The organism is Clostridia bacterium (assembly GCA_017438525.1).
GTDB lineage: Bacteria > Bacillota > Clostridia > Oscillospirales > RGIG8002 > RGIG8002.
This window is the reverse complement of sequence record JAFRVI010000004.1, coordinates 1-57,671: the sequence shown is the minus strand read 5'-3', so window position 1 is coordinate 57,671 and position 57,671 is coordinate 1. Positions and strand designations below refer to the sequence as shown.

Below are 57,671 nucleotides of genomic sequence, written 5' to 3'. Positions count from 1 at the left end.
CGAGGTCGTAAACGACTCCGTCGGCAACGCCTGTGACTTTCGGGTCCGCCGCGGTCGGTTGAAGCTGCACGGTTTCCGAAAAAACGGATTCGCCGAGCGAATTGACGGCGGTCACGTTGAAATCATATACGCTGCCGTTGGTGAGGTTTTTCGCGGTGTAAGTCATGCGTTCGAAGTCCGCGATGAATTCGCCGTCTATGTAGACCTTGAAATTAAGCGTAGGCAGTCCGCCCTTATTGCCGGTCGTCCAGGAAACGATCGACCTGCCGCTGCCGTTGCTCACGACTCTGACGTCAACAGGCGCGGAAGGCGCTGTGAAAGTCGGCACAAGCTCATTATATACAAGCTGCGCCAAACGGGCGTAGCCCGCCTGATTCGGGTGGATGTTATCACTGAAATAAGTTCCCATATCAGCCGTGAGCGTGTGCATATCGATAAGCGGAGCGTTGAGATCCGCGGCGACCTCGCGCTGCAGTTCCGCTATCGTGTCGACATTGGCGGGAACGATGTTATAAGCGCCGTTGTTGAACGCGGTCGGCGAAGTCAGCACATAAACCGTCGGATGACTCGGCAGATTGCGATAAACCTCGATAAGCGCCTCCAGATCGGTCTTGAACTGCTGCGGACTATCCTCTTTCCAGTTCGTGGTGCTCGGATCGTTCGTAACCTTCGCGTCGTTGGTACCGAGCATTATCAGAACTATATCAGCGTCATATTCAAGACTTTCACGATAGAGCTCGCCGGGAGCGGAAATATAAGGATAATCCGCGGTGCTCATCAGCGTTCTGCCGCTGTCTCCGAAGTTCTTTACCTCGTAGTTCTCGCCGAGCAGAGCTTCAAGCTGCTTCGGATAGCAGCGGGGGTCATCGAGGCCCTGTCCGTCGGGATAGCCGTATCCCGGTATAAAGCCGCCGTCAGTAATGCTGTCGCCTATGCAGGCGATTTTTACTTTATATAATGCTTTCGCGGTTACCGGCGAGATTATAAAAAGCGACGCCGCTATCGAAAGGGCAATTATGACGGAAAAGAATCTTTTCATTCCAAAATCTCCTTTTAGTATTGCAAAATGAGGATTCGACGCTTATAATATACTTAACAACTCAAAGAAAGACGCTTACGCCTACTCTATCATCTCATTATATCACGACGAAATGCACTTTTCAATAATAAAATCAAGTTTTTAGAGGTTTTTATGAGTACGCTCGCAACTATCGAAAGAACACATCCCGCCCCGCTTCCGTCCCCCTTTGCGACTGATGAAATCAAGAAACTCGCAGACTATCATACTCATACCGAAGCGTCGCCGGATTCTAAAGAGAATATATTCAACGTCTGTTCCGCCGCAGTCAAAGCCGGGCTTGCCGAGATCTGTATTACAGACCACTATGACTGCGGATATAAAGAGTGCCGCGACGTCCTCGCCGCGTCCTACGCTTCAATAGCGCGGGCGGCGCTTGAATTCGAACCGGTGTTGAAGGTAAAGAGAGGCGCCGAGGTCGGCGAAGCCACGCAGAATCACGACGATGAGCGTTATCTGCTCGACAACTACAAGTTCGACTGCCTGCTCGGGTCGATGCACAATATCCGCGGAAACGTCGACTTCTATTTTATGGAAGCCCTTCCCGATCCCGAAGGCATGCTGAAGATGTATTTTGAGGAGATTATCGAAATGTGCGAGACCTGCGATTTCGACGTGCTCGCGCATCTGACCTATCCCATGCGGTACAAAGGTTTCCTCGGGATAAAAGACCTTTCCCTTTTCGACAAAGAAATAAGCCGCATCTTCCGCCTCGTAGTCGATTCAGGCAGAGCGCTGGAAATCAACACCGGCGGAGTTCGCAATCACGACTATCGCGTCACTGATCCCTGGCCTGACCTCGTTCGGCTCTATAAATCTTTCGGCGGCGAAATGATCACGATCGGCTCCGACGCACACACTGCCGACGTCGTCGCCGCGGATTTCAACGTTGCCGTCGATATCGCGAAGGCGGCAGGATTCACCCATTACACCGTCTATAATGACCGCAAGCCAAAGCTTGTCGAATTCTGATTAACGAAACGGAGGAAAAACACATGTTAAAGCTGCTTGAACTTCTCAAAAACAATGCAAAACTTACGAACGAACAGCTCGCCAGTATGCTCGGAATGAGCGTTGAAGAGGTCGCGAAAACCGTTGCGGAGCTCGAAAAGAACAAGACCATCGTTTGCTACTCCGCCGTAGTCAACTGGGACAAAACCGAAAAGGACACCACCACCGCACTTATAGAGATCAAGGTCACTCCGCAGCGCGGACACGGCTTCGAGGCAGTCGCCGAACGCATCTTCCAATTCCCCGAGGTGAAGAGCTTGTATCTCGTTTCCGGCGCCTACGATTTCCTCGCGGTCGTCGAGGGAAAGACGCTGAAGGACGTCGCGACCTTCGTTTCCTCCCGCCTCGCTCCTCTCGAACAGATACTCTCCTGCGCGACGCACTTTATGCTCAAGAAATACAAGGATGACGGCGTTGTTTTCGTTGAAAACGAGCCGCCGGTCCGTGAGGAAGGCCTGTTCTGATGGATTACGATAAGATTCTCAACCCCGCAGTATGCGCGATCAAACCGTCGGGCATAAGAAGGTTCTTCGACATCGCCGCCGAAATGGACGACGTTATAACGCTCGGCGTCGGAGAACCCGACTTCATGACCCCGTGGCACATTCGCGAAGCGGGCATATATTCGCTTGAAACGGGCAAGACCTTCTACACCGCCAACCGCGGTCTTGCTCCGCTTCGCGATGAGATAAGCCGCTACCTTTCGCGGCGCTTCGGGCTGAATTACGATCCAAAGTCCGAAGTCGTCGTTACCGTAGGCGGCAGCGAGGCGATAGATATAGCGATACGCGCGCTGGTTTCTCCGGGCGACGAAGTTCTCATTCCGGAGCCGTCCTTCGTCTGTTATTCGCCGATAACGTCCCTCGCGGGCGGCGTTCCCGTTCCCGTTCCCACGCGTGAGGAAAACGAATTCCGGCTGACCGTCGACGACATTAAGCCGCTTATTACGCCTAAAACAAAACTGCTGGTACTCCCCTTCCCGAACAATCCGACCGGCGCGGTAATGCGCAAAAGCGACCTCGAAGCTCTCGCGGGTTTCCTGCGCGGAACGGATATAATGATTCTCTCCGACGAGATTTACGGCGAGCTTACCTATACCGGCGAAGGCCACGTTTCCATCGCCTCGATAGACGGTATGCGCGAGCGCACCGTCCTCGTCAGCGGATTCTCGAAGGCGTACGCGATGACCGGCTGGCGCCTCGGATACGCCTGCGCTCCCGCTCCGATATTAAAGCAGATGCTGAAGATACATCAGTTCTGCATCATGTGCGCGCCAACGTCTGCGCAGTACGCCGCGATAGAGGCGCTGCGCGACGGCGATGAAGACATCGCGAATATGCGCGAAAGCTACGATATGCGCCGCAAGCTCGTCGTCGACGGACTCCGCAAGCTCGGGCTCCCCTGCTTCGAGCCGCTCGGAGCGTTCTACGTTTTCCCGAATGTCTCAAAACTCGGACTCACGAGCGAAGAATTCTGCACCCGCCTGCTCCATTCAAAGAAGGTCGCGGTCGTACCGGGAAACGCCTTCGGCGCATCCGGCGAAGGATTCGTACGCATTTCCTACTCCTACTCCGTCAACCACCTTGTTGAAGCTCTCGAAAGGATCGGCACGTTCATTGCCGAACTGAAGAAATGATAACTCTCAAGGCACACGCAAAAATAAACCTTACGCTCGACGTGACGGGCTTCACGGATAACGGATACCACTCTCTTTCGATGATAATGCAGTCGGTCGCGCTCGCCGACGTAATAACTATCGACAGCATTTCAGAAGGCATCCTCTTTTCATCCGGAAGCACGCGCATACCCGTAAACGAAAACAACCTCGTGTTCAAGACCGCGAGGTTGTTTCTTGATACCATGTCGCTGCCGCACAACGTGCATATCGACCTCAAAAAGCGGATACCGGTTTCCGCCGGACTTGCCGGAGGAAGCGCGGACGCCGCGGCGGTGCTCGTCGGTCTGAATAAATTCTTTGATTGCGGACTCTCGCTTGACGAGCTGAAAGAGCTTGGTTTGAAACTCGGCGCGGACGTTCCGTTCTGCCTTACGGGCGGAACGGCGCTCTGCGAAGGCGTCGGCGAAATAATAACGAAGCTTCCCGATATGCCCGACTGCTATATTCTTATCGCAAAGCCCTTGCGCGGAATGTCTACTCCCAAAGCATTCGCGCTATATGACGAATACGGCGGATCGCTTCCCGAAGTGAACAACACGGCCGCCGTCAACGCGCTGAACGAAGGCGATCTCGACACTCTGTGCCTGCATATGGCGAACAAACTGCAGCCGATAACCGAAAGCTGCGTCGGCACAGTCAGGCATATCGCCGAAAAGCTCCTCGAAAACGGCGCGAAAGCGTCCTGCATGTCCGGCAGCGGAACTTCCGTCTTCGGCGTTTTCGATTCGCGCATCATCGCGGAAAAGTGTAAAAAACGCCTCCACAAGCCGATACTGTCATATATAACCACGCCTTCAAAAACCGGCGTGACGATAATTTGAGGTGAAATCTATGATTAACAAAGAAATGCTTACAGAATACGCGCGGCTGCTCGTTGAAGTCGGCGTAAATATCCGAAAAGGCCAGCGCCTTCTCATCAACGCGCCCGTCGACTGCGCTGAGTTTGTGCGTCTTTGCGCAACGGCAGCCTACGACGCCGGATGCGCGGAAGTTGTCGTGAACTGGTCGGACGATTATCTCGCGCGCGAGAAGTTCCTTCGCGCCGAAGACAAGATTTTTGAATCATTCCCGTCATGGAGACGCGACTTCCTTATGGATCTCGCGGACGACGGCGCGGCAAAGCTCGCGATCTACGCGTCCGACCCGGAAAGTATGAAGGGCGTCGACCCCGCCCGTCTGCTTGGATGGGAGCGCGTCGCGGGCGCCGCTATGGAAGACTACCGCAATATGCAGATGCGCAACGACTTCCCGTGGTGCGTCGCTTCGATCCCGATCGTATCGTGGGCGAAAAAGGTATCGCCAGACCTTTCTGACAAAGAAGCCGTCGACGGCCTGTGGAACAAGATCTTTTCCGCGCTTCGCATCGACGGAAGCGGAAACGCGGTCGAACGCTGGCGCGAACACATCGCCACCCTTGCGGCGAGATGCGAAAAGCTCACTTCCCTCGCCTTCAAAAAGCTGCGTTACTCTAATTCCATAGGCACCGATCTGACGATAGAACTGCCCGATAACCACGTATGGCTCGGCGGCAGCGAAGTTACGACGAAAGGACAGGTCTTCGTCGCGAATATGCCGACTGAAGAGGTTTTCACCGCGCCGAAGCGCGACGGAGTCAACGGCAGAGTCGTCGCCTCCATGCCGCTGGTCAAGGACGGCAACGTCATCAACGGCATAGTTATGGAATTCAAAGACGGCAGGATTGTAAGCGCGACCGCAAGGACAAACGAAGATATCCTCAAAGCCGCGATCGCGGTCGACGAAGGCGCGAGCTACCTCGGCGAAGTCGCCCTCGTGCCCTTCAAATCGCCGATATCCGATATGAAAACGCTGTTTTACAACACGCTCTTTGACGAAAACGCATCCTGCCACCTTGCCTTCGGCGACGCTTATCCCTGCGTCGCGGGCGGGGCGTCCATGTCGCGCGAAGAGTTGAACGCCGCCGGGCTTAACTCATCCGTCACGCACGAGGACTTTATGGTCGGCACGGCTGACCTCTCGATCGTCGGCGTCGGCGCGGACGGCAAAGAAACGCCGGTCTTTATCGACGGCAATTTCGCTCTGTAACGGATATGGATATCAAAGAAAAAATGCACTCCCGGAAGTTGTATTATCCTATGGATGAAGCTCTGTTCAAGGAGCAGATCGCGTGTCTTGACAAGCTGTACGACTTCAACGCGACGCGTCCGACCGAGCTGAACAAGCGCGAGGAAATGCTCAGGGAGATGTTCGCGGAGATCGGAGAAAACTGCTACATCGAGCCGCCTTTTCACGCTAATTTCGGCGGAAAGCACGTCCATTTCGGCAGCAATATATACGCTAATTTTAATCTGACGCTGGTTGACGATGCGCATATATATGTGGGTGACAATACCAAGTTCGGCCCCAATGTAACCGTTTGCACCGCCGCGCATCCGATTCTTCCGGAGCTCCGCGAAAAGCAGTATCAGTACAACGCGCCCGTTCATATCGGCAAATGCTGCTGGATCGGAACCGGAAGCGTTATTCTGCCCGGCGTGAGCATCGGCGACAACAGCGTGATAGGCGCCGGAAGCGTGGTAACGAAGGATATTCCCGCAAACGTAGTCGCCGTAGGCGTTCCCTGCCGCGTCCTCCGCCCGATCGGCGAACGTGACAAAGAGTTTTACTTCAAAGACCTGCGCATCTCAGATTGCGAACTGTACAACAAACACAATCTAAGCAAAACGACCGGTCGGAGCTGACTCCGACCGGTCGTTGACTATACTATCCGATCATTCGTATTCTATCGTGGCGACGGGCTTTTCGCTGATGTCCCAAAGGACGCGGTTGACTCCGGGGATCTTGACGATCTGATCGCGCATTTTGCAGAGGACGGCAAACGGTATCTCCGGCACAGCGGCGGTCACGGCGTCTATCGTGTTGATCGCACGGATGATGACCGCCCAGCCCATATAGCGCTTGCCTTGGCCGTCAACGTATTTGATACCGGTCGACTGAAGGTCGGGAATCACGCAGAAATACTGCCAGGGCGTTTCGGGGAGTTTTCCGATCTCCTCCCGAACTATCGCGTCGGCTTCGCGGAGCGCTTCGAGGCGGTCGCGGGTTATAGCTCCGGTGCAGCGGACGCCGAGGCCGGGACCCGGGAACGGCTGACGGTAAACCATACCGTGCGGCAGTCCGAGGGCTTCGCCGACGACTCTGACTTCATCCTTGAAAAGGAGCTTAACGGGCTCTACAAGCTCAAAATCAAGCTCCGGCGGCAGACCGCCGACGTTGTGGTGCGCCTTTACTCCGTCGCTTTCGAGTATATCCGGGTAGATAGTGCCTTGAGCGAGGAACTTGATGCCGTCAAGCTTTGCGGCTTCTTCGGCGAAGACGTCGATGAACTCCTTGCCGATGATCTTGCGCTTCGTTTCCGGATCGGAAACGCCCGCGAGCTTATCGAGGAAGCGGTCGACGGCGTCAACGTAAATAAGGTTGGCGTTCATCTGATCGCGGAAAACCTTGACGACCTGCTCCGGCTCGCCCTTGCGGAGAAGACCGTGGTTGACGTGAACGCAGGTAAGCTGCTTGCCTATCGCCTTGATCAGCAGAGCCGCGACCACGGAGGAGTCGACGCCGCCGGAGAGAGCGAGAAGGACTTTCTTGTCGCCGATCTGTTCGCGCAGCTCTTTGATCTGCTGCTGAATGAACTGTTCGGCCAGTTCTTTCGTTTCGATTCTTTTCATTTCTGCAGGACGCACGTTTCCGCTCATTTACCTCTACCCCTTTATTAAAAATATGGACGAATTATACCACATTCAAAACGCCGTTTCAATAGAAACGGCGCGATTTTTATAAAAATTTTACACAATTATCGTCTTGAAGTTTACGTAGAAGACTTTACCCGGTTTCGAGCCCTTCGGCTTTCGTACGTTGCGGATTTCCGTGTAGTCAACCGAAACCTTCGTGCCTTCGGCCGATTTGCTGTGCGCGGCGGCGATCTTCGCGGCCTCGTAAACGGCGGTTTCGGTTGGTTCCCTGCCCTCGAGACGAAGCACGACGTGAGCGCCGAAGCTTTCCCTGACGTGAAACCATATATCGCTGTTTGAAGCGAAACGCATGGTCAGCGCGTCGTTCTGGAGGTTGTTTTTCCCGTAATAGACCTTGAAACCGTCGGAAGTGGTGACGCACTCAAAAGAGTATTCGGGTCTTTTGACGGGCTTTTTGGTATTTTTCGAAGGCGCGGGACGCAGATACCCCTCGGAGACGAGCTCCTCGCGTATACGCGAAATATCTTCGGGAGTTTCAACGAGCGTGAGCTCGTCCGCGACCGTGCGGAGCCATTCGATCTCCGCTTCGCCGAGTTCGAGCTGCTCGGCAAGCTTTTTCTTTCTGGTATAGCTTTTGCGGTATTCGCGGAAGTACTTCTGCGCGTTGCGCTGCGGAGAAAGAGCGCTGTCGAGCGGGATATGTATCTCGTTATAGTTATCGTAATAGTTTTTGACTACGGCGACGGACGATCCGGGATTTATCTCGTGCAGATAGGCGTTTATCAATTCGCCGCGCACGCGGAGTTCTTCCGCGTTTTCGCATTCCGCGAGTTCCCTGCTCTGCGCCGCGGCTTTTCTGACCGCTCGCTCGATGCTGCGCGAGACGAGCCGCGAAAGCTCGGAAGTGCGCTGCTTCAGCCGCTCGGCGCGGTCGCGTTCGTAATAAAAGAAATCGAGCAGTTCGGACGGACTGTCGAGCTTTTTGATTTCCATCGCGCCGCCGTAAACGGACGGTGAAAAGAACGAAAAGTCCGCCGCCGTCCCGTCGGCGCGGCAGACTACCGAAGGATTCCCGCCGTTTTCGAGCTCCGAAAGCAGACTGTCGAGTTCCGCGTATACTCTTTCTGCGTCAGCGTGCGCCGCGGGCGTTTCGGCGTCGCCGGAAGCCCTGAACGCGAGTTCCCTGCAGACTATCGGCGAAAAGCCGGCGACGTTATGCAGCAAAGCGTCCGACAGCGATTCGTCGGACGCGGACAGGATCGACGACAGCGATTCCCCGGTAAGCGAATACGGATCGGCTTTATTCTGCTTGGGCGGCATAACGTAAGGCATACCGGCGATTACGCAGCGGACGGCGTCAGGATCCGCGCCGGAATGCTTGACGGATTCGATTATCCTTCCGTCTCCGTCGGTGAACAGGATATTGCTGCTGCGCCCCATAATTTCGGCGACGACGCGCCGCTCGACCTTGTCGCCCATTTCGTCGGTACAATCAAATTTAAGCGTAACCACACGCTCCATACCCGGCTGCTCGGCGGCTACGAACCTGCCGCCGGTGAAAAGCTTGCGGGCGAGCATGCAAAGCGTCGGCGCCTGCTTCGGATTATCCTTCGAATGCTCTGTGAAATATACCGCGGGACTCGCGGACGACGCGGAGATACGCAACCTCAGCGTTTCGTGAAATCCGCGCAGGAAAAAGACGAACTCGTCGCGTTCGGGCTGGTAGACTTTATCCACCTTTGCCCCCACGGCGCGCTCGTTCAGTTCGGCGCATATTAACTTCAAAAACGCAGCGTCAAGTGCCATAATCGATCCTTAATAGAGGGTTTTAATAACGCTACCGCGCTCGGAAAGAACAAACTTCACCATGGTGAATTCTTCTTCAAGACGCGATTTTAATTCCGGAATAATCGGATACTCGGTCTCGTAATGCCCGCCGTCTATGAGGGTAAATCCGCTGTCTTTGGCGTATATGAACTGATGATGCTTCACGTCGGCGGTAACGAAAGCGTCGGCGCCGGAATTCATTACGAGCTCCGCGAAGTCGCCGCCGCTGCCGCCGATAACGGCGACCGTGCTGATCTTTTTGTCGCCGGCGACGTACCTCACCGCATCGCATCCGAGCGCGTCTTTCACGCGCAAGGCGAGCCATTCGGGCTCAACGGGTTCTTCAAGGAAGCCAATGCGTCCGCAGTTGCCGTTTTCACCGGTGCCTTCGATTTCGCGGATATCCGTCAGTCCGAGCTTTTTTGCCAGCGTCTCGCCCACTCCGTCGTCGGCGGCGTCGAGATTCGTGTGCATACATATCGCAGAAATACCGGCTCTGACTAGCGAATACGCGCGTTTTGAAACGTAATCCTGAGGCGTGAAGCGTTTGACGTTCCCGAAGACGACGGGATGATGGCTTATGATAAGCTGAGCTTTCTGCTCGACCGCCTCGGCAATGACCTCCTCGGTGATATCGAGCGCCAGCAGCGCTTTTGTGACGTTGATCTCTTCGTCGCCGGCGATAAGCCCGACGTTATCGAAGCCCTCGGCAAGCTCCGGCGGAGCCGCCTTCCATAAGAAATTAAGTATTTCTCCCACAGAAGCCATTATAGTTCCTCCAAACGTGTATTTATCCTGCTGATTAAGCGGTTGATAACGTCCGCCTCGCCGTCGTTCTTTCTTTCAGCGCCGATGAGACGCTTTTCGAGCGCGCTGCGCTTTTTGACGAGAAGCGCTCTCACGGCCTGCTCGTCGCCCTCGAAGTTTCCGCCGATTTCGGCTTCTTCGGGAGTGCAGCCCCGTATATCTCCGGAGTACACGGCGGTAATTACCTCATACGGTTTGCCGTCTTCGATGACGGCTCCTTCCCTTTTAATGCGGAATCCCGATGAAACGAGATAGCGGCGCAGTTCCGGCGAAGTCGTCATAGGTTGGAGAACGAGATATACATCCGGATTCTTCACCCACTGAGCCGCATCGATAATCGACGCAATAAGCTCTCCTCCCATACCTGCGATTATTATTTGATCGACTCCGGCGTTTTCCATGCCGCTGAGACCGTCTGCGAGCCGAATGTCGATTTTATCGGTAAAGCCCAGTTTTTCCGAAAGCTCTTCCGCCTTCGAAAGAGGTCCGGCGTTTACGTCGCTCGCAATAACTCGTTCGGCGCGACCGGAAAGGACGAGAGCCGCGGCAAGTTTGCCGTGATCCGTGCCGATATCGGCAGCACATCGGCATTTCTCCGTTAACGAGAAAACGTATTCAAGTCGCTGCGGCAGTTTCATCTCAATTCCTCCGATGCTTTACAGTTGCATTATAGCACATCGCGCCCGCGCTTTCAATAAAAAAATGCACGAAAAAAGCCGCCGTTCAGGCGGCTTTCGGCAGGATTTGATTATTCTCCTATGAGAGCGTTGATTTCGTCGATGAGAGCGTCGCAGTCGGCTCCGTGCACCATACATGCCTGCTCGATCGTTTCGCTTCTCGCTCCTGGGCATCCGAGACAATGCATTCCGATACCGAGGAAAAGCTCAGCCGTGTCGGGATACTTATCGAGAACGGTTCCGATAACCCAATTCTTGTCAACCATAATTACACTTCCTTTCGTTTGCTGTCAATATTATAACACATTGATTATAAAAAGTAAATGCGTTCCGTAAAAATCGGAACGCATTTATTTTTACCTTGTAAGCATTTATATGCTACTTGGTATGCAGAAGCGCATATTACTGCTGCTCTCTGCTCTTAGCGAAGCACTCGCTGCACAGAACCGGTCTGTCATCACGGGGCTGGAAAGGAACTCTGGCAACACCGCCGCACTGAGAGCAGGTCGTCTCAAACATCTCTCTGCTGGCGCGCTTGCGATTAGCTCTGCATTCCTTGCATCTGGAGGGCTCATTCTGGAAGCCCCTCTCCGCGTAGAACTCCTGCTCACCGGCGGTGAACACGAATTCGGCTCCGCAATCTTTGCATACCAAGGTCTTGTCTTCGTACATGTTTTTCCTCCAAAAAATAATGGTTTTTGCTCAAAATCGGACCTGAACCGGAAGTAATTGAGGGGTTCAATCCCCTTCTGGGCAGTATTCTGCCTGTTTCCAAGCTTTTATATAATATACTTATTAGAATCTTTTGTCAAGCAATTTTAAAGAAAATATGAAAAAAATATGTTGAAAATTTACGAATTATCTGAAACAACATGATAAATAGGCAGCTTGAAACAAAAGGCGGAAAAATTATTAAAGGGATTTTTGAAAATTACTCTTGCATTTTGGGCAAAGCTGTGGTAGACTATTAGCCGTTGACCGATCCGGGTGTAGCTCAGCTTGGTAGAGTACTTGAATGGGGTTCAAGGGGCCGCTGGTTCGATTCCAGTCACTCGGACCATCGGGTGTCCGCGCAACTGCCGCGGATACCCGATTTTTTATTTTATATCATTGAACGACAAATAGATATATGATATAATCGACACGTAGAAACGAGGTGTATACTATGCAGCTCCCCGACTCCCTTATCAAAAGAATCGATCGTTATTCAGAAAAACTCGAAAGGCATCCCAAACTGCGTGATTTGTACAGAAACTGCTGCGCCAGCACGCTTGAGACAGCCGTCCGAAAATGCGACGACGGAACATATTTCGTGCTAACCGGCGATATACCGGCAATGTGGCTGCGCGATTCATCAGCGCAGGTATCTCATTATATACCGCTTGCAAACGATCCGGAGATTTCTGAAATAATTGAAGGCGTGCTTAAACGTCAATTCATGTATATAAGGATAGATCCGTATGCCAACGCGTTCAATCAGGAACCGAACGGCGAAGGGCATCCGGAGGATCTGCCGAAAAACAATCCGTGGGTATTTGAACGCAAGTATGAGGTCGACTCCCTGTGTTATCCCCTGCGTCTGCTGTATTTATATTATAAACAGACCGGTAAAACGGAAATAATAAGAAATGAACTCGAATCCGTCATGCGCATTATTCTCAATCAATGGAGAATCGAACAGCGTCACGAAGAGAATTCGCCGTATTACTTCATACGCTTGGAAAACGGGATTACAATCGACGACTATCCCTACGGCGGCAGAGGCGCGCCCGCCGCGTATACAGGCATGACGCGCTCCGCGTTCAGACCGAGCGACGACGGCTGCGTTTACGGTTACCTCACCGCTTCAGAAATGTTCGCGGTAGTCGTTCTCGGTTACGCCGCGGAAATGCTCAGCAGCGTTTGCAATAACGAATCGCTCGCAGCCGAATGCGACGCTCTCCGCAAAGAGATAGACGACGGGATACGGAACTACTGCATCGTTGAGCACGGGAAATACGGCAGAATCTACGCCTGCGAAACGGATGGCATGGGTCATTACTCAATGATTGACGACGCGAACGTTCCCAGCTTGCTGTCTATACCGTATATAGGATATTCCGCCGCGGACGACGAGATATATCTCAACACCCGTCGTTTCCTGTTAAGCGCGGATAACCCTTATTATTACTCCGGAAAGTATGCCCGCGGCATAGGTTCGCCGCACACTCCTCGGAATTATGTCTGGCATATGTCGCTTATAATGCAGGGATTGACCTCGACGGATGACAACGAAAGGCGCGAACTACTCAAAACAATCGCTTCAACCGAAGCCGGAAAATGTCATCTTCACGAAGGATTTGACGTTGACAATCCTTGCAACTACACGCGCGAATGGTTCACCTGGCCGGAAGCTCTGTTTTCCGAATTCATAGAAAACTGCGTCGACAACAACTGCATATGATCCGAAGACTTTGGCGAAAAACCGCTGCAGTATAATTTTCAAAAACTTTGTTAAAATTATCTTGATATTATTTTAATAATTTGTTATACTGTCTATGATTATATGGCGAAATTTAACTGGATTACAGCGTCTGTTTAACCGGAGGAGCAAATGAAGCTGTTAAGGAAGATATTCCCCAGATATGCGGTCGTTCCGCTCTGGACCGTACTGGGTTTCAATATGCTTGCCTATTACCTGCCGAAGCTGCTTATCGTGCTCGGTGTGATCGGTCCTCCGCATATGCTTGCGGAAGACACAACGGCAAACGTTAATTCAATATTTCTCGGCGTTGACGTCCCGCTCGTTCCCGTATTCATAATCATTTACGTGCTTTCTTACGTGCAATGGTTTGTCGGATTCACTCTTATAGCGAGAGAGAGCGAATCTCTCTGCTATCGCTTCATGACCGGCGAGATTATCGCGAAGTTCATCGCCTTGATGGTATTTATTTTCTATCCGACGATGATGACTCGGCCGGAAATCACACAAACCGGTCCGTTTTACACCTTGGTCAGCTGGATGTATTTCATCGATACTCCCATGATCAACCTGTTCCCCTCGATTCATTGCCTCGAGAGCTGGATATGCTTCCGCGGATCGATTCATCTTAAAGACATCAGAAAGTGGTATGCGCCGTTTTCGTTCGTATTCACAATGCTCGTGTTTGCCTCTACTGTATTGATTCACCAGCACGTGTTGATAGACATACCGGCCGGAGTGCTGGTCGCGGAGATAGGCCTACTCATCTGTCGTTTGACACGCGCCGACCGAGTCTTCGCATCCATTAACAAAAAGCGCCTTGCAACAGACGCCCGAAAGGAAATGTCACTTGAGCAATAGCCCGATAAACGAAAGCGAGAACGACGTCAAACAAAAGCACGGCTCTCATCGCGTTCTGTGGTCTATCCTCTTTATAGTTATCGCAGTTCTCAGCGTCGTGGCGGTGACGTCTTTCAACCGCAACTTCCACTTCAGCGAATTCTTCAAGAGCGTCAGCACCGCTTCTCCTCCGTGGATCATCGCCGCGATCTGCGGCACATTCGGATACATCCTGTTCGAAGCGCTTTCGCTGATGTATATCTGCCGTTCATTCGGATACGGAAGACGCCTGAAAAGCGGTCTGCTCTATTCCTCGACCGGATTCTACTTTTCTTCGATTACTCCTTCGGCGACCGGCGGTCAGCCCGCCCAGGCGTATGTAATGATCAAGGACGGCATCCCGGGTGTATTCGCGGCGATTGCGCTTCTCGTCAATCTGCTGATGTATACACTTTCGATCGCCGTACTCGGCATTTTCGCGTTTATCGCGAGGCCGTCGCTGTTCCTCAAGTTCAGCGTCGTATCGCGCGTTATGATAATAGTAGGAACCGTTATACAGTTCACCCTCGCGCTGCTCGTGCTGATACTTATAAAAAACAAGAAACTTCTCCACAGCATCGGCAGGCGCCTGATACACTTTACCGCGAAACTCCGCATCATACGGGACGAAGACAAGCTGCAAAACACATTCAGCGACAAAATGGCGGAATATGACAAATACGCCGAATACCTCCACGGCAAACGCTCAATGATGGCGAAAGTGCTTGGTATAAACATTCTTCAGCGCGCATCCGTCATTTCGGTAACGATGTTCACGTTTATTGCGCTCGGCGGGCGCGGAGCCGAAATATTCAACATCTTCGTAATGCAGATCTATGTACTGTTAGGTTCCACTTTCGTTCCGATACCCGGCTCAATAGGAGTAACCGACTATCTTATGATAGACGGCTTCAGCAGTCTGATCGTAAAGTCACCGGTTCAGCCCGGTACGCTCGAGCTTTTGAGCCGCACGCTTTCGTTCTACATCTGTGTATTTGTATGCGGAATGTTTATGCTTTACATCTACTTCAAGGGGAGAAAGAACAATGATAGGAATATATGATTATACGGTTATACTGACGTATCTTTCTTTGGCGTCCGCTACCCTCGGCTCGATCATTTCGCTTACGGGGAACGGACACCCCTACATAGGCGCGTTTTTTCTCCTCTTCTGCGGTCTCTGTGACGCGTTTGACGGAAAGGTCGCCAGAACGAAAAAAGACCGAACCGACAACGGACGCAAATTCGGGATCCAGATCGATTCCCTTTCCGATGTCGTTGCATTCGGCGTGCTTCCCGCATGCATCGGCTACGCTGCGCTGAACACCTCACCGCTTTTCTCAAAGATATACCCGCTGGCTTCCTCCGTCGTTCCGCCGGCAATTTTCAAAGAGCTTTTCGGCGACACGGAATGGTACTTCATAGTGCTTAAGATACTGATAATGGCCCTGCTCGTACTATTCTCACTTGCCGCCTTGATTCGTCTCGCGTATTTCAATGTTAAAGAGGACGAACGTATGCAGACCGCGCCCGATTCACCGACGACCTATACCGGACTTCCCGTAACTTCGTCGGCGCTCATCTTCCCTACCGTTCTCCTTCTGCGCTACATCTTCGACCTCACGCTCGGCGTTGATCTGACTCCCCTGTATTTCGTAACCATGCTGATTACAGGGTATCTCTTTCTCGCAAAGTTCAGTTTCAAGAAGCCGACGATGAAACAGGTCTTAATAATGGTCGCCATCGGCGCCATAGAGTTTATCGCGATATCTATACTGCTTATCTTCAATTAAGAAAGTGAGCCGTCATGAGCGAAAGCAAATCCGTAATATTCCTTTACAATAACGCCTTCGGCCGTCTGTGCTTGAAAATCATCAAACGCAGATGGCTTTCGCGTCTATGCGGAAAATATCTTGATTCACGTCTCTCCAAGCATTTAATAAAAAAGTTCGTCAAGAAGAACAACATAGACCTGTCGCAGTACTACGCTGATGATTTCAAATGCTTCAACGACTGTTTCTGCAGACAGATACGCGAAGGGTACCGTCCGATTGACGCAGAAGCGTCCGCGCTGATTTCCCCCTGCGACGGACTGCTGACGGCGTACAGCATAAGCGGAGATACCGTACTTCCGGTCAAGCAAAGCAAATATACGATCGCCTCTCTGCTCCGCGACGAAAAGCTTGCCGAGAGGTTTGAGGACGGGCTGTGCCTTATATTCCGGCTATGTGTTGACAACTATCACCGCTACTGTTATTTCGACGGCGGCAAAAAAGAGGATAACGTCTTTATACCGGGATTCCTCCACACCGTCAGACCTACCGCGCTCGAAGCGCTGCCGGTGTTTGTCGAGAACTGCCGCGAATACACTTTGATGCACACCGACAACTTCGGAGACGCCGTACAGATAGAGGTCGGCGCAATGCTTGTCGGAAAGATAGACAATTATCATGGCGTCCACAAGTTCGCGCGCGGCGAAGAAAAAGGCCGATTCCTTTACGGAGGCAGTACCGTGATCCTCCTTATCGAAAAAGGACGGGCTTCCGTCGACGAGGCGTTCAAGCTCGATTCCGGAGAAGAGATCCCTGTCGTAATGGGACAACGCATCGGGCGCTCCTATCAAAATGAGTAGATTTTTATATAAAGTTGTATAATTGTCATATATTTACACATTTAGCATTGCTATAATGCAATCATAAACTGAATACTCTTCCGGCCCGGGAGAAGCGCGGTGAGAATCCGACGCAACAGCCATTACCGTATCTGACGAAAGCGTCACAAGTCGGGTCGCCTACCGGAAGAGAGTTCGGCTCCGTTTGATCGGAGAACGCTTTTGGGCAGCGAAAAGCGCGAACGCACGCCGATTCAATCGGCCTTGTTTTGTTACGCGCCTTTTCTGCCTGAATAGCGGGAAAGGTATTTTTTATGGAGGTAAAAACAATGAGAAACATCAAAAAGATCCTGGCGCTGCTGCTTGTTCTTACCATAGCGACCGCTGCGCTGCCGATGGCGGTATTCGCCGGGGCTCAGCACCAGATGACCGTTACCCTTCGTATCGAAGGAATCGCACAGAACTACTATTACGACACGCTGACGATCCAGTATTCATCGGCGAACCTAACCGTACAGGACCTGATCATCTACGCTGACAATAACAGCGACGCTATAACCGTCGTCGGCGCGACCGGTTCATCGCCCTATATCACCGACATAAACGGCGACGTTGCCGGCTCGATGGGCGGGTATTCCGGATGGCTCTACACCGTTAACGGCGAGGAGCCGCCCGTCGGTGTCAACGCTTATAATCTGAAAGAAGGCGACAGCGTCGTTTTCTACTACGGCGACCCCTACGGAGTCGGTATGCAGTACCCTGTTCCCGACGTTTCAGATATCGCAAACGGAGTTATACGCTTCACGAGCATGGACACCACATACGACGAACAGTATAACCCCACCGTTACCGAAAATCCCGGCGCCGACATGACGGTCGTCTTCGGCGGCGAAACGCCCGTGACCTATATTACCGACAAAGACGGAAAGATCACCATAGAGGAGCAGTATCTTACCGCCGGCGATCATTCTCTTTCGATCGATAAAAAGGGCGACAAGGGCGTTCCGCTCGTCCTGCGCCTCGCTCCCGACTATAAAGTTACCGTACCAGAGAAGCCCAAAACGATGACCGTTAAGCTTCGCATCGAAGGCATAAACGAAAACCTTTTCTATGACGACGTCACGGTTCCATACACGTCCGAAAGTCTCACTGTTCAGGATATGATCATCTATGCAGATGAACAGAATGAAAACCTGACCGTAGTCGGAGCCGAAGGGGCATCTCCTTACATTACAAGCATAAACGGCGACGCCGCGGGCGCCTTCGGCGGCTGGGACGGCTGGCTGTTCACCGTCAACGGAATCGAAGCCGCAACCGGAATAAACGGCGTCAATCTCGCAGACGGAGACTCAGTCCTTTTCTACTACGGCGATCCCTACGGAGTCGGCATGCAGTATCCGGAAGTTGACCTTTCCGAAATAAATAAGCGCGTAATCAAATTCACCAGCGCCGATACGTCTTACGACTTGGACTATACCCCCGTCGTGACAGTAAACCCCGTCGCGGGAGCGACAGTCTACTTCGAAGGCACCGAGTACGTTACCGACGATGAAGGCAAGATCACGGTTCAGCGCGATCTCTTGTCCGAAGGTGTTCACGCGATACAAATAGAAAAGAAGGCGGAAAACGGACTGCCGCTCGTACTGCGTTTCGCTCCGGATTTCACCGTTGACATTCCGAAGATCACGAGGATCCCCGGTGATATGGACGACGACGGAGAGATCACGGTCTCCGACGCTCTCGCCGTTCTTCGCATTGCCGCTAAGCTCGCCCCCGCAACCTATGATGTTATCGCTATCTGCGACATGGACAAAGACGGAGAGATCACGGTTTCAGATGCTCTCGCCGTTCTTCGCATTGCCGCTAAACTTGCGTAATACGAACAATTACAACTTGAGGTAAGGACCTTGAAAAAGCTTTTCAAATTCAAATCAATAATATGCCTGCTGCTGATACTCGTTATCGCGGCAGGCATCGCCTTACCTGCAAGCGCTTATGCGTCTCAATCTTCAAAACTGTTTTCTCTGTTTGCGAGCGAAGGCGGCACGCTGCAGGGATTTATCGACAACACACTTGTTAAAGAAGCCGGAAGCAGTTACGGCGACTGGCTCTTTATCGATTTGATGCGTCACGACGCGTCTCTCAACGGAGACAAATACATAGCCGCGCTTGATGAATACCTTGTCGCGAACGAGCCAAAAAACAACACCGAAAAAGAACGTGTTGCCATTGCATATACCGCTGCCGGAGTCAGCAATGAATTTGTGAACTCAACGCTTGAAGCAGATTTTTCCGCGACAGGAATAAACGGAATTATTTTCGGACTTATCCTCCTCGACTGCGGCGGTTACGACAGCGCACGAAACGACAGGAACACGCTGATAAAAGCTATCCTTGACAGCCAGCTTCAAGATAACGGTTGGTCGCTTTTCGGCGCGGTTTCCGACGTCGACGTTACTTCTATGGCTCTTCAGGCGCTTGCGCCGTATAAAGCAAGAACCGACGTAGCGTCCGCGATCGACAGAGCGCTCTCGATGCTTTCCGAAAAGCAGACGGACGACGGCGACTTCAAGAGTATGATGGGTATGGGAAGACCGCCCATGCCCACCTGCGAAAGCACTGCGCAAGTGATCGTAGCGCTTACTGCGCTCGGCATCGATCCCGCGAAGAATACCGCATTTATCAAGAACGGAAACACCGTATACGACGGACTCAGGCGCTATCAGCTCAGCGACGGATCATATTGCCACACAACAGGTACGGGGCGCAACGCGATCGCAACCGAGCAGGCGGCGCGCGCGCTTGTCGCCGCTGAACGCTTTTCGACCGGCAAATCGCCTTACTTTTCTTTCAAAAAGCCCGTGAAACCGGACCCCGAGCCGCCCGTCGTGACTCCCGATGATCCGGCAGACAGTTCTTCGGGCGAAACACTCGGCAGCTCCGAAAATACCGAGACCCCCGACTCATCATCGTCCGACGCTTCATCAGACGAGTCGTCGAGCGCATCTTCAGAAGACGGCGCCGGAGTATCTTCGCTATCCTCTTCTATTGACAGCGCTTCAGAGATGTCATCCGGCTCGGAAACGGCCGCGCCGTCAAATAAGTCGGCGTATAAGTTCTACGTTTGCGGTGCGATAGGGCTTCTGTTCGCGGCCGTCTGCGTGATTCTTGCGATCAAGAAAAAAGCGTCGCTAAAGAATGTCATACCTATCGCCGTAGTCGCGATCCTGCTCATCTGCGGCGTTCTGCTTCTTAACTTCACCTCCGTCAAAGATTACTATTCCGTCAACTTGAGCAGCGCCGGTGAAGGTGACAATACCGTCACTATCAGCATCAGCTGCCGCATACTCGAGGGCGTTGAAGAGAACATACCCGAGGACGGATACATCCTCAAGCCGACTAAATACGTTATCAATGAAGGCGACACGGTGTTCGACGCGCTGCTCGCGGTAACCCGCGCAAATCAGATTAAAATCAATTACACGGGCAACGCCGGAGGGGTTCTGAGCGTATACGTAAGCTCAATCGCAGGTTTCTCGGAGATGCAGTACGGCGCTTTGTCCGGATGGATATACCGCGTGAACAATTACACTCCGGACGTCGGTTGCGGCAGCTACGACATCAAGGACGGCGACGTTATCGAATGGGTTTACACCCTCGATCTCGGAAAGGACGCTGAAAACGGATGACCGATATCAAACGCCTTCACCCGACGGCTCTTTTCATATACTTTCTGACTGTAATACTGCTGCCGATGTTCGTGCTCGACCCGGTTATACTCGCTCTTTCTCTGCTCGGGGCAACGCTTTGCCTCCTGTGCGTCAGAAAAAGCGGAGAAAAAAGCGGAATACTGCTCTATTCCCTGCTGTTTCTCGGCATAACCGTTATAAACCCGCTTATTTCCCACAACGGAGATACCGAGCTGTTTTTTATCAACAACAAGCCGGTAACGCTTGAAGCGATAATCTACGGCGCGGTCTCGGCGGTAATGATAATCGGAATACTGATCTGGTTCCGCTCGTTTTCCGCGGTAATGACCGGCGAAAAGCTGCTTTATCTGGTCGGAAGCGTTCTCCCGAAAACCTCCGTCATACTTTGCGCGGCGCTGCGGTATATCCCGCTTTTCAAAAAACAGCATGAAAAGATCAGAGCGACGCAGACGGCGATGGGACTTTATACCGCCGATAATATCACGGACAAGCTGAAGGGCTCCGCACGCGTGTTTTCGATACTCACCACCTGGTCGCTCGAAAACTCGATCGACACCGCTGACTCGATGAAGGCGCGCGGCTACGGATTGAAGCACAGAACGGCTTTTTCGCTTTATAAGTATCACGCTTCGGATATCGTTTTCACGATCATAACCGTACTCCTCGCCGCTTCGGCGATAACCTTCGCCGCAGTCGGCGGACTGTCAATGCAATTCTATCCGACCGTCGCGCTCCCCGAAACGACGGCGCTGATAGTCGCATGCTACATTTCCTACGGGACGCTGGCGCTTCTGCCCGCGGTCCTGGAGATAACGGAGATACTCAAATGGAGATACTTAACGTCAAGAATCTGACATTCGAATATCCGAAATGCGACCGCGAGGCGTTAAACGACGTTTCGTTCAGCGTGAATGAAGGAGATTTCATCGTACTTTTCGGGGAGACCGGCTGCGGCAAAACCACGCTTCTGCGCATGCTGAAGCGCGAGCTTTCCCCTGCCGGCGAAAAGTCCGGCAGCATTCTTTACAAGGGCGCCGAACTGTCCGACCTTGACGCAAAAACCGCCGCGACCGAAATCGGCTTCGTTATGCAGAAGCCGGAGAATCAGATTGTCACCGACAAGGTCTGGCATGAGCTTGCGTTCGGACTTGAAAGCGCGGGCTCTTCAAAAAGCGCGATAAACCGCCGCATCAGCGAAATGGCGAGCTACTTCGGCATCGGCAACTGGTTCCTGCGCGACGTTTCCGAGCTTTCCGGAGGCCAGAAGCAGCTTCTCAACCTCGCTTCCGTTATGGTAACGCAGCCGAAGCTCCTGCTTCTCGACGAACCGACGAGCCAGCTCGATCCGATCGCGGCTTCTGAATTCATAGCGACTCTCGCTAAGCTCAACCGCGAGCTTTCTTTGACGATAATCATTTCCGAGCACCGCCTCGAAGATCTCTTCCTCACAGCAGACAAAGCCATCCAGCTTAAAGACGGCAAGCTTATCGCGTACGGCGAGCCGCGCGCCGTCGCCGCGGGAATGGACAAAAACGACTTAATGGAAGCCGCGATGCCCTGCGCGGTGCGCGTCTGCAAGGCGCTCGATGCGGACTGCGAATACCCGCTGACCGTCAAGGAAGGCCGCGCTTTTATAGAAAAATACGGCAACGAAACCAAAGAACTGCCCGCGCCGGAGCGTACGTCAGGCAAAGAAGCGCTGCGGTTTTCACGCGTCTTCTTCCGCTACGGAAGAGAGCTTCCCGACGTGCTCTGCGATCTCAATCTTTCCGTGAAAGAAGGCGAAATATTCTGCCTCCTCGGCGACAACGCCTCAGGCAAAACAACTGCGCTCTCCGTCGCGGCGGGACTGCTTAAAGCGTACTCCGGCAAAGTCGAGGTTTTCGGCAAAAAGATTTACGCCTATAAAAGCGGAGAGCTATACAAAAACTGCGTCGCGATGCTGCCGCAGGACGTGCAGACGGTCTTCCTGCGCGAAACGGTACGCGAAGACCTCGCGGAAATAAGCGAAGACCTCTCTTCCCTCCCATTCGAAGTGACGCCTTATCTGGATAAGCATCCTTACGACCTGAGCGGCGGCGAACAGCAGCTCTGCGCACTCGCGAAAATGCTTCTTCTCAAGCCGCGTCTGCTTCTCCTCGACGAGCCGACAAAGGGCGTCGACGCCGCGGCGAAAAGGCGCGTAATCGAAATACTCCGCAAGCTCAAAGCCGACGGCGTGACCACGCTGCTCGTTACGCACGACGTCGAATTCGCCGCCTCCTGCGCGGACAGATGCGCGCTGTTTTTCAACGGCGCCGTCGCCGCGGTCGAAGAGCCCGAAACCTTCTTCTCGGAAAACAACTTCTATACGACCGCCGCAAGCAGAATGAGCCGCGGCCATTACGACCGCGCAGTGACCGCGGACGACGTCGTGAAACTCTGCGAAATAAACGGAAGGAAGCGGACATGAGAAAAAAACTCTCGATCGCGATACTGCTGCTTTCCGTACCGATAAGCGTACTGCTCGCGGCAACCGTCTTTTCTGATAAGAGTTACGCCTATCTTTCGCTCGTTATCGTAGTCATATCGCTCGCGGCGCTCTTCATTTCGTTTGAGAAAAAAGAAAACAGCGCAAGGCAGCTTATAGTGATCTCGATAATGTGCGTGCTGTCGATCGTAGGACGGCTCGTTTTCGCGGTCATACCAGCGTTCAAGCCGGTAACGGCGATAATAATACTGCTGTCTATGTATTTCGGCGGCGAAGCCGGCTTCATCTGCGGCGCGATGACGGCGCTGATATCGAACTTCTACTTCGGGCAGGGCCCGTGGACGCCGTATCAGATGCTCGCGTCGGGACTCGTCGGGCTCTTCGCCGGTCTGCTCGCCCCTCTGCTTCGCAGGAATCTGATAATTACCTGCGTTTACGGCGCGCTGGCTGGAGTGATATTCTCACTGATAATGGATATTCAAACGGCGATGTGGTACACGAACGAATTCAACCTTGCCGTATACGTGACGAAGATCGGCACTTCCCTGCCGTTCACGATAATTTACGCGATCTCGAACGTCATCTTCCTGCTGCTCCTCGCGAAACCGATAGGCAAAAAGATAGAGCGATTGAAGATCAAATACGGAATTTGAATTAACTGCATTAAAAAGCATCCGTCCTTGCAAGGACGGATGCTTTTATATAAACTTCCTAAAAAGAAAGCGCCGGGTTTACGGCGCTTTCGAACATATGCTTTTATCAGAAGAACGTCAGCTGGCTGCTCTTTGGGATTCCCGCGAACGCTCCGAGGTGATCCATCGCCTCGACGATGGATTTGGAAACGCCGCTGACGTTTTTTATATCCTCCTGCGTTGAGAAGCGGGATTCCTTCCGCGCTTCGGCGAGCGCGGTGGCGACGGAGTCGCCGAGTCCCGCGACGGCGATGAACGGCATCCTTATGCCGTCGCCTTCCACGACGAAGCGGAACGGATCGGATTTATATATATCGACCGGCAGGAAGCTGATGCCGCGCGAATACATCTCGATCGAGAGATCCATTACGTTAAGCGCGTTCTTATCGTTCGCCGACATTTTTGTCCCGCTTTCCTGCAGCTTCGCGAGCAGCGCCGCGCGCTTGCTCTTAATTCCGCTCAGGCCGCCGGACATCGTTTCGGCGTCGAAGCCGTCCGGACGGACGGTGAACAGCGCCGCGTAGAACTCGCGCGGACGGTAGACCTTGTACCACCCGAGGCGTATCGCGCTCATAACGTAAGCGGCGGCGTGCGCCTTCGGGAACATATACTTGATCTTTTTGCAGCTGTCGAGGTACCAGTCCGGCACGCCGTTGCTCTTCATAAGCTTCTCGTCGTCTTCGGAAAGAGTCTTATTTTTCTTTCTGACCTTTTCCATGATCGAGAACGCCTGATCGGACGGCAGTCCTTTGTGCATCAGATAGACCATTATATCGTCTCTGGTGCCTATGACCTCGGAGATCGTGCAGACATTGTTTTTAATGAGGTCCTGCGCGTTGCCGAGCCAGACGTCCGTGCCGTGCGAAAGGCCGGAGATCTGGAGCAGGTCGGAGAACTTCTTCGGCTGCGCCTCCACTAGCATCTGCCGCACGAACTCCGTGCCCATTTCGGGAAGTCCGAGAGTCCCCGTCTCGCAGTTGATCTGCTTTGCGTCAACTCCGAGCGCCTCCGGTGAAGTAAACAGCGACATGACCTTATTGTCATTCAGCGGAACGCTCGTGAAGGGCGTATCCGTCATATCGGTCAGATGCTTCGCGAGCGTCGGCACGTCGTGGCCGAGAAGGTCGAGCTTCAGCAGCGTATCGTGCATCGAGTTGAAGTCGAAATGCGTGGTTATTATGTCGGAGTCGGATTTATCCGCGGGACGCTGGACCGGCGTGAAATCATATATCTCGTAGCCCTTAGGCACGACGACGATGCCGCCGGGATGCTGCCCCGTCGTGCGCTTGACGCCGGTGACTCCCGTAACGAGACGCTCGATCTCGGCGTTGCTGACGAGCTTTCCGCGTTTTTCGAGGTACTTTTTGACGAAGCCGAACGCGGTCCTGTCCTGTATGACCGAAATCGTGCCGGCCTTGAAACAGTATTCGGCACCGAAGAGCGAATCGACGTATTTGTGAACGGTAGACTGGAATTCGCCGGAAATGTTAAGGTCGATATCCGGCGCTTTCTCTCCGTGGAAGCCGAGGAAGGTTTCAAACGGAATATCGTGGCCGTCTCCGATCATCATCTCGCCGCAGACCGGGCACGGTTTCCCGTCAAGCTCGAAACCGGATTTAACACTTCCGTCGGTAATGAATTCGGAATGCTTGCACTTCCTGCAGACGTAATGCGGCGGAAGCGGGTTGATTTCCGTAATGCCCGCCATAGTAGCGGCGAAGGAAGAGCCGACGGATCCGCGGGAACCGACAATATAGCCGTTTTCTTCGGAGAACATAACGATTCGGCGCGCGGATTCGTACATGACCGAGAAACCGTTATTGATAACCGAGTTTACCTCTTTCGCAAGGCGGTTTTCTACGATTTCGGGCAGCGGATCGCCGTAGATCTCGTGCGCCCTTGCATATGTATTGTCACGGAAGCTCGATTCCGCACCTTCGATAGATGGCGTGAAGGTCCCGTCCGGCACCGGAATGATATCTTCGATCATATCCGCTATCTTATTCGTGTTCGTCACGACGACTTCGTATGCCTTCTCTTCGCCGAGATATGAGAACTCGCGGAGCATATTGTCTGTCGAACGGAAATACAGTTCGCTTTCGGTTTCTCCCGATTGGAAGCCGACCGCATCCATAAGCACCTCGCGGAAGATGCTGTCGCGGGGGGTAAGGAAATGCACGTCACCGGTTGCGACGACCGGCTTGCCGAGCTTTTCGCCGAGCTCTACGATCTTTTTATTTATCGCTCTGATATCATCCTTGCTGTTGACAGAGGTGATATCGTCGTCGTTTATAAGAAATTCGTTATTAGCGACCGGCTGGATCTCGAAATAGTCGTAGTAATCGGCGATCTCTCTTATCTCTTCTTCGCTGCGCGCCTCGAGAACGGCGCGATACAGCTCGCCCTCCACGCACGCGCTGCCGACGATGAGGCCTTCGCGCAGGGCGTTAAGATCGCTCTTTTTGATTCTGGGCTGATAATAGAAGTTGTCTATATGCGCTTTAGAAATGAGCTTATAAAGGTTTTTGAGCCCCGTCTTGTTCTTAACCAGAAGCACCTGGTGGAAACGGTGCATCGAGTTTGTGTTCATGCCGTCAAGCGCGCCGTTCAGACCGGAGGTGTCGGAAACCCCGTCCGCTTTTAGCTTCTCGACAAGGTCGCGGAAGATCGCGGCCAGAACCTTCGTATCGTCGAGAGCCCTGTGATGACGGAAATCGCCGTAGCCGAGCAAACGCGCGACGGTGTCGAGCTTCATATTCTTCAGCTGCGGATAATACTTGCGGCAAAGCGGGATAGTATCGACGTGAGAATAAGCGTAAGGCATACCGCTGCGCCCGCAGGCGGCGGCGATAAAGCTCGTATCAAACGCGGCGTTGTGCGCGACAAGCACGCTGTCTCCGCAGAAGTCGAGGAACATACGCACCGCCTCGCCTTCTTTGGGAGCGTCCGCGACCATCTCGTTAGTTATTCCGGTTATGCCCTGTATCTTTTCGCTGATGGGCTTTTCGGGATTACAGAACGTCTGGAACTCTTCTTCGACCTCTCCGCCGCGGAACTTTACGGCGGCTATCTCGGTTATTCTGTCCGTGGAAAGCGTCGTGCCGGTCGTTTCGATATCAAATACAGTGAATTCGCCGTCAAGAGACACATCGGCATCTCCGGCAAACGCTTTCACGACGTCGTTAATGAAATAGTCCTCAACGCCGTAGAGCATTTTCACTCCGTATTTCTTTGAAGCGGCAGCGGCGGCCGGATACGACTGCACGACCCCGTGATCCGTAACGGCGATCGCTTTATGTCCCCACTCGGAAGCGCGTTTAACGTAATCCGCAATATCATTCACTCCGTCCATCGAGGACATATTCGTGTGAAGATGAAGCTCGACGCGTTTTTCCTCCGCGGTGTCCGGCACAGTCTGTTTCGGAACGGTCATTATGTCGTCGGCAAAAAGGCACATATCGCCGAAGAACCTGTCGTAACGCATTATGCCGCGCACGCGGATGCGGGTTCCCTCGGAAAGCTTTTCCATTACTCTGCCGAGCTTGTCCGTATAATCCTCAAGCTTTAAGGCGACGGACGCGGTGTAATCTGTTATAAAGATCGTCGCGCGAAGCTTTGATCCGTCACGCGTTTCGCGCGTGTCGATTTTGAAAATATCACCCTCTACGCAGACTTTTCCCGTGTCCTCGCTTATCGAAGCCATCTGAACGGTTGCTTTCGTTATCTTATCCCCAAGCAGAACACGCTCTCTTTTTACGTTTGCTTCGGTTGACAATTCGGTTGACAACGCAAGTATTTCCTCATCATTATCGGTGTTGTCGACGACGATTGTTCCGTCATATACGATTGTATACGGCTTATCGCAGGCCGCGCGCATCTGCTTCTCGAGATACGCCGTGACTCCTCTGGCGTCGAGATAGGATTTGCCTCCTTTAGTCAGCGTTATGGTTATGGTACTGCCGCTGACGGTGTATTTGCATCCGGCAAGCAGCGATGCGGCAGGCGGGCTCTTCGACGTCACCCTGTTCAGTACGTCGGCAAAAGTAAATATATCCGTATTCTCTTCTGCGGCAGTCTGAACTTCCGGGATTTCGGCAGCGGCATCGGCTTTCGTTTCCGCAACGGTATCGTCAACGTGTTCCGGAGTCGGCTGCGGCTCGGCGGCAGGATCGGGCTCGGTTTCTGGCTCGCTCTCTGCGCAGTCGACGACAACGCCATTGAAAGCGAATTGCGAAGTGAGCAGCGATGAAATTTCACTCTTCCTTTCCTCGCTCAAATATTCGAGTAAATTAAGATAAAGAACGTTACTCTCCCTCTCGAGAAAAGCGTTCTTTATGGTTAAAGCGCCGATCTCGTCGGGAACGGCGACTTTTTGAAACACGTCTGTAAACTTGTATCTTTTATCACTCATCTTTTGATTCGTATTCCTTTACGTATTTTTCCAGAGTAGACAGAAGCTCGGATTCTTTTACCTTTTCAACTACCTCGCCCTTTTTGAAAACAAGTCCGACTCCGTTGCCGCCGGTTATGCCGAAATCCGCGTCACGCGCTTCGCCGGGGCCGTTGACGACACAGCCCATCACCGCGACTTTGATCGGCTTTTTGCATCCGGAAAGCATGGATTCGACTCTCGCGGCAAGCGTCTTGACGTCAATGCGCGTTCTGCCGCAGGTCGGACAGGAAACTACCTGCGCTCCGCGGCGAAGTCCGCACGCCTTGAGTATCTCTATTCCGGCCTCGACCTCTTTGACGGGCGAAGCGGTCAGTGAAACGCGAAGCGTGTCCCCTATCCCGTCGAGCAGAAGCGATCCGAGCGCGGCGGCACTGCGGATCGCGCCGGTCCATTCGGTGCCCGCCTCCGTAACGCCGATATGAAGCGGATAATCCGACGCTGAAGAAAACAAGCGGTACGCCTTTACGGTATCTGTTACCGACGAAGTCTTTATCGAAACGACGGTGTTGAAAAAGTTCAGTTCTTCGAGAAGTCTGACGGCGTTCAGCGCGCTCTCGCAAAGCGCCTCCGGAGTCGCGGCGCCGTACTTCTCAAGCAGTTCTTTTTCAAGCGAGCCGGAATTAACGCCGACTCTGACGGCAACATTATTGGCGGCACACTTTTCTATTACCGCCCGCACCTTTTCCGAGCCGCCGATATTCCCGGGGTTGATCCTGATTTTATCGGCTCCCGAATCCACGGAAGCGACAGCGAGTTTATAATCGAAGTGTATATCGGCGACAACGGGTATCGGGACCGCTTTTTTGACCGCTTCAAGCGCTTTGAGCGCGTCCGCATCCGGAACCGCAAGACGCAGAACATCAGCGCCTGCGGCCTGAACCGCAAGCGCCTGCGCGACGTTGCCTTCAACGTCGTATGACGGAGCGTCAAGCATCGTCTGAACGGAAACGGGAGCGCCGCCGCCGATATAGATATTCCCTACCTTAACAATGCGCGTCATCTGACACCTCAAACGAATAACGAGAAGATATCCTTCGCAAACACAAGTATCATAAGACCTATGAGCAGCACAAATCCTGCTGTGTGAATAATGCCCTCGACCTTGCGGCTGACGGGCTTGCTGAAAATTATCTCGATCAGCGTAAAGAGTATTCTGCCTCCGTCAAGCGCCGGCAGCGGCAGGAGATTGAATACGCCGAGGTTTATGCTGATCATACCGATAAGGTTGAGCACCGTCTTCCAGCCGCTTGAAACAGTTTTCACCACCGTTTCGGTGACCGCAACAGGTCCGCCGAGCGAACGGACGGGTATCTTGCCCGTTATAAGACTGGCAAACGAATATAAAACAAGTCTTACCGTTGAAACGGTCTCGGATATGCTGTATCCGATAACGCCGAAAAACGTCTTTTCTTTACCTAAAAACTGATACGCGTCCGGTCCGTATTCGAAATACGTCCCTTTGGAGCCGGATTTCTCATCCGTGTAAACGTAAAGCTCTACGTCTTTAAGCTCTTTCTCGACTCCGTCTCTGACGATGATGAAATCTGCCTTTCCGTCGTCGTCAAGAGCGAGTACGTAATCGAGGTCGCGCGGGATATATACCCGTCTGTCATTGACTTTAATTATCTCGTCGCCTACCTGAATCGCGCTCTGAACGCCCTCGTTCGCTTTCGGAACGTTGGCGATGATACGTGTGCCCAAAAGCGGCATCTGACAGACGAGAATCGACATTATCAGCAAGCCGAGCAGTATATTCATCGTCGCGCCTGCGGCGAGAATGATAAGACGCTTCCAAGGACGCTGATTGACGAACGCGCGGGGTTCCGCGCTCTCCCCGTCCTCGCCCTCCATGGCGCAGTAGCCGCCGATCGGGAACAAACGGAGCGAGTATTCGGTTTCGCCCTTGCCGAATTTGAAAAGCGCGGGTCCCATACCGAGCGCGAACTTGTTGACCTTCACCTTGAACAGCTTCGCGGTTATGAAGTGTCCGAATTCGTGAATGAAGATCATTACGGCAAAGGCGATTATAGATATAAGAATGCCGAGGAAAGTATTCATATTATCACCAGGTTCTCTTTACCGCCGACGCAATCCTTCTGCCCTGCATATCGGCGTCAATGATACCGTCGAGGTCGTTATCGGTAGGAGCGGCGCCGAGCAAGGCCGTTTCCACGCAGCGCGGTATGTCGCAAAAACCGATCTCGCGCTTCAAAAAGCGCTCGACGGCGACTTCGTTAGCGCCGTTGAGGACCGCGGTCGCGTTACCGCCCATTTCGAGCGCGGTGTAAGCGTAGTCGAGGCATTTGAACGTCGCGACGTCGGGTTCCTCGAAATTGAGACTGCCGAGCAAGGCGAAATCCACCGGCTTATAATCGGCATATTCCCTGCTCGGATACGTCAGCGCATAGCTTATCGGCAGCCGCATATCCGGATACGACATCTGCGCTATGACAGCCCCGTCTCTGAAACGCACCATCGAGTGAATGATGCTTTCTTTATGGATGACAACTTCGATTTTTTCAGTCGGAACGCCAAACAGACGAACGGCTTCGATGACCTCAAGCCCTTTATTCATCAGCGTCGCGGAATCGACGGATATCTTCTGCCCCATGTTCCAGTTCGGATGCTTGACGGCCTGCTCGGGAGTAACGCCGCGCAGCTCGAATTCTTTCATTCCTCTGAATGGTCCGCCGGAACCGGTAAGAATTATCTTGTCGACCTCAGCGTCGTGATTTGACGAAGCGAGCATACACTGAAAGATCGCGCTGTGCTCACTGTCGATCGGGAATATCTCGACGCCGTACTTCTTTGCGAGAGGGATAACGTATTCGCCTCCGGCGACAAGACTTTCTTTGTTGGCGAGCGCGAGGCGTTTGCCGGCTTTTATCGCGGCGACGGTGGGCTTCAGACCGGCGAAGCCGACAACGGCGTTCACAACGGTCGAAGCGTCGCATTCCGATATGCACGAGGAAAGCGCTTCTTCGCCGCAATATACCCGCGTTTCCGTATCGGCAACGCGGATCTTCAATTCTTCGGCCGCCGCCGGATCCGTCATTACGGCGGCGGCGGGCGCGAATTCTCTGATCTGCTTCTCCAGCAGCTCAACGCTGGTTTTTGCTGACAAAAGCGTGATACGCATGCCCAGCGAGCGTATCACGTCAAGCGTCTGTATTCCGATCGAACCGGTCGAGCCGAGAACGGCTACTGAATTGTCATTCATATTTTATGCTCCGCTCAATGAATTATCATATGTACACCGATATAATCGAGTCCGTAAACAAATAAAAGGAAGGTCGGCGCCGCAAAAATCAAACTGTCGAATCTGTCGAGGATGCCTCCGTGACCGGGCATAAGACTTCCGAAATCCTTCAGATCGCAGTGCCTCTTTATAACCGACATGAACAAATCTCCGAACTGCCCTATCACGCTCGTAAGAAGTCCGGCCGCGGCAAACAAAGGAAGATTGACGTCAACGCCTATGACCTTCTCCGAAATAACGCCGGCCGCTATAAACGTAAGCACGCCGAAAACGGCTCCGCCTATCGCGCCTTCGACGGTTTTTTTCGGGCTGACTGACGGAGCAAGCTTGTGCCTGCCGATCAGCATACCAGTAAACAGCGCGAAAGTATCGGTAAGTATAACGCAAACGATCGGAAGCAGCATAAACACAAAATTCATGCGCGCGTCAACGACCATCGTCTCGGGCATCCTGCGCAGAACGATAAGTGATGAAAGGAATACCGGAATGATAGTCGCCATCAAAAATGCGACGGATATGTGTTCAAGTCTGTACTTCTTGTTCTTGAATACGAGAAGCATAAACAGCGATACAACGAATACGAAAGCAAGCCCGATGAATACCCCTATCCTCATTTCGCCCGGGAAGAGATACAAAAACGGTATTGCAGCCGCGTAGATAATACTCAGCACCGTCAGCGTGTGATCCTGAACGTACTTTGTTGCAGAAAGAAGCTCGTATATTCCGACGGCGGAAATAAGAGCTATCGCAATATTGAGAACGATCGTATCCGACCAAATTAAGATCGGCGCGGCAAGTAGTATAAGTATTGAGGCGGTAATTATCCTCTGCTTCATTTTCTGCCCCCGTATCTGCGGTCTCTTTCCGCAAAGTCGTTAAAAGCGCGCAGCAGATCTTTTTCATCAAAGTCAGGCCAAAGCACCTTGTCAAACCAGAACTCCGAATACGCCGCCTGCCAAAGCATAAAATTCGAGAGCCGCTGTTCCCCGCTCGGACGGATGATAAGATCCGGCGACGGCTGTCCTGCGGTATATAGATAATTCTCGACGGTTTCTTCGCTTATATCCTCTTTCACAAGCTTACCCGTTTCAATATCGGAAAGCATTTCTTTGAAAGCGTGAACGATCTCAGCGCGACCGCCGTAGTTCAGCGCGACGTTCAGCGCCATACCGTTGTTGTAGGCGCTGTCAGCTTCCAATCGCCGTATCTCATCTATAACGTCCTGCGGGAACGGCGAAACGTCTCCGATAAATCTTATCGCAACGTTCTCGTCCTTGAACTCATTAAACGCTTTCTTAAGGTATTCGCGCAGGATATCGACAATAGAATCTATCTCTTCCTGCGAACGCTTCCAATTCTCCGTTGAAAAAGCGTATACGGTAACGTATTTGACGCCGAGCTTCTTGCAGCGCAAAACCGTATCACGAAAAACCCCGGCACCTTTTCTGTGTCCGAGGGTTCTCGGCAGACCTCGTTTTTTTGCCCAGCGGCCGTTACCGTCCATAATGATCCCCACGGACACAGGAACGGCTGTCGGAAGCTCTTGCTTTTTACTCAACTCAGACCTCTAATATCTCTTTTTCCTTGACATCAAGGACTTTCGTGATCTTATCGGAATAGGAATCGGTAAGCTCCTGGATATCCTTTTCGCAGATTTTATAATCGTCCTCGGTCATCTCGCTCGCCTTCTGCTGCTTCTTGAATTCTTCGATAGCGTCGCGGCGAATATTTCTGACAGAGACCTTCGCTTCTTCGGCGTACTTGTGGAGCGTCTTGACGATCTCCCTGCGGCGTTCCTCGGTCAGAGGAGGAATAACGAGGCGAATGCTCTTGCCGTCGTTCTGCGGATTTATGCCCAGCTCGGAAGTCAGTATGGCCTTCTCGATCGCTTTAATCTGAGATGCGTCCCAAGGAGCGATCATGAGAACACGGGGTTCCGGTACTGAAACCGCAGCCATCTGATTGATGGGAGTGGGCGTTCCGTAATAATCCACCCTGATCTTATCGAGAACGGCAGGGTTCGCTCTGCCGGCACGGATAGTGCCGAATTCGGTTTCAAGTGCGGAAAGGGTCTTCTGCATTTTTGCTTCAATTTCCGGATAAGTGCCTTTCATAGTCAAAACTCCTTTACTGTTGTCCCTATCTTCTCGCCCTTAACGGCTCTGAAGATGTTGTCGGGGTCGTTGAGATTAAACACAAGAATGGGTATCCTGTTCTCCATACAAAGCGATATGGCCGCATAATCCATAACGCCAAGCTGCTGATTGATAACGTCAAGGTAGGTCAATTCATCGATCTTGACGGCGTCGGGATACTTATGAGGATCCTTGTTGAACACACCGTCTACGTTGGTGGCCTTCATTATGATGTCGGCTTCGATCTCGGCCGCGCGAAGCGCCGCTGCGGTATCGGTCGAGAAGAAAGGATTGCCCGTGCCGGCGCCGAAAACTATTACGCGGTTTTTGTCGAAATGCCTGATCGCGCGTCCTCTGATATACGGCTCGGCAATTGATTTCATTTCAATAGCGGTCATCACGCGCGTGGGCACTCCCTGCTCCTGAATCGCATCCGCAAGCGCAAGCGCGTTCATGGTCGTCGCGAGCATGCCTATATGGTCGGCCGTGGTACGATCCATACTCTCGTGCTGCCTTCCGCGCCAGAAATTGCCGCCGCCGACGACGATCGCTATCTCGACGCCGAGCTCATAGACCTTTTTAACACTCGACGAGATGCGCTGTAATGTCTCATAATCAAGTCCGTGGCCATATTCTCCGGCGAGGGCTTCCCCGCTGATTTTCAACAGGATTCTTTTATACATATCTTTCATCAGGCACCCCTACTTCATTCTGTAATCAGAATTATACTAACGAATATTTTACTACATAAACATACCGGTTGTAAAGTGTAAAATCCAAATATTTACAAACAAATTATTCCGCGACGGAATCATCGCCCTCGATAAGCGCCACCGCGCGTCCGAAGTCGAGCGCGTCGTCATTCGAGCCGAGTTTGGTCATTGCGTCGAGTCGCAGCTGGATCTTGCGCGTACGCGTGCCGACGAGCGTTTCGAGCTCCTCGCGCGCCTGGTCGAGACGGTCCTGTGTCTTTTTGAGCACGGTGCCGAATTTCTCGAACTCGCTCTTAACTGCCGCCAACGCGTTCCACACCTCAGAAGTGTGCTTCTTTATCGCAAGAGTACGGAAGCCCATCTGCAAGCTGTTAAGCAGCGCCGCCATAGTCGTCGGACCGGCAATCATGATCTTGCTTTCGCGCTGGAGAACCTCAACAAGTCCGCGCTGGACAACTTCGGCATAAAGGCCCTCAAAAGGAAGGAAAAGAATACCGAAATCCGTGGTCGCAGGCGGCGAAACGTACTTGGCGTGTATTGTTTTTGCCTCGTTTCTTATGCGGCTTTCAAGCTGCTTCCCCGCTGCTTCGACGGCGGCGGCGTCACCGCTTTCGCGCGCGTCAAGAAGCTGCTGGTAAAGATCCGAGGGAAATTTCGCGTCTATCGGCAGGAAAACGGATTCGTCCCCGTCGCCGGGAAGGCGTATCGCATACTCCACCCTGTCGGAGCTTCCTTTTACAGTCGCTATATTCACCTCGTATTGCTCAGGCGAGAGTATCTGTTCGAGGATCGCGCCGAGCTGGTATTCACCGAGCGTTCCGCGCGTCTTCACGTTGGACAAAACCTTCTTGAGATCGCCGACGTCGGATGCGACGGATTTCATTTCGCCCAGGCCCTTGTAAACCTTTTCAAGCTGCTCGCTGACCGCGGAGAACGAACGCTGCAGGCGCTCTTCGAGCGTCTTCTGCAGTTTTTCATCAACGGTATTACGCATCTCGTCAAGCTTTTTGCCGTTTTCCTCTATCATCAGTCTGATGCTTTCGTTAGTCGAAACGCGGATGCTCTCGAGCTTCTTTTCGTTCTGCTCCGAGAAAGCCCGGATACGCTCGTTCATTTCACTCATCGTATTTGCGAGCGACTGACGAAGCGCGCGCTGACTCTCTATCAGATTAGTAGAAAGCTCGGAAATGCGGACGTCCTGTTTCTGAGCAACGCTGCGCTGGAGCTCCGCGACGTTTTCAAAGCTGTTTTTCGAGGCAGTCTGCGTCTGCACGGAAAGCTCGCTCCGCGTCGCGCGCAGTTCATCGATAATATCGCGTTTTAACTCGAGGTTATCCCCCTTCTTTTTTCCGGAAAGCGCAGCAATAAACGCGCAAGCCGACAAAACGCAAGCAATACAGGCGACAATCAGCGTTATTATCCCGACAGTTTCCATTTTTCCACCATCCTATTCCGTCGATTTAGATACGTTTCATATATAATACCACATTTTGTGGGATAAATAAAGAGTATTAAACACAATTTGTCGGATTTTTCAAACATTTTTTGACACGGATTCCGACGGGACAAGCGTTAAAGTATTACCGTACGGGAGGAGGATATAATGAACAATACAATCACCGAAAGAAAAGCAAAATCGTTAAAGCCGACCGCAGAAAAGCTGCTTACCTTCAGCGGAGTAAAGGCAGCTGCGGCTGCCGCGTTCGGGTTTATAACCGCGCTTCCGATAAAAGCGATAGGCGTTTCTCCGTTCGCGGTCGCAGCCGCGGCGGTAATGCCGCGAAGCTGGGTGTTCCTGTGCTATCTCGGCGGTTTCTTTTCATATATGACCAATTCGTTCTACGAATCGGCGGCGCCGGTATCGGCAATGACGGCAATACTGCTTTTCCGGCTCATTTTCAAAGGCAAAGGCAAAACCGTTTCCGATGCTTATATTGCGCCGATCGCGGTATTTCTGGCGCTCACGGTAACAGGAATACTGTGCGGAGATATCAAGTTATCGGAATTATCGTCAAGTATGGGTTGGATAGGACTTTCGGCGGTCGCCGCCGGCTCGGCTTTCATCTTCAAAAACTCCGTTGAATTATACGGCAAGAGCTTATTCGGGCTCTCGCCGTCGAAACTCGCCTATGCCGCGGCCGCTGCGTTTTTGCTGCTTCTGCCGCTCGAATCGGTCAAGGTATTCGGCGTAAGCCCGCTCGCGTTAGCGGCATCGGCGGCAGCGCTCACTTTCGCCGTAAGGTTGAACGGGACGGAAGCGTTCTTCACCTCCGCTTTCTTCGGGGCGGCATGGGCGCTGGGAGCTTTAAGAGCGGAGTATTTCCTTATCCTGCCGGCGTGCGTTATGGCGGCGCGGACTCTGTTCCCACTCGGAAAGCTACCCTGCGCCGCCGGATTTATAGCCCTGCGGTTCGGCTTCAATCTGATATTCACACCGATTGTCGAGCTACTTCCTCAGATGATAGAAGTGCTCGCCGCCGCTTTTATACTGATAATCATACCCCAGAGATATCTGACACGCGCCTCGCTGCTAAAAGAGAGTGAGCGTGAAAATACGGCGGGAGAATATGCCGCGGATAGAATTAAAGAAACCGCCACTCTGTTCCGTTATCTCGGCGACAGTATTGCCGACGTTTCGTCAGAAGTAAGTAAAGAGCTTGCTCCGACTCCGGAGAGCTGCGTCGATCATATCCGCGCCGCTCTATGCGACAAATGCGAGCTGACTAAGTTCTGCAGCGGCGTCAAGCGAAACGAGGTAGAAAAAGGAATAGCAAAGTACGCAAACGACGCTCTCAACGGCACGGCGACCGCGGCGTCGCTTCCGAGATGCGCGCATTTAACCGAGATGGAGAATGAAATTAGAAGCTATATGCTCCACTACAATGAGTCCGTTGCGGAAACACAGGATTTGCGCGAATTGTCAACCGATATATATGCGATTGTATCCGACGCTTTGGAGGATATTTCTACAGAAATCGCAACAGAACCGGCAGCAACCGAGCGTATGATCGATCCCGTTAAACACGTTGAAATCGGATGCTCGCGATATAAAAACGAGAAAGAGATAAACTCCGGCGATAACTGTGAATACTTCATACAAGGAAAACACCTTTTTGTTATCATCAGCGACGGGATGGGCTCCGGTAAGCTTGCATCGATAGACAGCGGTATGACTTGCAGATTGCTGAAACGCTTTCTGATCAGCGGTTTCTCTTTCGCGACCGCTCTTAAACTCGCGAATGCCGCACTGAAACTGAAAGGCGGCGACGAGTCTTTCGCCACCGCAGATATCTGCCGGCTCGACGTTGAAAGCGGAGAATTCTCGATTGCGAAAGCCGGCGCCGCGGCAAGCTATCTGGTATCGAACAATCGCGTCCGGCGACTCTTTTCAGCGACGCTGCCGGTCGGAATACTGAATGAAGCGCGCTTTGACGTTATTTCCTCAAAGCTGAAAAAAGGAGACTGTCTGATAATGGTTTCGGACGGGGCGCTCAACAACGGCGACGAATGGATCGAAAACTCCCGCTTTTACGATTCAGACGTTAATAACATATGCAGCAGAATAGTGAAAACCGGCAGAGAAAGCTACGGCTCTTCCCCTGCCGACGATATAACAGCCGTATGTGTTAAGCTCAAATAGAGGAACGCCTCACAGATAGAACCTGTGAGGCAATATTTCATCAAATCTGTATTCAACGGTATTGTCACCGTCAGCAAAATATAGTTTGAAATCGTCGGAACAAAACTCGCTCATAAACTGGCGGCAAACGCCGCACGGATAGCAAACGGACCTGTCGTCTTCGACGCCTCCGACTACAGCAATCGCTTCAAACTCGCGTTCGCCTTCACTGATCGCCTTTGCAAAGGCAGTGCGTTCGGCGCAGATAGTGGGTGAAAACGTCGCGTTTTCTATGTTGCAGCCCATATAAACCTTTCCGCTTTTAGCCAGCAGAGCAGCGCCTACGGAATGATGCGAATACGGTGAATACGACTTTTTTCTCGCATCCCGTGCGGCTTCTATCAAGGTTTTTCCGTTCATCGAGCTCACCTCCTGAGATTATTTATAACCATCTATTGATACTATATCATCAATCATCGATTATATCAAGATTTTTATTCCTATTTTCAAAAATACAGTTGAATCTTCCGGCAAAATGTAATATAATATCTCTGAATTTGTAAGAATTTGTCGGGGGAATGTTTTATGTTCAAAGTCGGTTTTGACAATGCCAAGTATATCGCGATGCAGTCTGAAAACATCGAAAAACGCATCGACCAGTTCGGCGGTAAGCTTTACCTCGAATTCGGCGGCAAACTTTTCGACGATCTGCACGCTTCGCGCGTACTTCCGGGTTTCGCGCCCGACTCAAAGATCCGTATGCTTCTGAAGGTCGCGGACAAGGCGGAAGTCGTCGTTGTCATCAACTCCTCCGACATTGAAAACAGCAAGATCCGCGGCGATCTCGGCATAACTTACGACTCCGACGTTCTGCGGCTTATCGATGCGTTCCGCGACTGCGGACTCTACGTCAGCAGCGTCGTTATAACGCAGTACAGCGATCAGCCCGCCTGCCGTCTTTTCAAGGAGCGTCTTGAAAACCTCGGCCTCAAGGTCTATCGCCACTATCGCATAGACGGTTATCCTTCAAACATCCCTCTCATCGTCAGCGACGACGGCTTCGGTAAAAACGAATACATCGAGACAACTCACCCGCTCGTCGTCATAACGGCGCCCGGCCCCGGCAGCGGCAAGATGGCAACCTGCCTTTCGCAGCTCTATCACGACAGTAAGTGCGGTATCAAATCCGGATACGCTAAGTTTGAGACCTTCCCGATCTGGAACCTGCCCCTGAAGCACCCTGTCAACCTCGCGTATGAGGCCGCGACGTCGGACCTCAACGACGTCAATATGATCGACCCCTTCCATCTCGAAGCGTACGGCACGACCGCGGTCAACTATAACCGCGACGTTGAGATTTTCCCCGTTCTGAAAGCTCTGTTTGAGCAGATCAGCGGCGGTGAATGCCCCTATAAATCTCCGACGGACATGGGCGTCAACATGGCGGGCAATTGCATAATTGACGACGAAGTCGTATGCGAGGCGTCGAATCAGGAGATAGTACGCAGATACTACAACACGGTCTGCGCCGCCAAAAACGGCAAGGTCAGCAGCGAAGCCGTCTATAAAAACGAAATGCTGATGAAGCAGGCCGGCGTCGACGAAAGCTTCCGTCCTGTAGTTGCCGCCGCGCTTGAGCGCGAAAAGGAAACCGGAGCACCCGCCGCCGCGATACAGCTCGACGACGGACGCATCGTTACCGGCAAAACCTCCTCCCTTCTCGGAGCATCAGCGGCCGCGCTGCTCAACGCTCTTAAGGTGCTCGGCGGTATTCATCACGATATACTGCTGATATCTCCGATCATCATCGAGCCGATCCAAAAACTCAAGACCGTCGAACTCGGCAACAGCAATCCCCGCCTTCACACCGATGAAATACTCATCGCTCTTGCGATAAGCGCGGCGACGAATCCGACTGCCGACCTTGCGTTGAAACAGCTCGGAAAGCTTCGCCACGCGGAAATGCACACCTCGGTTATGCTCGCCAGCGTTGACGAATCCACACTCAAAAAGCTCGGGATAAACCTCACGAGCGAGCCGGTAATTCGCGGCAAGCGACTTTACAGAAAATAATCCTTCGCCGCGGCCGCCATCCGACAGCCGCGGCTTTTAACGAACAGAAACGGAGGTGGCGTTTTGTCCCCCATCCTTGAATGCAAAAACCTGATAAAGAACTACGGCGATACTCCCGCCGTAAACGGACTTGATCTCACTGTCGAGCCGGGCCGTATCGTCGGCTTGTTCGGACCGAAAGGCAGCGGAAAAACTACGCTTTTGAAGCTCGCCGCCGGCCTGCTTACGCCGAATGGCGGAGAACTGCTCATCGACGGCAAAACGCCGGGAGCGGAAACGAAGCGGATCACCGCGTTCCTTCCGGATAAAGACGGCTTTAACGAACGCGATTCAGTCGCCGGCATACTGCGCGTTTACCGCGATTTCTACGCGGATTTTGATGAACGCAAAGCGCTCGCCATGCTCTCCGATCTCGGCGTGGAGCCAAAGAATAAATTAGCGGATTTATCAAAGGGCAGCGTTCAGAAGCTGCGTCTTTCACTAACCGTCAGCCGCGCCGCAAAGCTCTATTTGCTCGACGATCCCGTCAAATCCGTTGATACGGCGACTTTAAGCTACGTCCTCGACTCGATCGTTTCCGGCCGTCCGGATAACAGCTCGGTAATCATCACGTCACAGACTCCGTCCGACGTTGAGCGTATAATTCAGGACGCCGCGTTTATTTCCGCGGGCAGAATAACGCGTTACGCAGATGCGGAGAAAATGCGTGCCGATAACGGCAAATCGGTCCACGCCTTGTATACGGAGGAATTCAAATGCTGAAAAAACTCATCAAGCACGAATTCATCTCTACCTGGAAGACTATGCTGCCGCTTTACGCCGCTATGCTCGTCGCCGCAGGCGCCGGCAGACTGCTTAACCTTTTCGGCGGTTCATCCGACGCAATGGTCATGCAGACCGTCATAAACGTCGTCCGCATACTCAACGATCTCGTGCTGGCACTCGGCGCCTTCCTCACCCTGTACGTTATAGCGCAGCGCGTCTATCGCTCGATGCTCGGCGATGAAGGAACAATCACTATGACGATGCCCGTTACGATACGCGCGCATCTTACCGCGAGATTCATTGCGGCTATGGTATGGTGCGCGTGCACAATGGCGGTTTCCGTTTTCTCATACTGGATATATCACGCCGTGCTCCCGCCGATAGTAACGGTATTCTTCAACCGGGGATTCGGATTCTTTTATAACTTTATGGCCGCCCTGCTTGCGCTTCTGATCGCGGCGGTCATCGTCGCGGGCGTATATCTCGCCGCAGCCGTCGGCCACCTCTTCCTGAAACAGCGGCTTCCGGCTACGGTAATCAGCGGAGTACTGATCATCGGCGTCCTCGGCGGCTTGAGTTATCTGACGTTCGAATTCGGCGTTTTTGAAAAGGTATTCGCGTTTATCGGAGAGGCATCCGTAAAAACAATGAGCGACTACGGGATATTCGGAGCGATATTCTTCTCCGCGCTCTGCGTCGGCTGCTTTGAAGGCGCGAACGCCATCATTAACCGCAAACTGAATATACTGTAAACTTTTTTCGTAAAAATCAAAATTTAGTGTTGACAACTCGGGGGTATTCGATTATAATACCTCTTGCACGCGGTCGTGGCGGAATAGGCAGACGCGCTAGCTTGAGGGGCTAGTGAGAGCAATCTCGTGGGGGTTCAAGTCCCCCCGACCGCACCAAAAATACGGATTGACCATCAGGTCAATCCGTATTTTTTAACGCTGTTCATCGGGACTTAAAACGATCTCCGCTCAAACAGCCGCAGATTATGCCGGTCAGATTCCGAGCGCGCTTATCAGTTCGTCCTTCGTTTTGTATCCCACTGACGTAGAAGCAACTTTGCCGTCCTTTATCAGCACGACCATTGGAATGCTCATCACTCTGAATGCAGCAGCAAGCTCCGGCTCCTCATCGACGTTCACCTTGCCCACCTTAACTGTTCCGGCGTACTCCTCGGCGATTTCGGCAATGACGGGCGCAAGCATGCGGCACGGTCCGCACCATGACGCCCAGAAGTCTATAATAACCGGTATTTCCGAATTCGTTACCTCGCTGTCGAAGTTTTCGGAAGTGATCTTCAATTCAGCCATTTTCAAACCTCCTGACGTTTCTTTGATATGATTATACCATACTATTTCCCTTTTGTCCACCGTTATGTAAGATTTGCTCTTAACTATTGACAATCAGTCGTAAATGTGAGAAAATAACAAGGATAAGTTCAAACGGAAGAAGGATAGATATGTTCCAGTCAAGAACTCATAACTGTGGTGAGCTTCGCCTTTCGGACACGGGGAAAACGGTTACACTCTGCGGGTGGATGGAAAACGTCCGCGAAGTCGGATCAAACTTCGCCTTCATTGTGCTGCGCGACTTTTACGGCACGACGCAGCTCGTAGCGGAAACCGCCGAAATGATGTCGGCATTTAAAGAAATCAACAAGGAATCAACAATAAGCGTTACCGGTACGGTGCGCGAGCGCCAGTCGAAGAATCCGAAGCAGGCGACCGGAGATATCGAAGTCGTTCCTACGTCAGTTACCGTCCTCGGCAAGTGCCGTTTCAATTCCCTGCCGTTTGAGATAAACAAATCACGCGAGGCGGACGAAAACGCCCGTCTGAAATACAGATATCTCGACCTGCGCAATCCCGAGGTAAAGAAGAACATAATCCTCCGCAGCAATATCGTCGCGGCGCTTCGTTCTTCTATGATAGAGCACGGATTTATGGAGATTACCACCCCCATACTCACCAGCTCTTCCCCCGAAGGCGCGCGCGACTATCTTGTTCCTTCACGCAATCATCCCGGCAAGTTCTACGCGCTGCCCCAGGCGCCGCAGCAGTTCAAGCAGCTGCTTATGGCATCGGGCTTCGACAGGTATTTCCAGATCGCCCCCTGCTTCCGCGACGAAGACGCGAGAGCGGACAGAAGCCCCGGCGAATTTTATCAGCTTGATATGGAAATGTCGTTCGCGTCGCAGGAGGACGTGTTCGCGGTGCTCGAGGACGTGCTCCCGCCCATCTTCGCAAAGTACGGCAAGTATAACACCGCTTCCTCCGCCCCCTTCGCGCGAATCGCGTATCTCGACGCGATGGAAAAGTACGGCACCGACAAGCCCGACCTGCGTATCGATCTTACGGTAAGCGACGTTACTGACGTCATGCAGGGCTGCGGCTTCGGCCCCTTCGAAAACGCCGAAGTACGCTGCGTGGTCGTTCACGGCTTCACCGAGCCCCGTAAGTTTATCGATAAGCTCATAGCGGATACCGAGGTTATCTCCGGCAACAAGGCATGCTGGTTCCGCCTCGACGAAAACGGAGAGCTCGTTGGCGGCATTTCGAAATTCCTGCTTGACCGCAAGGACGCTGTCGTCGAAAAGCTCGGGCTCAAGCCGAACAGCTTCGTAGCGCTCGCCGCAGGCAAAAAGCTCGCCGCGCAGAAAACCGCCGGCGTACTCCGCAAACTGCTCGGAGCTTCCGTTCCCGGCCATATGGACAAGGAAAAGTACGAATTCTGCTGGATAGTAGATTTCCCGATGTATGAGATCGGCGATGAATCCGGCGAACTGGAGTTCTGCCACAACCCATTCTCCATGCCCCAGGGCGGCCTCGAGGCGCTTGAAAATAAGAATCCTCTCGATATACTCGCGTATCAGTACGACCTCGTGTGTAACGGCGTTGAGCTCAGTTCGGGAGCGGTCAGAAACCACGACCCCGACCTCATGATCAAGGCGTTCAACATTGTCGGCCTCGGTGAAGACGACGTCCGCGCGAAGTTCCCCGCAATGTACGGCGCCTTCTGCTACGGAGCCCCGCCGCACGCAGGCATCGCTCCCGGCGTCGACAGAATGGTTATGCTGCTCGCCGGTGAAGATTCGATTCGAGAAGTCATCCCCTTCCCGATGAACAAAAACGCTCAGGATCTGATGATGGGCGCACCGTCTGAAGTCGATCCGCGGCAGCTCTCCGACGTCCACATAGCAATAATCAGCGAAGACAAATAAGCGCAGAATACCGGCTGATCCGTTTTTCAGCCGGTATTATTATGACAATTTATTTTTATACATCAAAAAACGCCTGTAATCGCGTATCCATTCGATTTACAGGTGAATAGCGGACAAAAATATACATTATTTGTTTTATCCGATTGGTAAAAATATACTGAATGGAAATCTTTTTTTGCATCCATCTGTTGAAAACCCTGTTGAAATTGTGAAAAATTCGCATTATATCGCGCTTCATTTTTTCGGCGAAAAAATATTTTTCTACAGATTGTTTACAGGGTTGATTTTACTCCTATACACATTATACATATAACGAAAAACCGGAGCCGATGACTCCGGTTTTTTTGATATATACCGCGGATTTGCCTCCGCCTCAGAGCCCGAAGCTTATTGAAAGCGCCTCGTTGACTCTGTTCATTGATTCGTCGCCTATGTGCCCCATTCGTTCCTTCAGTCGCTGCTTATCGATAGTCCTTACCTGCTCAAGCAACACGACGGAATCCTTCTCAAGCCCGCAATTCGCCGCAGATATCGGAATATGAGTAGGCAGACGCGACTTGCCGGTCTGCGAAGTAATAGCCGCGGCAATAACGGTAGGACTGTATTTGTTGCCGACGTCGTTCTGCACGATGAGCACGGGGCGCGTGCCTCCCTGCTCCGAACCGACGACCGGACTCAAATCGGCGTAGTATATATCTCCTCTGAAAACATTCAATGCTATTCATCTCCGTTTTATCGAATCAGCGGCCTTCAATAGTATTCTTGCCGTTTGATGACCCGATTAAACAATGATACGAAAAATTTTCCGCCCCGATATCATTCTATTCGGAGATGAGATTTGTTGTTAATGCTCGAGCAGTCCCGTGCTGCCGACGACTTCGCCGTTTTTAAGAAACACTCGCGGAACGCGCTTGCCGATAAGAGAAATAATCTCGTAAGGTATGGTTCCGGTAAGGCGCGCCAAATCTTCAGCCGTTATGCGTTCGCCGCCGTCGTTGCCGATGATAACCGCCGTATCGCCTTCCGAAACGTCATGATCGGTAACGTCAGCCATCGTCATATCCATACAAACGTTGCCGACGGTATTCACGCGCTCACCGTTTATCAGCACCTGCGCCTTGCCGGAAAGCAGACGCGCAAAACCGTCCGCATAGCCGACCGGAAGCACGGCAATGCGGCTTTCATGCTCGGTAACGAACCTGCCGCCGTAGCTTATCGAAGCCCCTGCCGGTATCGTCTTTATCTGCGAAACAACAGTCTTAAGCGTCATGGCAGGCGTGCCGTATTCGCCGCCAAACGGAGAAAGTCCGTAAAGAATAAGCCCCGGGCGGCACATATTCAGACGGTACTGCGGATACGCCAGCATACCCGCTGAATTGCAGCAGTGGCGATACTTCACCTTTATTCCCGCCGCCCCCAAAGCGTCTGAAACAGCGGAGAACAGAGCGAACTGCGCGGAAGTGGCTTCGTCGTTTCTCTCGTCAGCGCGCGCAAAATGCGTAAACAAGCCCTCGACGCGAAGCCCCTTGACGCCGCATATTTCGAGCGCCTGCGCGGACATTTCTTCGGCAGAGCCGTTCAGACCGAGGCGCGACATTCCGGTGTCGAGTTTGATATGCACCTTTATGCTTCTGCCGTGCGCGGCCTGAGCGAGTTTTTTGGCTCCCGCAACAGAGAACACCGTTTGAGATATATCGTTGATATAGAGCACGTCCGCGAGCTCCGGAGGAGTATATCCGAGTATGAGGATACCGCCGGAAATGCCGCCGTCGCGAAGCTGCAGCGCTTCTTCGATGTTAGAAACAGCGAAGAATCTGGCTCCGCAGTCAAACAGCTGGCGCGCAACGGGAACGGCGCCGTGGCCGTAGGCGTCCGCCTTGACGATGCACATGCACTCAGCGTCGCCGGCGGCTTTTTTTATCATATTATAATTGTGTGCTATGGCGTCGAGATCTACCTCCGCCCACGTACGCTTCAGATACTGATCCAAGTATTAACACACCCTTACCGTTTAAAATCCGAAAATTCGATATATACCCCGTCCGACTCAAGCGATATCGGAACGGAAGTGAAGCCGTCAACACGGATGCTGCCGTTTCCGCGGCGAGATGAGAACCGCACTATCTGAACGTCGCCGTCCGCAATGACCTCGGTCCTGTTCGAATCACTGAAAGCATCGTAAATCAGTTCGGCGACAGAGCGCGGAAAGCGGTTTTCTATCTTCGAGCCGCGAAACTCCACAGAGCTTCCGGCGCCGAGAGAAACGACAAGTCCGGAAAATGCTTCGGGAGATTTAAGCTTTACCGAAACAAGATCCGCACCGCCTCTTTCTACAGAAGCAAGATACTCTGAAGAGTCGACGACGATTTTCACTTCGCTGCTGAACGGAAGTGAAAGATATTCCGTTACGTCCTGCGTATTTCCACAGGCGAACAGCGCAAATGAAAGCGCTGAAAATACAAGTAATGCCGGTATTCTGCGCACGGGGCGTCTCCCCTTTACTCAAAGCTTTTGAATACCTTCGGCAATCTGTCTATCATATCGCAGGCGGTCATACCGGTCATGGAAAGCTCCTCTGCGGCAAGATCGCCCGCAAGCCCGTGAATATATACCGCGCAAGCGGCGGCACGGTGCGGCTCTTTGATAACCGCCGCGAGCGCGGCCGTTATTCCGGCGAGCACGTCTCCGCTGCCCGCGGTAGCCATTCCGGGATTTCCGCTGTGATTGACGTAGATCGTGCCTTTGGCATGCGGCGAAGCAATCACGGTCTGCGCGCCTTTCAGCACGGTCACAACGTTCAACTCGCGCGACGTGTCGGCGCAAACGATTTCTCTGTCGGCCTCGACCTCTTCGGAAGTCATACCGGTCAAACGCGCCATCTCTCCCGAATGCGGCGTAATTATCACGGTCGCCTTGGTATCCTTGATAATATCTATGTCGCGGGAGAGTATGTTTATTCCGTCGGCATCAAGCACAAGAGTTTTTTCATAATTCTTGAGCACATACCGGACAACGCTTTCTGACAGTTCGGACTTACCGAGCCCGCATCCGAGAACACAAACGTCGGATTTTTCCATAAGGCGATTCAGGTCCTCCGGCTTATCATATCCGCGCACCATAACCTCTCTAAAGCACGGATATACCGCGGTCTCGATCTCGCGCGGGACCGCAACCGTAACAATACCGGCCCCGCTGCGCAGCGCGGCGTTTGCGCACATTACGGCGGCGCCGTGCATTCCTCGGCTGCCGCATATGCACAGAATGTATCCGAAGTCGTACTTGTTCGCATCTTCCGGGCGCGGCTTGATAAACCTCGCTACGTATTCGTCGTCGATAACACGGTATTCCATATTATCCTCCTCTACGGAAATGTATCCGCATACGGTTTAATCGTCCGAATCGGTTATATCGGTACCGCTGATGAAAGCGCCGTCTTTGATATACGTATTCTTTGCTTTAACGTGTTCGGCGTAGGAGCGCGAGAAAACGTTCGTGCCCTTACCGTCGGAAACGAAGTAATAATAATCCGTGTCTGCGGGATAAAGAGCCGCTTCGATAGCCGCGAGTCCGGGGTTGCATATCGGTCCCTGCGGAAGCCCGGGATACTTGTACGTATTATACTTATTATCAACCGATATATCCGCCTTTGTCAGCACGTCCTTGCGTTCCGTCATCGTATATTGAACTGTAGCGCATGACTGGAGATAGCCGAAACTCGGATTATTCAGACGATTATGGAAAACAGAGGAAACGTTAGGCATCTCATCTTCGCTGCCGGCCTCCGCCTGAATAATAGAGGCAAGCGTTATGACTTCGTCGACCGTCATACCGAGTTCTTCAGCTCTCTCGTACATCAACTCGTCAAATACGGAGTCGAACTTCTTAAGCATGCGAATGATAATCGAAGTCGCGCTCTCGCCGGCGTAGATCTCGTATTTCGCCGGGAAAAGGTATCCCTCAAGCCGCGCCGAACGCTCGGGCAGATCATTCAAAAATTTGAAATCCTCAAATTGAGTAAAGTTTATTGCCTCGGTCAGATCAGCTCTGCTCGCATATCCGGCGTTTGAAATGATACTAATGACATCCTTCTGCGTCTTTCCTTCGGTGACAAGGAACTCTGCTGTCTCTCTGCTCTCGGTCGCTTGCGAAAGTTTGCGAAGTATAGTGTCGTAATCGTCGCCCTTCTTGAAATAGTGGGTACCGTACTGAACTTGAGTATTTTTCTTTATCAATGAATAATACAGGCGGAAAGCGAAGGGAAAGTCAATTATATCCGCATCGGAAAGCTTAGAAGTTATCGTGGAAAGTCCCTCGCCGTCCTCGACGACTATCGGAATATCTTCGCTCACTTTATTGTGGAACGCAAAACAGTCGCGTATCGCGAGCCACGATAAAAGCGTAAGAAGCAGAGAAACAACGATAACGCAGGATATAAATATGACGCTCTTAGGGACGGGGCGTTTGGTCTTGGGCTCCGCCTTATCAGCCGCTTTTCCCGTGGACTTGGAGGGCTTTCTCCCCTTCTGCGCCTCCCACGCTGCAAGTTTAGCCGCGCGATCGCGCGGAGTCTCCTGTTCATAGGTGTTTATCGGCACGTCATCCGCGTCTTTAATCCTGATATCGTCAACTGCGATCTTACGTCCGGGCGCGGGGTCACCGGACGAATCGTTCGCTTTTCTCAGAAGGTTTTTTTCGAATTCCGACTGATTGAAATCCATAGTCTCAACTCCTGTAACACAATAACGCCAATTCGCATAGTATATACCAAACACCAGAATGTGAGGTGAAAAGAATGGGCAGATGTATGGACGATTGCGGCAACAGCATCGTATGGATAATCCTTATCCTGCTTCTCAGCGGTTGCCTCGGCGGATGCGGCTGCGGCAATAACGGTTGCTCCAACTGCGGCTGATACAGCGCGACGTGAAATGTGTATATACGCCGGGTACCGCTTTCGGGCGGTACCCGCCTTTTTATTTAAAACGGATTATCCCCGAACCCGCAACCGCGGCAGAGGCAACAGGCACGTCGTGCGGCTCTGCCCGCAACTCAGAGATAAACAATTGAGGAAAGACGGCGCACACCGAAAAACCGGTGAACCTCTTTAAAAAGCGGTCGTAATACCCTCCGCCGTATCCGAGACGCCGGCCGAGTTTATCAACCGCAAGCGCGGGAACAACGCATATCGCGTCGGAGAATTCCGAAACGAGTTCGCAATCCGCTTCGTCCGGCTCCGGTATCCCCATTCCGCCGGAACAAACACAATCCGAAGCTCCGGCGATACAGAAGCTCATTACACCGCCGCGCGTTACCGGAAACGCGGTCAGCTTGCCGTCCGCTGAGGCGGCTTCGGCAAGCGGAAGGATATCGGGCTCACTGCCGATCGGGAAATACAACATCACGAGGCGCGCGGCTTTATACTCCGGCAAAGAACGTATCAACTTGACAAGTTGCGCGCTGCAAGCGAAACGCTCGGCCTCGGGTATCGAATCGCGCAGCGTCCTGAACTCCGCGCGCAGAATATCCTTTACCAAAGCATTCCCTTTCTCAAAGCGTCGGCCGTCTGACGTCCTTTCAGTATCTCAACAAGCTTCAGCGCAAATTCAGAGGTCGTACCCGGTCCCCTGCTCGTGATGAATCTGCCGTCTACGCAGACTCGATCGGAAGATTCAACGGCACCGATAAGGCGACCTTCAAGCCCGGGATAACATACGGCGCGCCTGCCCTCAAGCAAGCCGAGTCCGCCGAGAACCGTCGGCGCCGCACAAATCGCGGCAACGTACGCGTTTCTTTCGGCAGCGTCTTCTACAAGCGCTGCGACTTCAGGTTTTGCGGCAAGGTTATCCGTCCCGACGCTTCCACCCGGAAGGATGACCATATCGGCGTCGTATCCGCATTCGGATATGAGAATATCGGCTTCCACGTTGATCCCGTGTGCGCCGGCGACGATTTTGCCGGTAACGCCGACGGTTTTTACTTCGAGATCGGCTCGACGAAGAATATCGACACAGCCGAGCGCTTCAATTTCTTCAAATCCGTCGGCAAGAAACAGATAAATCATACGCTCCTCCTACAAGTTGTAAAGGTTATTGATATAGAATCGCTGCGGAACATCAACGGCGCGCAGCGGCTTTATCATGCCGATGCGCACGGTTTCGGCGCAGTCAGGCGCGTAATCCAACGGCGCCGTAACCGAAGCGGATGCCATTCCGAGCAGCGAAAGCGCCGAAGAAACGAGGCCTTTCACGCGCTCGCGCGGTGCAAACGCTTCGACGCGCCGGTCCGAAGTCACGAAGCACACGCCGCTTTTGCCGATGACCGCGGTGCGCGGAGCGAGAGCTCCGCTTGCAATTAAATCACGTTCGGAGAGAATAGAAACGTTGTCGCATTTTTCGGCAAAATAAAGGTATTCGGAATAAGCATCGGTATCGCCGATAAAAACTCTTTCTGTTTCAGATGCGGTGACGTTGAATGATGCGCCGACGCCGTTTGGCGCAAATCCGAGACGCTCATAGAAGGCAAAGAGATCATCGTCTTCGGGTATCAATACCGCATAGTCCGCGTCCGTATCGGCACATACTTCTTCTATCAAACCGGCGGCGTATCCTTTGCCGCGGTGAGAAGGATCTGTGCAAACGCCGAAAATATACGTTCCGACGCGCTCTTCTTTGTTTAAGCGAAGACGTACCGGCTTGCACAGCGCAACGGAAACCGGCTTGTCATCTGTCATTTTCACATAGCAAGCGCCGTTCTCGGCCGCGTCGGCAAGCAAAACTCCTGCTTCAGCGCCCGACATACCGAAAGACATCGACATTAACGATGCGATTCCATTGGCGGCAGGCATTGTATACTCGTTCAGACGCATATTGTCACCGAATACTTCTTGAGCATAAAAGTCGGATGATAAGACTGCTTCGCCTTTGCCAGCCCTTCAATTCCCATATCTTCTTCGCGGTTGATAAGATAACTGCCGACGCACACGTTGCGCACGAAATCGCGGTTTATAACAGGATAAGCGCCGCGGGTATTCAGCGCCTTTTCGATATGCACGACGAATGAATCGCCGCGCCGTTCGCCTGCAGACATAGCGACAACTTCGCCGCCGACCCGTATCAAGCCGCCTTCAAATCCGAGCCGGAAAAAGTTCTCAAGCGACATATCGAGCGCGATCCGCTCCTCATCGTCGATTCCGTGAAGAGACTGCTCACCCCATTCGATTGAAAAGTCGCAACATTCATCGATATTATCCGGCGTTATCATTTCAAAGCGATGGTCGGGGTACAGCTTCTCGAAATACGCAATATGATTGCGTTTCTGATGATATTTCTTACCCGGCAGCTCGGCGAGATCGCCGTATAGGTAAACGTAATCGAACGAATGCGGCAGCTCGCTTTTTTCATATACGATACCGCAGGCGTCGAGACGGGCAAGCATATCGTCGGTGACGTACATAAGCTTCCGGCAGCCCTGCTTTTTCAGCGCTTCCGCCAGCTCCTCGTTTGAGCAGATCGGGAAAAAGGCGTATTCCCCGCCCTTTTCCATAATGAAGCATGCATCCCGATCAAACGCAACGCGCGTATCGTATCTATGTTTCCAGATAAAGAGATTGCCGAACGTATAGTCGGCTGTCGGGTATAATCCACCGTTGGCGTCGATGGCGTTCAGAATGCTGTCAAACCGCTCTTTATCGTCAATTCGTATCTCTTTGAAATCAAGCATTCAGCAGTAAAGAAACCTCTCTTAAAACATCTTCCGCGATCTCGTCAATCGAGCGAAGCTCATCGTTTTGAGTGCATTCGATGACTTTCCAGCCGAACTTCTTTGCGGAATACATACCGGACGCCTCGCATCTGCGCAGGTAATCCACGTCACGTTCATGGATGTCCTTTTTAGACTCATCATTACCGTAGCGCTTCGAAAGAAGCTTTTCCGAAATATCCACCGGCATACGCAGGTATATAGTCAGATCCGGCACCGGAAGCCCGAGCTTCCTGAACTCGAAGTCATAAAGCCAGTCAAGAAACTCGTCCCACTGTTCTCTCGGCAGTTTAGACGCCTGATGAACCATATTCGAGGTAGTATATCTGTCAAGCAGAACTATCTCACCGTCGTCAAGCGCATTGCGCCACTTTGAAAGGTAAGACGCTATGCGGTCGACGGCAAAAAAAGCGGAGGCGACGTAGCCGTTCACGCTGTCGGGCTTGTCCCCGAAAGCGCCGTTGAGATACATACGCAGAGGCGCGCTTGACGGCTCATCATAATCCGGATAACTAACCCTTCTGACCTTATATCCGCACGACGTCAAAAAGTCGTAAAGACGTTTGTTCTGAGTCGCCTTTCCGCTCCCGTCCATACCTTCAAACACTATCAGCTTACCTTTCATTATCACACCTCTGTTTATTCAGCTTTTTCGTCCTGCGCCTGCTGCTGAGGACGAAAACGGGTATTTTAACGATGCGCTTTATGCGCGACGGCTGTTTTACGGTGCGGTAGAGCCATTCGCAGCCGATCTTGCGCCAAAACGCGGGCGCGCGTTTGACCCTGCCCGCAAGCACGTCGAGCGTGCCGCCGAGACCGAGCATCACGCCGCAGGAAAGGCCGCGGTGCGCAGCCATCCATTCCTCTTGCTTCGGAGAACCGAGGCATACGAACAGTACGTCCGGCGAGGCGGTGCCAATCATATCAACGATATCGGAATCGTCTTCAAAGAAGCCCTTATGCGTTCCCGCGATCTTTACGCCCGGATATTCGGCGGAGATGTTTTTCGCCGCGTCTTCCGCAACGCCTTCCGCGCCGCCGAAAAGATACAGACTGCCGCCGGCGGCGTCAAGGCGCTTGATAAGCTCCTGCGCCAGCTCGACGCCGGGCACGCGCTCTTTTATCGGCGTCCCGCACCGCTTCGCCGCGAGCTTCACGCTGACGCCGTCGGGGACGGCGAGATCGGCTCCGGAAAGCACGTCGAAAAACGCGGGATTCTTATAAGCGTATTCGGCAATTTCGCCGTTGGGAGTCACTACAATTCTCGCTTCCCTCGCCGCCGTATAGGCAAAGCATTCGTCGGCGATTTGCGAAAGCGTCGCATTCGCGTATTCTATTCCCATAATACATACTTTTTCCATAACTGACATTATATCACAAGCATTGTTAATTTACAATAGTAATATTTAGGTTTGAATACAGAAAAACAGACCGCTTACGCGGTCCGTTAAAAGCTGGGTTATTGCCGCTGTTTATCTTTTCTGCCCGACTCGAGAAGTTCACGCTCGAATTCTTCCGGGTGCTTCTTGTGATAATTCTGATGAAACTCTTCAGCGGAATAAAAGGATTTGAAGGGTTCAAGCGCGACAAACACGCTGCGGCCCGAAGCCCGTTCAAGTTCGGCCGTCGCATTGGCCGCAATTCCTTTTTCGGTTTCGTCCGAATAGTAGACGGCAAGCGAATACGATCTGCCGCGGTCGATGAACTGTCCGTCCGGATCGAACGGGTCGGTATTAGAGAGCAGAGCCGATACCAGCTCGGCGTAACTCACGGCGGCTTCGTCATATGATACCATAACGGTCTCGCGGTGTCCGGTCTTCTGTGTCTTGACGTCGTCGTAAGTCGGATCCGCTTCGTCGCCGCCGCTGAAGCCGCTTACGACTTCAGTTACGCCGTCAATCGCATCGAACACCGAGGCGATGCACCAGAAGCAGCCGCCGGCGAAATACGCTTTTTTCATACCAGCCGCGCCTCCAGCGCCTTCGTGAAGCGCTCAAGCCCTTCCCTGTCACCGTCGGAAAAACGCTCCAACGAAGCGCTGTCGATATCAAGCACGCCGTAAACCGAGCCGCCTTTGAAAAGCGGAATAACGATTTCCGAATTGCTCGCGGCGTCGCACGCAATGTGACCCACAAACTCGTGCACGTTCGGAACGACGACGGTTTCGCCGCGTTTAAACGCCGCGCCGCAGACTCCTCTGCCGCGCGGTATCCTCACGCAAGCGGCCTTACCTTGAAACGGCCCGAGCATAAGCGCGTCGCCGTCCGCGATATAGAAGCCCGCCCAACTGACATCTTCGAGCGAGTTATACAGAAGCGCCGCGGCGTTGGCGAGGTTTGTGACGTTATTATCAACGCCGTCCGTTACGGCCTCAAGCTGTGAAATCAAAAGCGAATAGTCCATATCATTCTCCGATCGCTCGTTTGCGCTTTCATCATGTGTGGTGATTATCTCTATTCCGTCGTGTTCCCCGCTTAAATAATCGGTTAGAAAAGCCGGAAACGCCTTTACGCCGCCGAGCTTATCGACGGGAACCCAGTGCAGCGAAAGCTTCTCATCTCCGCCGGGAAGGTCTTTTGTGCCTCTCGGCTTCATCAGATAGTAGAAAGCGAGCTCGTGGCACTTGCGTACGCCGCCGCACCCGTCGCTCTCGTTCCAGAAGCATTCGTGAATAACGGCGAGGCGGTCTATCTCGTAGCGGACGCCTGTTTCTTCGTACACCTCACGGAGCACCGCCTGCTCGGAAGTTTCGCCGTGATGCACGCCGCCGCCGACGGAGTAGTAATAATCAAACCCTCCGTCGGATACGAACAGCACGCATCCCTCTTCTATTATTATCGCGGCGGCCCTGTATCTGAACCACTCGCCGCCCTTTTCAAAACCGCAATCGGTAGCCATATGCCCTCCTTAATTATTCAAGAGCCATTCGTCCAAAAAGCGCATTTGCGCGTCGGTGTGAAACCAGTGCTCGCCGCCGTCCATAACGGTTAGCTTCGCGCCGAACTTTTCCGCGAAAGCGGCAACGCTCTCAAAAGCGACGAGCCGGTCTCCGCTGCCGTAAAGGATCTCCGTCGGAACGCTCCATTTCACCGGAAGCCGTCTTTACAGCGCCTTTCGCTTTAAGCTCTTCTTCGCTCACGTCCGACGCCGACATCATACCGAGTATAAGCTTTTCCATATCCACGACGGGTGAAACGAAATACGCCTTTCGGAGAAGCGCGTCGATACCCGCGTTAAGCGAAAAGAACGCGCCTATACTGTTGGCAATAAGTATAACTTCACCAAAGCGTTCGCGCAGCTCCGAAACCGCCTTATATATTTGCTTCCCCGTTTCCCATGGAACGAAAGTCTTATAGTCGAGCCCGACGACATCGTGATCGGGAAACAGCGGCTTATAGCGCTCCGCCTCGGCGGCGCCGCCGCCCTTGCCGTGAACGTAAAGCGCCGCGCCGGTATTACGTTTATTATCAATCATAACTCAAGCCGCATATTGACGAACTCCTGATACTCGCCACTTCTCAAAAGGAAGCCGCGCGGATTGCGCCCGAATTCAACGAAGCCGTGCTTTTTATACAGCGCGATCGCGGCGGTGTTTTCCGCGACGACGTCAAGCTCGAGCTGACGATAACCGGCTTCTTTCGCGCATTTGATACAGGCGTCCGTCAGGGCGGAACCTATTCCGATACCCCAGTACTCTTTCAGTATGGCTATGCCGAATTCCGCGCGGTGTTTCAGCTTATCTCTGCTTCCTACCGGATCAAAACCGGCGTCCCCCACGACCTTGCCGTCCAGAACAGCTAAAATGAACACGGATTTTTCGCTTTCCGCCTTTTTCTGAAGAAGCTCCGCTTCATTTTCTGCGGTAAATGAGGTTTCGTCAGAATAGGTTAATAAGTATTCCGTTTCCGCGTGCGTTTGATTGAAAACCGCAAGCGCCTCCGCTCCGTCGGCCGCGTCGGCGCTTCGAAGCAGAAGCTCTGCGCCGTTTTTCAGTTGTACCGTTTCGCGGTAAAGCATTGCGCAAGCACCTCAATGAATAAATGAACAAATGAATTATAACAGATATATGAGTCAAGTTCAAGATTATCTGCAAAAACAAACTATATCGAAGCGCATTCGCAACCTTTGTCACGCTTGACATCTATTGATCGTTCTTGATTCTCGCTTGCGCAACGCGACCCCCGGCGCGTTGCTGCCGAGTCGCCTGCGGCGGCTCGGAGCTCGTTTCAAGTCCCGCTGCCGATTACCTACCAAAACAGGCACACCCAATTGGGTGTGCCTGTTTTGCGCTTACCGAACGAATATGCAAAATGGATAAAATAGGTAAAAACGTGTTTTTCAACTGATTTCGGTTCCCTATGTAATACCCATCCTTAAACGAATGAAACCGCAAAAGTGAAATATCAAGCTTTGTGAGGTTTTTTCTGTGATTAACAGACAAACAGCCCAAGTAATAAAATGGCGCAAATTCAGTGCTGCAGACATTGTTTCAATATATTCAAGGATGATCGTTTTTACACAAACAAAATAACCCAAAACAGCACATCATCAATCCGTTTGTCCCTACAAACCGGAATTTATCGTTACCTTATTCTTTTTGGCTATTTTACACTTTTTCTCCAACCGTCGATCATCGCCTTAATCTCATCGTCACTCATTTTTTCGGCGATGCTCCACGATAAAGGAAAATGCTCTTTGACAAACGCGCCGAAAGCCGTATTGTATTCGGACGTTCCGAACTTCAAAAGACGTTGCTGATGAATCGCGCGTACCATATCACACTCTATAATCTTTTCTTTTTCTTCTTTATTAAGCGACCCATACGTGCGCAAAATGACGCGACCGTCCGCGATTCTTTTTCTTATTTCTTCAAACACATTGTCTATCACGGTTTCTTTAGACACGTTCACCGGTACCTCGGAGTTGTACACTCCGGCGATATGCGTAGGGTGGATACACATATCATCAACGCACTCGTAAATGCTTCCGGAAAGTCCTTTTATAAGGTCCGAAAACTGATTATCATACCATTCAGTATAAACGACAGTGCCCAGATCGTTTTCATTGAACGTGACAAATTTGTATGGACGGTTCCAGATGTAAAACAGCGATAGCGTTTCATTTGGGGTCAAATAGACGACCGGATTTTTTATCGTATTATGAGCCTTTGAGTATGGCAAAAGTGTTTTGATACCGACAACTGCAGAACCATGATAAAAAATACCGGGAGACACATTATTGTCTGTCATGTTTACCTCCTCGTGAGTTTTGTAATATACAAGTACTTATCCTCACAAATCCCGATTTGTCAATTTGATTCCATGTTTCGCTTAGCGGTTCTGCACGACGATACAAGCATCACGCGAATAGTTGTGCATTGTTTGTTCAAAGAATCGAATGCGGAATCTTCTATGTATCCCGTCCGATGCAACAGTTCTAACCAATAACCGGTCTCGCTTGCTTCTTTCAAAGCAATCTCAAGTTTGGAAACAAAATCTTTTTTGCCCTGTGCGTAATTTGCTTCGTAAATATTTGCGCCGATCGAGGTACCGCTTCTGCCGATCTGATTTGAGATGACTGACTCATGTTTTGCTTTCAGGTCTTTGACAAGATTTACTATTTGAACAGAGAAGTTCATGGAGATATCGGCAAGTTTGTTTTCTTTCATTCTCACGTTCTCCTTTTTGTTTAATTATATCATATTTGAATGCAAAAATCAATGATGTCTCCGCCTATGGCGGCTGATGATGTATCTGCTGACGCAGAAATGATGTTGTTCGCTATCGCTCACAATGATGAGATGTTTGCCCCAATGTCCCGCAGGACACATCATCAGCGAAGCGGCATCATGCGCGAAGCGCACATCATTTGCCCGACAGGGCAAACATCATTGAAAAAGGCACGCTTTCGCGTGCCGAATGACGTATTATAAAACCCGCGTCCGTCACCCGTAAACGGGTTCGGACGCGGAGGTGACACAACTCGTTGCGGTTCCCGAAAAACGTTCGCGCTCGACGGGGCTCGCGCGCGTTTTT

The 57,671-nt window shown here is 52.3% G+C and carries 55 protein-coding genes, 2 tRNA genes and 2 pseudogenes (1 of these 59 running past the window's edge); 23 read left to right on the top strand and 36 right to left on the bottom strand.

The annotated features are described in order from the left end of the window. A protein-coding gene (locus IJL83_00565) for a hypothetical protein (protein MBQ6552102.1) crosses the window boundary here: on the bottom strand, positions 1–1,039 show its 5' portion. 353 nt of this gene lie to the left of the window's left edge; only the first 1,039 of its 1,392 coding nucleotides appear in the window; its start codon is at positions 1,037–1,039; its stop codon lies off the left edge, out of view. Between the two features lie 153 nt (positions 1,040–1,192). Here IJL83_00565 and IJL83_00560 point away from each other — a divergent pair, with 153 nt between their 5' ends. Genes IJL83_00560 through IJL83_00535 form a run of 6 tightly spaced genes read left to right on the top strand, consistent with a single transcriptional unit; the run spans position 1,193 to position 6,487 of the window. Further along, a complete protein-coding gene (locus tag IJL83_00560) occupies positions 1,193–2,050 on the top strand; it encodes a histidinol-phosphatase HisJ family protein (GenBank protein ID MBQ6552101.1) in 858 nt (285 codons plus the stop codon). Between the two features lie 23 nt (positions 2,051–2,073). Beyond that, positions 2,074–2,553 (top strand): Lrp/AsnC family transcriptional regulator, encoded by a 480-nt coding sequence (locus IJL83_00555; GenBank protein ID MBQ6552100.1) that lies wholly within the window; start codon positions 2,074–2,076, stop codon positions 2,551–2,553. After that, a complete protein-coding gene (locus IJL83_00550; GenBank protein MBQ6552099.1) occupies positions 2,553–3,725 on the top strand; it encodes an aminotransferase class I/II-fold pyridoxal phosphate-dependent enzyme in 1,173 nt (390 codons plus the stop codon). Before IJL83_00555 ends, IJL83_00550 begins: the two co-directional genes overlap by 1 nt. Next, positions 3,722–4,588, top strand: a complete 867-nt coding sequence (locus IJL83_00545; protein ID MBQ6552098.1) for a 4-(cytidine 5'-diphospho)-2-C-methyl-D-erythritol kinase — start codon at positions 3,722–3,724, stop codon at positions 4,586–4,588. The genes IJL83_00550 and IJL83_00545 overlap by 4 nt, the downstream gene beginning before the upstream one ends. A gap of 10 nt (positions 4,589–4,598) precedes the next feature. Further along, positions 4,599–5,831: an aminopeptidase gene (locus IJL83_00540; protein MBQ6552097.1), complete on the top strand. Its 1,233-nt coding sequence runs from the start codon at positions 4,599–4,601 to the stop codon at positions 5,829–5,831. Between the two features lie 5 nt (positions 5,832–5,836). Then, positions 5,837–6,487 carry a sugar O-acetyltransferase gene (locus IJL83_00535; GenBank protein ID MBQ6552096.1) on the top strand — a complete coding sequence of 217 codons (651 nt, stop codon included), beginning with the start codon at positions 5,837–5,839 and terminating at the stop codon, positions 6,485–6,487. Between the two features lie 30 nt (positions 6,488–6,517). On the opposite strand, the gene guaA is transcribed toward IJL83_00535, so the two are convergent. From guaA to IJL83_00505, 6 genes are all read right to left on the bottom strand, one after another. Further along, positions 6,518–7,501 (bottom strand): glutamine-hydrolyzing GMP synthase, encoded by a 984-nt coding sequence (gene guaA / locus IJL83_00530; GenBank protein ID MBQ6552095.1) that lies wholly within the window; start codon positions 7,499–7,501, stop codon positions 6,518–6,520. A gap of 90 nt (positions 7,502–7,591) precedes the next feature. Further along, positions 7,592–9,304: an NFACT family protein gene (locus tag IJL83_00525; protein ID MBQ6552094.1), complete on the bottom strand. Its 1,713-nt coding sequence runs from the start codon at positions 9,302–9,304 to the stop codon at positions 7,592–7,594. Positions 9,305–9,313: 9 nt separating this feature from the next. Beyond that, positions 9,314–10,093, bottom strand: a complete 780-nt coding sequence (locus tag IJL83_00520) for a Nif3-like dinuclear metal center hexameric protein (protein MBQ6552093.1) — start codon at positions 10,091–10,093, stop codon at positions 9,314–9,316. Then, a complete protein-coding gene (locus tag IJL83_00515; protein ID MBQ6552092.1) occupies positions 10,093–10,770 on the bottom strand; it encodes an SAM-dependent methyltransferase in 678 nt (225 codons plus the stop codon). Before IJL83_00515 ends, IJL83_00520 begins: the two co-directional genes overlap by 1 nt. A 110-nt stretch (positions 10,771–10,880) precedes the next feature. Continuing rightward, positions 10,881–11,075 (bottom strand): DUF1858 domain-containing protein, encoded by a 195-nt coding sequence (locus IJL83_00510; GenBank protein ID MBQ6552091.1) that lies wholly within the window; start codon positions 11,073–11,075, stop codon positions 10,881–10,883. 136 nt (positions 11,076–11,211) lie between these two features. Further along, the gene (locus IJL83_00505; GenBank protein ID MBQ6552090.1) at positions 11,212–11,481 is read right to left on the bottom strand and encodes a zinc-ribbon domain containing protein; all 270 of its coding nucleotides are present in this window, start codon (positions 11,479–11,481) and stop codon (positions 11,212–11,214) included. A gap of 311 nt (positions 11,482–11,792) precedes the next feature. Between IJL83_00505 and IJL83_00500 the strand changes: the two genes are divergently transcribed. The 11 genes from IJL83_00500 to IJL83_00450 all read left to right on the top strand — a co-directional run bounded on the left by IJL83_00500 (position 11,793) and on the right by IJL83_00450 (position 23,593). Further along, positions 11,793–11,869, top strand: a tRNA-Pro gene (locus IJL83_00500). Between the two features lie 105 nt (positions 11,870–11,974). After that, positions 11,975–13,252 carry a glycoside hydrolase family 125 protein gene (locus IJL83_00495; GenBank protein ID MBQ6552089.1) on the top strand — a complete coding sequence of 426 codons (1,278 nt, stop codon included), beginning with the start codon at positions 11,975–11,977 and terminating at the stop codon, positions 13,250–13,252. A 150-nt stretch (positions 13,253–13,402) separates the two neighbouring features. After that, positions 13,403–14,131: a phosphatase PAP2 family protein gene (locus tag IJL83_00490; GenBank protein ID MBQ6552088.1), complete on the top strand. Its 729-nt coding sequence runs from the start codon at positions 13,403–13,405 to the stop codon at positions 14,129–14,131. Continuing rightward, positions 14,121–15,212, top strand: coding sequence for a flippase-like domain-containing protein (locus IJL83_00485; protein ID MBQ6552087.1), 1,092 nt, complete (start codon positions 14,121–14,123; stop codon positions 15,210–15,212). The genes IJL83_00490 and IJL83_00485 overlap by 11 nt, the downstream gene beginning before the upstream one ends. Continuing rightward, positions 15,196–15,942 (top strand): CDP-alcohol phosphatidyltransferase family protein, encoded by a 747-nt coding sequence (locus IJL83_00480; GenBank protein ID MBQ6552086.1) that lies wholly within the window; start codon positions 15,196–15,198, stop codon positions 15,940–15,942. The genes IJL83_00485 and IJL83_00480 overlap by 17 nt, the downstream gene beginning before the upstream one ends. Positions 15,943–15,956: 14 nt before the next feature. Beyond that, complete coding sequence (locus IJL83_00475; GenBank protein ID MBQ6552085.1) at positions 15,957–16,781, top strand: phosphatidylserine decarboxylase; 825 nt, start codon at positions 15,957–15,959, stop codon at positions 16,779–16,781. Positions 16,782–17,089: 308 nt separating this feature from the next. Next, entirely contained in the window at positions 17,090–18,637 is a 1,548-nt protein-coding gene (locus IJL83_00470) for a DUF4430 domain-containing protein (GenBank protein ID MBQ6552084.1), read from the top strand. 30 nt (positions 18,638–18,667) lie between these two features. After that, entirely contained in the window at positions 18,668–20,449 is a 1,782-nt protein-coding gene (locus IJL83_00465; GenBank protein ID MBQ6552083.1) for a DUF4430 domain-containing protein, read from the top strand. Further along, entirely contained in the window at positions 20,446–21,324 is an 879-nt protein-coding gene (locus tag IJL83_00460; GenBank protein ID MBQ6552082.1) for a cobalt transport protein, read from the top strand. The genes IJL83_00465 and IJL83_00460 overlap by 4 nt, the downstream gene beginning before the upstream one ends. Next, on the top strand, positions 21,297–22,922 hold the full coding sequence (locus IJL83_00455) for an ATP-binding cassette domain-containing protein (GenBank protein MBQ6552081.1): 1,626 nt from the start codon (positions 21,297–21,299) through the stop codon (positions 22,920–22,922). The genes IJL83_00460 and IJL83_00455 overlap by 28 nt, the downstream gene beginning before the upstream one ends. After that, positions 22,919–23,593 (top strand): ECF transporter S component, encoded by a 675-nt coding sequence (locus IJL83_00450; GenBank protein ID MBQ6552080.1) that lies wholly within the window; start codon positions 22,919–22,921, stop codon positions 23,591–23,593. The genes IJL83_00455 and IJL83_00450 overlap by 4 nt, the downstream gene beginning before the upstream one ends. A 106-nt stretch (positions 23,594–23,699) precedes the next feature. Here IJL83_00450 and IJL83_00445 read toward each other — a convergent pair whose 3' ends face one another. The 9 genes from IJL83_00445 to rmuC all read right to left on the bottom strand — a co-directional run bounded on the left by IJL83_00445 (position 23,700) and on the right by rmuC (position 35,627). Further along, entirely contained in the window at positions 23,700–28,043 is a 4,344-nt protein-coding gene (locus IJL83_00445; GenBank protein MBQ6552079.1) for a PolC-type DNA polymerase III, read from the bottom strand. Further along, complete coding sequence (gene ispG, locus IJL83_00440; protein ID MBQ6552078.1) at positions 28,036–29,097, bottom strand: flavodoxin-dependent (E)-4-hydroxy-3-methylbut-2-enyl-diphosphate synthase; 1,062 nt, start codon at positions 29,095–29,097, stop codon at positions 28,036–28,038. Before ispG ends, IJL83_00445 begins: the two co-directional genes overlap by 8 nt. Further along, entirely contained in the window at positions 29,094–30,143 is a 1,050-nt protein-coding gene (locus tag IJL83_00435; GenBank protein MBQ6552077.1) for a site-2 protease family protein, read from the bottom strand. Before IJL83_00435 ends, ispG begins: the two co-directional genes overlap by 4 nt. A gap of 4 nt (positions 30,144–30,147) precedes the next feature. Then, the gene (locus IJL83_00430; protein MBQ6552076.1) at positions 30,148–31,305 is read right to left on the bottom strand and encodes a 1-deoxy-D-xylulose-5-phosphate reductoisomerase; all 1,158 of its coding nucleotides are present in this window, start codon (positions 31,303–31,305) and stop codon (positions 30,148–30,150) included. Positions 31,306–31,319: 14 nt separating this feature from the next. Beyond that, positions 31,320–32,180 carry a phosphatidate cytidylyltransferase gene (locus IJL83_00425; protein ID MBQ6552075.1) on the bottom strand — a complete coding sequence of 287 codons (861 nt, stop codon included), beginning with the start codon at positions 32,178–32,180 and terminating at the stop codon, positions 31,320–31,322. Further along, positions 32,177–32,902, bottom strand: a complete 726-nt coding sequence (locus tag IJL83_00420; protein ID MBQ6552074.1) for an isoprenyl transferase — start codon at positions 32,900–32,902, stop codon at positions 32,177–32,179. Before IJL83_00420 ends, IJL83_00425 begins: the two co-directional genes overlap by 4 nt. Before the next feature lies 1 nt (position 32,903). Next, complete coding sequence (frr, locus tag IJL83_00415) at positions 32,904–33,458, bottom strand: ribosome recycling factor (GenBank protein ID MBQ6552073.1); 555 nt, start codon at positions 33,456–33,458, stop codon at positions 32,904–32,906. A 2-nt stretch (positions 33,459–33,460) separates the two neighbouring features. Then, positions 33,461–34,174, bottom strand: coding sequence for a UMP kinase (locus IJL83_00410; protein ID MBQ6552072.1), 714 nt, complete (start codon positions 34,172–34,174; stop codon positions 33,461–33,463). A 100-nt stretch (positions 34,175–34,274) separates the two neighbouring features. After that, positions 34,275–35,627 carry a DNA recombination protein RmuC gene (gene rmuC, locus IJL83_00405; GenBank protein MBQ6552071.1) on the bottom strand — a complete coding sequence of 451 codons (1,353 nt, stop codon included), beginning with the start codon at positions 35,625–35,627 and terminating at the stop codon, positions 34,275–34,277. Between the two features lie 168 nt (positions 35,628–35,795). Between rmuC and IJL83_00400 the strand changes: the two genes are divergently transcribed. Continuing rightward, a complete protein-coding gene (locus IJL83_00400; GenBank protein ID MBQ6552070.1) occupies positions 35,796–37,832 on the top strand; it encodes a SpoIIE family protein phosphatase in 2,037 nt (678 codons plus the stop codon). 9 nt (positions 37,833–37,841) lie between these two features. Here the strand turns inward: IJL83_00400 and cdd are convergent, their stop codons facing one another. After that, complete coding sequence (gene cdd, locus IJL83_00395) at positions 37,842–38,231, bottom strand: cytidine deaminase (protein ID MBQ6552069.1); 390 nt, start codon at positions 38,229–38,231, stop codon at positions 37,842–37,844. Between the two features lie 165 nt (positions 38,232–38,396). Between cdd and IJL83_00390 the strand changes: the two genes are divergently transcribed. The 4 genes from IJL83_00390 to IJL83_00375 all read left to right on the top strand — a co-directional run bounded on the left by IJL83_00390 (position 38,397) and on the right by IJL83_00375 (position 41,557). Continuing rightward, the gene (locus IJL83_00390) at positions 38,397–39,884 is read left to right on the top strand and encodes a DUF1846 domain-containing protein (protein MBQ6552068.1); all 1,488 of its coding nucleotides are present in this window, start codon (positions 38,397–38,399) and stop codon (positions 39,882–39,884) included. A gap of 63 nt (positions 39,885–39,947) precedes the next feature. After that, entirely contained in the window at positions 39,948–40,646 is a 699-nt protein-coding gene (locus tag IJL83_00385; protein ID MBQ6552067.1) for an ABC transporter ATP-binding protein, read from the top strand. Next, positions 40,640–41,401, top strand: a complete 762-nt coding sequence (locus IJL83_00380) for a hypothetical protein (GenBank protein MBQ6552066.1) — start codon at positions 40,640–40,642, stop codon at positions 41,399–41,401. The genes IJL83_00385 and IJL83_00380 overlap by 7 nt, the downstream gene beginning before the upstream one ends. Positions 41,402–41,470: 69 nt before the next feature. Beyond that, positions 41,471–41,557, top strand: a tRNA-Leu gene (locus IJL83_00375). 96 nt (positions 41,558–41,653) lie between these two features. Here IJL83_00375 and trxA read toward each other — a convergent pair. Beyond that, on the bottom strand, positions 41,654–41,968 hold the full coding sequence (gene trxA / locus IJL83_00370; protein MBQ6552065.1) for a thioredoxin: 315 nt from the start codon (positions 41,966–41,968) through the stop codon (positions 41,654–41,656). Positions 41,969–42,117: 149 nt separating this feature from the next. On the opposite strand from trxA, the gene aspS reads away from it, so the two are divergent. Continuing rightward, entirely contained in the window at positions 42,118–43,878 is a 1,761-nt protein-coding gene (gene aspS / locus IJL83_00365) for an aspartate--tRNA ligase (protein MBQ6552064.1), read from the top strand. A gap of 373 nt (positions 43,879–44,251) precedes the next feature. Here the strand turns inward: aspS and IJL83_00360 are convergent, their stop codons facing one another. The 18 genes and pseudogenes from IJL83_00360 to IJL83_00275 form a co-directional block, all read right to left on the bottom strand. Then, entirely contained in the window at positions 44,252–44,593 is a 342-nt protein-coding gene (locus IJL83_00360; GenBank protein ID MBQ6552063.1) for a type II toxin-antitoxin system PemK/MazF family toxin, read from the bottom strand. A 129-nt stretch (positions 44,594–44,722) separates the two neighbouring features. Beyond that, positions 44,723–45,868, bottom strand: coding sequence for an alanine racemase (gene alr, locus IJL83_00355; GenBank protein MBQ6552062.1), 1,146 nt, complete (start codon positions 45,866–45,868; stop codon positions 44,723–44,725). A gap of 14 nt (positions 45,869–45,882) precedes the next feature. Beyond that, entirely contained in the window at positions 45,883–46,362 is a 480-nt protein-coding gene (locus IJL83_00350; protein MBQ6552061.1) for a hypothetical protein, read from the bottom strand. 14 nt (positions 46,363–46,376) lie between these two features. Next, positions 46,377–47,228 (bottom strand): NAD(P)H-hydrate dehydratase, encoded by an 852-nt coding sequence (locus tag IJL83_00345; protein MBQ6552060.1) that lies wholly within the window; start codon positions 47,226–47,228, stop codon positions 46,377–46,379. A 36-nt stretch (positions 47,229–47,264) separates the two neighbouring features. Next, on the bottom strand, positions 47,265–48,596 hold the full coding sequence (gene mltG, locus IJL83_00340) for an endolytic transglycosylase MltG (protein MBQ6552059.1): 1,332 nt from the start codon (positions 48,594–48,596) through the stop codon (positions 47,265–47,267). A gap of 255 nt (positions 48,597–48,851) precedes the next feature. After that, a complete protein-coding gene (locus IJL83_00335) occupies positions 48,852–49,412 on the bottom strand; it encodes a 5-formyltetrahydrofolate cyclo-ligase (GenBank protein MBQ6552058.1) in 561 nt (186 codons plus the stop codon). After that, a complete protein-coding gene (locus IJL83_00330) occupies positions 49,406–49,939 on the bottom strand; it encodes a DJ-1/PfpI family protein (protein MBQ6552057.1) in 534 nt (177 codons plus the stop codon). Before IJL83_00330 ends, IJL83_00335 begins: the two co-directional genes overlap by 7 nt. A 9-nt stretch (positions 49,940–49,948) precedes the next feature. Next, complete coding sequence (locus IJL83_00325) at positions 49,949–50,674, bottom strand: GNAT family N-acetyltransferase (GenBank protein MBQ6552056.1); 726 nt, start codon at positions 50,672–50,674, stop codon at positions 49,949–49,951. Positions 50,675–50,733: 59 nt separating this feature from the next. Next, the gene (locus tag IJL83_00320) at positions 50,734–51,597 is read right to left on the bottom strand and encodes a DUF2156 domain-containing protein (protein MBQ6552055.1); all 864 of its coding nucleotides are present in this window, start codon (positions 51,595–51,597) and stop codon (positions 50,734–50,736) included. Next, positions 51,590–52,261, bottom strand: a complete 672-nt coding sequence (locus IJL83_00315) for a deoxynucleoside kinase (protein ID MBQ6552054.1) — start codon at positions 52,259–52,261, stop codon at positions 51,590–51,592. The genes IJL83_00320 and IJL83_00315 overlap by 8 nt, the downstream gene beginning before the upstream one ends. Beyond that, entirely contained in the window at positions 52,251–52,979 is a 729-nt protein-coding gene (locus tag IJL83_00310; protein MBQ6552053.1) for a WecB/TagA/CpsF family glycosyltransferase, read from the bottom strand. Before IJL83_00310 ends, IJL83_00315 begins: the two co-directional genes overlap by 11 nt. A 116-nt stretch (positions 52,980–53,095) precedes the next feature. After that, positions 53,096–53,596, bottom strand: a complete 501-nt coding sequence (gene msrA / locus IJL83_00305; GenBank protein ID MBQ6552052.1) for a peptide-methionine (S)-S-oxide reductase MsrA — start codon at positions 53,594–53,596, stop codon at positions 53,096–53,098. Further along, complete coding sequence (locus IJL83_00300; protein MBQ6552051.1) at positions 53,593–54,039, bottom strand: GAF domain-containing protein; 447 nt, start codon at positions 54,037–54,039, stop codon at positions 53,593–53,595. Before IJL83_00300 ends, msrA begins: the two co-directional genes overlap by 4 nt. Before the next feature lie 30 nt (positions 54,040–54,069). Next, positions 54,070–54,534 (bottom strand): annotated as a pseudogene (locus IJL83_00295) (NUDIX domain-containing protein). A 9-nt stretch (positions 54,535–54,543) separates the two neighbouring features. Next, positions 54,544–55,111: pseudogene (locus IJL83_00290) on the bottom strand (alpha/beta hydrolase). Then, a complete protein-coding gene (locus tag IJL83_00285; protein MBQ6552050.1) occupies positions 55,108–55,653 on the bottom strand; it encodes a GNAT family N-acetyltransferase in 546 nt (181 codons plus the stop codon). Before IJL83_00285 ends, IJL83_00290 begins: the two are co-directional and overlap by 4 nt. A gap of 584 nt (positions 55,654–56,237) precedes the next feature. After that, the gene (locus IJL83_00280) at positions 56,238–56,885 is read right to left on the bottom strand and encodes a hypothetical protein (GenBank protein MBQ6552049.1); all 648 of its coding nucleotides are present in this window, start codon (positions 56,883–56,885) and stop codon (positions 56,238–56,240) included. A gap of 59 nt (positions 56,886–56,944) precedes the next feature. Beyond that, positions 56,945–57,304, bottom strand: coding sequence for a four helix bundle protein (locus IJL83_00275; protein ID MBQ6552048.1), 360 nt, complete (start codon positions 57,302–57,304; stop codon positions 56,945–56,947). Positions 57,305–57,671: the final 367 nt, after the last annotated feature.

Bases quoted from the DNA above. Each gene is read 5' to 3' on its own strand.
- IJL83_00320 (MBQ6552055.1), bottom strand. From the start codon at position 51,597: ATGCTTGATTTCAAAGAGATACGAATTGACGATAAAGAGCGGTTTGAC.
- IJL83_00390 (MBQ6552068.1), top strand. From the start codon at position 38,397: ATGTTCAAAGTCGGTTTTGACAATGCCAAGTATATCGCGATGCAGTCT.
- mltG (MBQ6552059.1), bottom strand. From the start codon at position 48,596: ATGGATTTCAATCAGTCGGAATTCGAAAAAAACCTTCTGAGAAAAGCG.
- msrA (MBQ6552052.1), bottom strand. From the start codon at position 53,596: ATGAAAAAAGCGTATTTCGCCGGCGGCTGCTTCTGGTGCATCGCCTCG.
- IJL83_00460 (MBQ6552082.1), top strand. From the start codon at position 20,446: ATGACCGATATCAAACGCCTTCACCCGACGGCTCTTTTCATATACTTT.
- IJL83_00555 (MBQ6552100.1), top strand. From the start codon at position 2,074: ATGTTAAAGCTGCTTGAACTTCTCAAAAACAATGCAAAACTTACGAAC.
- IJL83_00480 (MBQ6552086.1), top strand. From the start codon at position 15,196: ATGATAGGAATATATGATTATACGGTTATACTGACGTATCTTTCTTTG.
- IJL83_00380 (MBQ6552066.1), top strand. From the start codon at position 40,640: ATGCTGAAAAAACTCATCAAGCACGAATTCATCTCTACCTGGAAGACT.
- trxA (MBQ6552065.1), bottom strand. From the start codon at position 41,968: ATGGCTGAATTGAAGATCACTTCCGAAAACTTCGACAGCGAGGTAACG.
- IJL83_00520 (MBQ6552093.1), bottom strand. From the start codon at position 10,093: ATGGCTTCTGTGGGAGAAATACTTAATTTCTTATGGAAGGCGGCTCCG.
- guaA (MBQ6552095.1), bottom strand. From the start codon at position 7,501: ATGAGCGGAAACGTGCGTCCTGCAGAAATGAAAAGAATCGAAACGAAA.
- IJL83_00535 (MBQ6552096.1), top strand. From the start codon at position 5,837: ATGGATATCAAAGAAAAAATGCACTCCCGGAAGTTGTATTATCCTATG.
- IJL83_00560 (MBQ6552101.1), top strand. From the start codon at position 1,193: ATGAGTACGCTCGCAACTATCGAAAGAACACATCCCGCCCCGCTTCCG.
- IJL83_00525 (MBQ6552094.1), bottom strand. From the start codon at position 9,304: ATGGCACTTGACGCTGCGTTTTTGAAGTTAATATGCGCCGAACTGAAC.
- IJL83_00285 (MBQ6552050.1), bottom strand. From the start codon at position 55,653: ATGCTTTACCGCGAAACGGTACAACTGAAAAACGGCGCAGAGCTTCTG.
- IJL83_00435 (MBQ6552077.1), bottom strand. From the start codon at position 30,143: ATGAATACTTTCCTCGGCATTCTTATATCTATAATCGCCTTTGCCGTA.
- frr (MBQ6552073.1), bottom strand. From the start codon at position 33,458: ATGAAAGGCACTTATCCGGAAATTGAAGCAAAAATGCAGAAGACCCTT.
- rmuC (MBQ6552071.1), bottom strand. From the start codon at position 35,627: ATGGAAACTGTCGGGATAATAACGCTGATTGTCGCCTGTATTGCTTGC.
- IJL83_00330 (MBQ6552057.1), bottom strand. From the start codon at position 49,939: ATGATTTATCTGTTTCTTGCCGACGGATTTGAAGAAATTGAAGCGCTC.
- IJL83_00345 (MBQ6552060.1), bottom strand. From the start codon at position 47,228: ATGGAATACCGTGTTATCGACGACGAATACGTAGCGAGGTTTATCAAG.
- IJL83_00545 (MBQ6552098.1), top strand. From the start codon at position 3,722: ATGATAACTCTCAAGGCACACGCAAAAATAAACCTTACGCTCGACGTG.
- IJL83_00515 (MBQ6552092.1), bottom strand. From the start codon at position 10,770: ATGAAACTGCCGCAGCGACTTGAATACGTTTTCTCGTTAACGGAGAAA.
- IJL83_00430 (MBQ6552076.1), bottom strand. From the start codon at position 31,305: ATGAATGACAATTCAGTAGCCGTTCTCGGCTCGACCGGTTCGATCGGA.
- cdd (MBQ6552069.1), bottom strand. From the start codon at position 38,231: ATGAACGGAAAAACCTTGATAGAAGCCGCACGGGATGCGAGAAAAAAG.
- IJL83_00505 (MBQ6552090.1), bottom strand. From the start codon at position 11,481: ATGTACGAAGACAAGACCTTGGTATGCAAAGATTGCGGAGCCGAATTC.
- IJL83_00495 (MBQ6552089.1), top strand. From the start codon at position 11,975: ATGCAGCTCCCCGACTCCCTTATCAAAAGAATCGATCGTTATTCAGAA.
- IJL83_00280 (MBQ6552049.1), bottom strand. From the start codon at position 56,885: ATGACAGACAATAATGTGTCTCCCGGTATTTTTTATCATGGTTCTGCA.
- IJL83_00445 (MBQ6552079.1), bottom strand. From the start codon at position 28,043: ATGAGTGATAAAAGATACAAGTTTACAGACGTGTTTCAAAAAGTCGCC.
- IJL83_00310 (MBQ6552053.1), bottom strand. From the start codon at position 52,979: ATGGGAATAGAATACGCGAATGCGACGCTTTCGCAAATCGCCGACGAA.
- IJL83_00510 (MBQ6552091.1), bottom strand. From the start codon at position 11,075: ATGGTTGACAAGAATTGGGTTATCGGAACCGTTCTCGATAAGTATCCC.
- IJL83_00550 (MBQ6552099.1), top strand. From the start codon at position 2,553: ATGGATTACGATAAGATTCTCAACCCCGCAGTATGCGCGATCAAACCG.
- IJL83_00470 (MBQ6552084.1), top strand. From the start codon at position 17,090: ATGAGAAACATCAAAAAGATCCTGGCGCTGCTGCTTGTTCTTACCATA.
- IJL83_00475 (MBQ6552085.1), top strand. From the start codon at position 15,957: ATGAGCGAAAGCAAATCCGTAATATTCCTTTACAATAACGCCTTCGGC.
- IJL83_00540 (MBQ6552097.1), top strand. From the start codon at position 4,599: ATGATTAACAAAGAAATGCTTACAGAATACGCGCGGCTGCTCGTTGAA.
- IJL83_00400 (MBQ6552070.1), top strand. From the start codon at position 35,796: ATGAACAATACAATCACCGAAAGAAAAGCAAAATCGTTAAAGCCGACC.
- IJL83_00425 (MBQ6552075.1), bottom strand. From the start codon at position 32,180: ATGAAGCAGAGGATAATTACCGCCTCAATACTTATACTACTTGCCGCG.
- IJL83_00315 (MBQ6552054.1), bottom strand. From the start codon at position 52,261: ATGAAAGGTAAGCTGATAGTGTTTGAAGGTATGGACGGGAGCGGAAAG.
- IJL83_00490 (MBQ6552088.1), top strand. From the start codon at position 13,403: ATGAAGCTGTTAAGGAAGATATTCCCCAGATATGCGGTCGTTCCGCTC.
- IJL83_00325 (MBQ6552056.1), bottom strand. From the start codon at position 50,674: ATGTCGGGCGCTGAAGCAGGAGTTTTGCTTGCCGACGCGGCCGAGAAC.
- IJL83_00455 (MBQ6552081.1), top strand. From the start codon at position 21,297: ATGGAGATACTTAACGTCAAGAATCTGACATTCGAATATCCGAAATGC.
- IJL83_00450 (MBQ6552080.1), top strand. From the start codon at position 22,919: ATGAGAAAAAAACTCTCGATCGCGATACTGCTGCTTTCCGTACCGATA.
- IJL83_00275 (MBQ6552048.1), bottom strand. From the start codon at position 57,304: ATGAAAGAAAACAAACTTGCCGATATCTCCATGAACTTCTCTGTTCAA.
- IJL83_00300 (MBQ6552051.1), bottom strand. From the start codon at position 54,039: ATGGACTATTCGCTTTTGATTTCACAGCTTGAGGCCGTAACGGACGGC.
- aspS (MBQ6552064.1), top strand. From the start codon at position 42,118: ATGTTCCAGTCAAGAACTCATAACTGTGGTGAGCTTCGCCTTTCGGAC.